At 62.3% G+C, this 47,654-nt stretch carries 39 protein-coding genes and 1 pseudogene (1 of these 40 only partly in view); 21 read left to right on the top strand and 19 right to left on the bottom strand.

What is annotated here, in order from left to right; genetic code table 11:
* Positions 1 to 239: 239 nt before the first annotated feature.
* Positions 240 to 1,112, top strand: a complete 873-nt coding sequence (locus BLJAPNOD_RS07055; RefSeq protein ID WP_077501036.1) for a 3-hydroxybutyryl-CoA dehydrogenase — start codon at positions 240 to 242, stop codon at positions 1,110 to 1,112.
* A gap of 74 nt (positions 1,113 to 1,186) precedes the next feature.
* Here BLJAPNOD_RS07055 and BLJAPNOD_RS07050 read toward each other — a convergent pair whose 3' ends face one another.
* A complete protein-coding gene (locus BLJAPNOD_RS07050; protein ID WP_115419340.1) occupies positions 1,187 to 1,858 on the bottom strand; it encodes a TlpA disulfide reductase family protein in 672 nt (223 codons plus the stop codon).
* 26 nt (positions 1,859 to 1,884) lie between these two features.
* Between BLJAPNOD_RS07050 and argH the strand changes: the two genes are divergently transcribed.
* The 4 genes from argH (at position 1,885) to BLJAPNOD_RS07030 (ending at position 7,793) form a co-directional block, all read left to right on the top strand.
* On the top strand, positions 1,885 to 3,288 hold the full coding sequence (gene argH, locus BLJAPNOD_RS07045) for an argininosuccinate lyase (RefSeq protein ID WP_115419339.1): 1,404 nt from the start codon (positions 1,885 to 1,887) through the stop codon (positions 3,286 to 3,288).
* Positions 3,289 to 3,438: 150 nt separating this feature from the next.
* The gene (locus BLJAPNOD_RS07040; protein ID WP_077501004.1) at positions 3,439 to 3,633 is read left to right on the top strand and encodes a lipoprotein; all 195 of its coding nucleotides are present in this window, start codon (positions 3,439 to 3,441) and stop codon (positions 3,631 to 3,633) included.
* A gap of 115 nt (positions 3,634 to 3,748) precedes the next feature.
* Positions 3,749 to 5,017, top strand: coding sequence for a diaminopimelate decarboxylase (gene lysA, locus BLJAPNOD_RS07035; protein ID WP_077501005.1), 1,269 nt, complete (start codon positions 3,749 to 3,751; stop codon positions 5,015 to 5,017).
* Between the two features lie 154 nt (positions 5,018 to 5,171).
* The gene (locus BLJAPNOD_RS07030) at positions 5,172 to 7,793 is read left to right on the top strand and encodes a TIGR02302 family protein (RefSeq protein WP_115419338.1); all 2,622 of its coding nucleotides are present in this window, start codon (positions 5,172 to 5,174) and stop codon (positions 7,791 to 7,793) included.
* A 230-nt stretch (positions 7,794 to 8,023) separates the two neighbouring features.
* Here BLJAPNOD_RS07030 and BLJAPNOD_RS07025 read toward each other — a convergent pair whose 3' ends face one another.
* The 3 genes from BLJAPNOD_RS07025 to BLJAPNOD_RS07015 all read right to left on the bottom strand — a co-directional run bounded on the left by BLJAPNOD_RS07025 (position 8,024) and on the right by BLJAPNOD_RS07015 (position 9,951).
* Positions 8,024 to 8,383, bottom strand: a complete 360-nt coding sequence (locus tag BLJAPNOD_RS07025) for a response regulator (protein WP_025424638.1) — start codon at positions 8,381 to 8,383, stop codon at positions 8,024 to 8,026.
* Positions 8,384 to 8,676: 293 nt separating this feature from the next.
* A complete protein-coding gene (gene hpt / locus BLJAPNOD_RS07020) occupies positions 8,677 to 9,222 on the bottom strand; it encodes a hypoxanthine phosphoribosyltransferase (RefSeq protein ID WP_025424639.1) in 546 nt (181 codons plus the stop codon).
* Positions 9,223 to 9,285: 63 nt separating this feature from the next.
* The gene (locus tag BLJAPNOD_RS07015; RefSeq protein ID WP_115419337.1) at positions 9,286 to 9,951 is read right to left on the bottom strand and encodes a hypothetical protein; all 666 of its coding nucleotides are present in this window, start codon (positions 9,949 to 9,951) and stop codon (positions 9,286 to 9,288) included.
* Between the two features lie 294 nt (positions 9,952 to 10,245).
* Here BLJAPNOD_RS07015 and ftsE point away from each other — a divergent pair, with 294 nt between their 5' ends.
* From ftsE to BLJAPNOD_RS06995, 4 genes are all read left to right on the top strand, one after another.
* Complete coding sequence (ftsE, locus tag BLJAPNOD_RS07010; RefSeq protein WP_063934108.1) at positions 10,246 to 10,905, top strand: cell division ATP-binding protein FtsE; 660 nt, start codon at positions 10,246 to 10,248, stop codon at positions 10,903 to 10,905.
* On the top strand, positions 10,898 to 11,926 hold the full coding sequence (locus BLJAPNOD_RS07005; RefSeq protein WP_115419336.1) for an ABC transporter permease: 1,029 nt from the start codon (positions 10,898 to 10,900) through the stop codon (positions 11,924 to 11,926). Before ftsE ends, BLJAPNOD_RS07005 begins: the two co-directional genes overlap by 8 nt.
* A gap of 96 nt (positions 11,927 to 12,022) precedes the next feature.
* Positions 12,023 to 12,721, top strand: a complete 699-nt coding sequence (locus tag BLJAPNOD_RS07000; protein WP_077501009.1) for a YdcF family protein — start codon at positions 12,023 to 12,025, stop codon at positions 12,719 to 12,721.
* A gap of 125 nt (positions 12,722 to 12,846) precedes the next feature.
* A complete protein-coding gene (locus BLJAPNOD_RS06995; RefSeq protein ID WP_115419335.1) occupies positions 12,847 to 13,638 on the top strand; it encodes a 1-acyl-sn-glycerol-3-phosphate acyltransferase in 792 nt (263 codons plus the stop codon).
* Between the two features lie 30 nt (positions 13,639 to 13,668).
* Here the strand turns inward: BLJAPNOD_RS06995 and BLJAPNOD_RS06990 are convergent, their stop codons facing one another.
* Positions 13,669 to 14,199 (bottom strand): gamma-glutamylcyclotransferase, encoded by a 531-nt coding sequence (locus tag BLJAPNOD_RS06990; protein WP_115419334.1) that lies wholly within the window; start codon positions 14,197 to 14,199, stop codon positions 13,669 to 13,671.
* Between the two features lie 194 nt (positions 14,200 to 14,393).
* On the opposite strand from BLJAPNOD_RS06990, the gene BLJAPNOD_RS06985 reads away from it, so the two are divergent.
* Entirely contained in the window at positions 14,394 to 15,407 is a 1,014-nt protein-coding gene (locus BLJAPNOD_RS06985) for a DUF2125 domain-containing protein (RefSeq protein ID WP_077501012.1), read from the top strand.
* A gap of 100 nt (positions 15,408 to 15,507) precedes the next feature.
* Here BLJAPNOD_RS06985 and BLJAPNOD_RS06980 read toward each other — a convergent pair whose 3' ends face one another.
* From BLJAPNOD_RS06980 to BLJAPNOD_RS06970, 3 genes are all read right to left on the bottom strand, one after another.
* Entirely contained in the window at positions 15,508 to 16,434 is a 927-nt protein-coding gene (locus BLJAPNOD_RS06980) for a prephenate/arogenate dehydrogenase family protein (protein WP_077501013.1), read from the bottom strand.
* Entirely contained in the window at positions 16,431 to 17,537 is a 1,107-nt protein-coding gene (gene hisC, locus BLJAPNOD_RS06975; protein ID WP_115419333.1) for a histidinol-phosphate transaminase, read from the bottom strand. The genes BLJAPNOD_RS06980 and hisC overlap by 4 nt, the downstream gene beginning before the upstream one ends.
* A gap of 91 nt (positions 17,538 to 17,628) precedes the next feature.
* On the bottom strand, positions 17,629 to 18,393 hold the full coding sequence (locus tag BLJAPNOD_RS06970) for a class I SAM-dependent methyltransferase (RefSeq protein WP_115419332.1): 765 nt from the start codon (positions 18,391 to 18,393) through the stop codon (positions 17,629 to 17,631).
* A 171-nt stretch (positions 18,394 to 18,564) separates the two neighbouring features.
* Here BLJAPNOD_RS06970 and gloB point away from each other — a divergent pair, with 171 nt between their 5' ends.
* Both gloB and BLJAPNOD_RS06960 read left to right on the top strand, forming a co-directional pair.
* Positions 18,565 to 19,335 carry a hydroxyacylglutathione hydrolase gene (gene gloB / locus BLJAPNOD_RS06965; protein WP_077501015.1) on the top strand — a complete coding sequence of 257 codons (771 nt, stop codon included), beginning with the start codon at positions 18,565 to 18,567 and terminating at the stop codon, positions 19,333 to 19,335.
* The gene (locus BLJAPNOD_RS06960) at positions 19,335 to 19,778 is read left to right on the top strand and encodes a cupin domain-containing protein (RefSeq protein WP_077501016.1); all 444 of its coding nucleotides are present in this window, start codon (positions 19,335 to 19,337) and stop codon (positions 19,776 to 19,778) included. The genes gloB and BLJAPNOD_RS06960 overlap by 1 nt, the downstream gene beginning before the upstream one ends.
* A 17-nt stretch (positions 19,779 to 19,795) precedes the next feature.
* On the opposite strand, the gene BLJAPNOD_RS06955 is transcribed toward BLJAPNOD_RS06960, so the two are convergent.
* Both BLJAPNOD_RS06955 and BLJAPNOD_RS06950 read right to left on the bottom strand, forming a co-directional pair.
* Complete coding sequence (locus tag BLJAPNOD_RS06955; protein WP_077501017.1) at positions 19,796 to 20,683, bottom strand: EamA family transporter; 888 nt, start codon at positions 20,681 to 20,683, stop codon at positions 19,796 to 19,798.
* Positions 20,684 to 20,795: 112 nt separating this feature from the next.
* On the bottom strand, positions 20,796 to 21,572 hold the full coding sequence (locus BLJAPNOD_RS06950; protein WP_115419331.1) for a DUF3108 domain-containing protein: 777 nt from the start codon (positions 21,570 to 21,572) through the stop codon (positions 20,796 to 20,798).
* Between the two features lie 390 nt (positions 21,573 to 21,962).
* Here BLJAPNOD_RS06950 and rpmB point away from each other — a divergent pair, with 390 nt between their 5' ends.
* Both rpmB and BLJAPNOD_RS06940 read left to right on the top strand, forming a co-directional pair.
* Entirely contained in the window at positions 21,963 to 22,259 is a 297-nt protein-coding gene (rpmB, locus tag BLJAPNOD_RS06945; protein ID WP_077501019.1) for a 50S ribosomal protein L28, read from the top strand.
* 151 nt (positions 22,260 to 22,410) lie between these two features.
* Positions 22,411 to 23,049, top strand: a complete 639-nt coding sequence (locus BLJAPNOD_RS06940) for a VUT family protein (RefSeq protein WP_077501020.1) — start codon at positions 22,411 to 22,413, stop codon at positions 23,047 to 23,049.
* Positions 23,050 to 23,097: 48 nt separating this feature from the next.
* Here the strand turns inward: BLJAPNOD_RS06940 and BLJAPNOD_RS06935 are convergent, their stop codons facing one another.
* From BLJAPNOD_RS06935 to BLJAPNOD_RS06920, 4 genes are all read right to left on the bottom strand, one after another.
* Positions 23,098 to 24,090, bottom strand: coding sequence for an esterase-like activity of phytase family protein (locus BLJAPNOD_RS06935; protein ID WP_115419330.1), 993 nt, complete (start codon positions 24,088 to 24,090; stop codon positions 23,098 to 23,100).
* Positions 24,091 to 24,189: 99 nt separating this feature from the next.
* Positions 24,190 to 26,085 (bottom strand): cobaltochelatase subunit CobT, encoded by a 1,896-nt coding sequence (gene cobT, locus BLJAPNOD_RS06930; RefSeq protein WP_077501022.1) that lies wholly within the window; start codon positions 26,083 to 26,085, stop codon positions 24,190 to 24,192.
* A gap of 103 nt (positions 26,086 to 26,188) precedes the next feature.
* Entirely contained in the window at positions 26,189 to 27,184 is a 996-nt protein-coding gene (cobS, locus tag BLJAPNOD_RS06925; protein WP_077501023.1) for a cobaltochelatase subunit CobS, read from the bottom strand.
* 73 nt (positions 27,185 to 27,257) lie between these two features.
* Positions 27,258 to 27,893: a J domain-containing protein gene (locus tag BLJAPNOD_RS06920; protein ID WP_077501024.1), complete on the bottom strand. Its 636-nt coding sequence runs from the start codon at positions 27,891 to 27,893 to the stop codon at positions 27,258 to 27,260.
* 143 nt (positions 27,894 to 28,036) lie between these two features.
* On the opposite strand from BLJAPNOD_RS06920, the gene BLJAPNOD_RS06915 reads away from it, so the two are divergent.
* Positions 28,037 to 28,318, top strand: coding sequence for a BolA family transcriptional regulator (locus BLJAPNOD_RS06915; protein ID WP_115419329.1), 282 nt, complete (start codon positions 28,037 to 28,039; stop codon positions 28,316 to 28,318).
* Positions 28,319 to 28,321: 3 nt separating this feature from the next.
* Here the strand turns inward: BLJAPNOD_RS06915 and BLJAPNOD_RS06910 are convergent, their stop codons facing one another.
* From BLJAPNOD_RS06910 to BLJAPNOD_RS06900, 3 genes are read right to left on the bottom strand one after another with little or no spacing between them, the layout of a single operon-like run.
* Entirely contained in the window at positions 28,322 to 29,629 is a 1,308-nt protein-coding gene (locus BLJAPNOD_RS06910) for an HlyC/CorC family transporter (RefSeq protein WP_115419328.1), read from the bottom strand.
* The gene (gene aroB, locus BLJAPNOD_RS06905; protein ID WP_115419327.1) at positions 29,626 to 30,759 is read right to left on the bottom strand and encodes a 3-dehydroquinate synthase; all 1,134 of its coding nucleotides are present in this window, start codon (positions 30,757 to 30,759) and stop codon (positions 29,626 to 29,628) included. The genes BLJAPNOD_RS06910 and aroB overlap by 4 nt, the downstream gene beginning before the upstream one ends.
* Positions 30,752 to 31,342, bottom strand: a complete 591-nt coding sequence (locus tag BLJAPNOD_RS06900) for a shikimate kinase (protein WP_077501028.1) — start codon at positions 31,340 to 31,342, stop codon at positions 30,752 to 30,754. Before BLJAPNOD_RS06900 ends, aroB begins: the two co-directional genes overlap by 8 nt.
* 241 nt (positions 31,343 to 31,583) lie before the next feature.
* Between BLJAPNOD_RS06900 and BLJAPNOD_RS06895 the strand changes: the two genes are divergently transcribed.
* The 5 genes from BLJAPNOD_RS06895 to BLJAPNOD_RS06875 all read left to right on the top strand — a co-directional run bounded on the left by BLJAPNOD_RS06895 (position 31,584) and on the right by BLJAPNOD_RS06875 (position 35,607).
* Positions 31,584 to 31,733 (top strand): hypothetical protein, encoded by a 150-nt coding sequence (locus BLJAPNOD_RS06895; protein ID WP_115419326.1) that lies wholly within the window; start codon positions 31,584 to 31,586, stop codon positions 31,731 to 31,733.
* Positions 31,730 to 32,692, top strand: a complete 963-nt coding sequence (gene xerD, locus BLJAPNOD_RS06890) for a site-specific tyrosine recombinase XerD (RefSeq protein ID WP_115419325.1) — start codon at positions 31,730 to 31,732, stop codon at positions 32,690 to 32,692. Before BLJAPNOD_RS06895 ends, xerD begins: the two co-directional genes overlap by 4 nt.
* Before the next feature lie 64 nt (positions 32,693 to 32,756).
* Positions 32,757 to 33,710: an acetyl-CoA carboxylase carboxyltransferase subunit alpha gene (locus BLJAPNOD_RS06885; RefSeq protein ID WP_077501030.1), complete on the top strand. Its 954-nt coding sequence runs from the start codon at positions 32,757 to 32,759 to the stop codon at positions 33,708 to 33,710.
* 212 nt (positions 33,711 to 33,922) lie between these two features.
* The gene (locus tag BLJAPNOD_RS06880) at positions 33,923 to 35,371 is read left to right on the top strand and encodes a murein L,D-transpeptidase family protein (RefSeq protein ID WP_115421171.1); all 1,449 of its coding nucleotides are present in this window, start codon (positions 33,923 to 33,925) and stop codon (positions 35,369 to 35,371) included.
* Positions 35,371 to 35,607, top strand: a complete 237-nt coding sequence (locus BLJAPNOD_RS06875; protein WP_077501031.1) for a sulfurtransferase TusA family protein — start codon at positions 35,371 to 35,373, stop codon at positions 35,605 to 35,607. The genes BLJAPNOD_RS06880 and BLJAPNOD_RS06875 overlap by 1 nt, the downstream gene beginning before the upstream one ends.
* Before the next feature lie 271 nt (positions 35,608 to 35,878).
* On the opposite strand, the pseudogene BLJAPNOD_RS06870 reads toward BLJAPNOD_RS06875, so the two are convergent.
* Positions 35,879 to 45,325 (bottom strand): annotated as a pseudogene (locus tag BLJAPNOD_RS06870) (peroxidase family protein); the annotation flags it as partial.
* Positions 45,326 to 45,771: 446 nt separating this feature from the next.
* Between BLJAPNOD_RS06870 and BLJAPNOD_RS06865 the strand changes: the two are divergent.
* Positions 45,772 to 47,265: an ATP-binding protein gene (locus BLJAPNOD_RS06865; RefSeq protein WP_244610885.1), complete on the top strand. Its 1,494-nt coding sequence runs from the start codon at positions 45,772 to 45,774 to the stop codon at positions 47,263 to 47,265.
* Between the two features lie 197 nt (positions 47,266 to 47,462).
* Here the strand turns inward: BLJAPNOD_RS06865 and BLJAPNOD_RS06860 are convergent, their stop codons facing one another.
* Positions 47,463 to 47,654, bottom strand: the end of a protein-coding gene (locus tag BLJAPNOD_RS06860; protein ID WP_077502786.1) for a response regulator transcription factor. Its footprint extends 489 nt past the window's final position; only the last 192 of its 681 coding nucleotides appear in the window; its start codon lies off the right edge, out of view; it ends in the stop codon at positions 47,463 to 47,465.

Here is a 47,654-nt window from a genome sequence, read left to right as displayed (position 1 = left end):
AGGCACCGATCTTCCAGGTCGCCGACTACGGCCTCGTCGCCGACCTGTTCGAAGCCCTGCCGGAGCTCGAAAAGGCGCTGTAACCATTCGCCAACCGCACTGCCAGACCCCCAGGAAAAGGGCTGGCAAAAGCGCGGACTTGGCATTAACAATCTACCGGGCCGGTCAGACCGGCCCGGTATTTTCGTACGTGAAGGTGGCAAAGCCGCCAAAATTCTTGAAGATGGATGTTCGCCGCGATGATCAAGACGGTCGGAGTTATTGGTGCCGGGCAAATGGGCTGCGGCATTGCGCATGTTTCGGCCATGGCCGGATACAAGGTGCAGATCTACGATCTTGCCGCTGATCGCATCGAGGCAGGCTTGGCCACCGTCAACGGCAACCTTGCCCGTCAGGTGTCCTCCGGCAAGATGACCGACGAGGCCCGCAAGAGCGCGCTGGCGCTGATCAAGGGTTCCTCCGACATCAACGACCTATCGCAGGTGGACCTCGTCATCGAGGCGGTCACCGAAGACGAAACCATCAAGCGCAAGATCTACGGCCAGGTATGTCCTGTGATGAAGCCGGAAGCGCTGCTGGCGACCAACACGTCGTCGCTGTCGATCACCCGCCTGGCATCGGCCACCGACCGCCCGGAAAAGTTCATGGGCATCCACTTCATGAACCCTGTTCCGGTCATGAAGCTGGTCGAGCTGGTGCGCGGCATCGCCACCGACGAAGGCACGTTCAAGGCCGCCAAGGAGTTCGTCGGCACGCTCGACAAGACCGTGACCGTCGCCGAAGACTTCCCGGCCTTCATCGTCAACCGCATCCTGCTGCCGATGATCAACGAAGCGATCTACACGCTCTATGAGGGCGTCGGCACGGTCGAGGCGATCGACACCGCCATGAGGCTCGGCGCCAATCACCCGATGGGTCCGTTGCAGCTTGCCGACTTCATCGGCCTCGACACCTGCCTATCGATCATGCAGGTCCTGCACGACGGCCTGGCGGACTCGAAGTATCGCCCCTGCCCGCTCTTGGTAAAATACGTCGAAGCCGGCTGGCTCGGCCGCAAGTCCGGACGCGGCTTCTACGACTACCGCGGCGAAGTACCGGTGCCGACCCGCTAATCGACCCATCTCCGAAATTCAAAGCCCGGCGAAATGCCGGGTTTTTCTGTTTTAAGACGGTGACGTCGAGTCGCTCAGCTGCCGGCAGCAGGCGCGATTGCCGCGCGGATCAATGCCTTTGCATCGTCGCTGTCCCAGGCGGCTGGGCCATTCATCGAGCCGATCAGGCATCCCTTGTCGTCGAGCAGCAAAGTTGCCGGCAGGCCAAAGGCAAGACCTTCCTTCTTCAGATTGTTGAAGACGCCCATCGATGCATCCCGATAGTAGCGAAGGTCATGGACTGCGGTCTCGTTGAGGAAGGCCTTCGGCTTTTCGTCGTCGCCGACATCGATGTTGATTGCGACGACCTCGAACTTGTCGCTGCCGAGAGACTTCTGCAGCGCATTCAGCGCTGGCATCTCCTCGCGGCAGGGACCGCACCAGGTGGCCCAGAGATTGACGAGCAGCGTCTTGCCGGCAAAGGCGGCAACCGTCGTCGGCTTGCCCTGCGGATCGTTGAAATCGAGCGCGATCGGGCGCGGCGATGCCGCCGGCGACATCGCCGCCACCTGCCCCTTCATGAACGGTGTCAGCGAGGCGACCTTTTCGCCGGTAAACGGGCAGCTCGCGCTTGCCGTTTCGGTCGTCTCGGCATTGCCAGACCCCGTCTCCTTCACGTATACCGCAGCCGCACCGACGATCACGCCGAAGACGGCGGCGAGCGCGAACAATTTCACGGCCGGGGGGGATTTCTTCTGGTCGGGCATTTCATTCTCCAAGGCGGGCATTCTTCATGGCTGACGGCAATTCCGAGACGAAATCCTCCAACCAGATGTGGGGCGGTCGCTTCGCCTCGGGCCCGGACGCGATCATGGAGGAGATAAATGCCTCGATCGGCTTCGACAAGAAGCTCTATGGCCAAGACATCCGCGGCTCAATAGCGCATGCGACCATGCTTGCGCATCAAGGCATCATTTCGGCTGAGGACAAAGACAAGATCGTTCACGGTCTCAACACGATCCTGTCAGAAATCGAAAGCGGCCAGTTCGAATTCTCGCGCCGCCTCGAAGACATCCATATGAACATCGAGGCGCGGCTTGCGACCCTGATCGGGCCTGCGGCTGGCCGGCTGCACACCGCCCGTTCGCGCAACGACCAGGTTGCGCTCGACTTCCGCCTCTGGGTCAAGGAAGAACTGCAGCGGACCGAGAAGGCGCTGACCGGCCTGATCGCCGCCTTCCTCGACCGCGCCGAGGAACATGCCGAGACCGTCATGCCCGGCTTCACCCATCTGCAGACGGCCCAGCCCGTCACCTTCGGCCATCACTGCATGGCCTATGTCGAAATGATCGGCCGCGACCGCTCGCGCGTGCGTCACGCCATCGAGCACATGGACGAAAGCCCGATCGGTGCTGCCGCCCTTGCCGGCACCGGTTTCCCGATCGACCGTCACATGACCGCAAGCGCACTCGGCTTTGCCGGCCCCACCCGCAACTCGATCGATACGGTTTCCGACCGCGATTTCGCGCTCGAATTCCTGTCGATCGCCGCGATCGCCGCCACGCATCTGTCGCGCCTGGCCGAAGAGATCGTCATCTGGTCGACGCCGCAATTCGGCTTCATCCGCCTCTCCGACGCGTTTTCGACCGGCTCGTCGATCATGCCGCAGAAGAAGAACCCCGATGCTGCCGAACTGGTGCGCGCCAAGACCGGCCGCATCAACGGCTCGCTGATCGCGCTCCTCACCGTCATGAAGGGCCTGCCGCTCGCCTATTCCAAGGACATGCAGGAAGACAAGGAGCAGGTCTTCGACGCCGCCGAGAGCCTCGAACTCGCTGTTGCCGCCATGACCGGCATGGTGCGCGACATGACCATCCGGGCCGACCGGATGAAGGCGGCTGCCGGCTCCGGTTACTCCACCGCGACCGACCTTGCCGACTGGCTGGTGCGCGAAGCGGGCCTGCCCTTCCGCGACGCACACCACGTCACCGGCCGTGCCGTCGCACTGGCCGAGCAGAAGAACTGCGACCTCGCCGATCTCTCGCTCGAAGACCTGCAGTCGATCCATCCCCAGATCACCGCAAAGGTGTTCGATGTACTGACCGTCGAGGCCTCGGTTGCCAGCCGCACCTCCTTCGGCGGTACAGCTCCGAACGAGGTTCGCAAGCAGATCGCCTGGTGGCGCGCCCGCAACTGATGCTTGTCTCCCGAAACTGCGCGGCGGTTTCGGGATAACGACCGCCGGCAGCGCAAGCGCCTGAAAGACGTCGCAGAATCAGGGTGCACAAGCGCCGGAAAAATCGATAAGACATCGCACCAGCATCAGTCTCCGCGAAGGAAAATCACGATGACATTCACGAAGGCGGCCCGGTTTGCGCTTCTTCTGGCGATCCCCGGGCTGGTTCTTGCCGGTTGTGGACGCAAGGGCGACCTCGACCGACCCGGCTCGACGGCGCCGATCAACACCTTGACCCCTGCCGGAACCGTCGAAAAGAAAGAACAGGCGGACGACCGCCGTTTCCTGCTCGATCCCCTCCTCTAGAGCCTTCCGGTTCAAACGGAGTGTAGAAACGCTCTATCTCTTTGTTTCAACGCATTTCCGGACGGAAAACCGCTTCGCACTTTTCCTGGAAATGCTCTAAGCCGAGCCAAGCCCCGTGAATCATTTCGAATACCGCGACGGAATCCTCTACGCCGAAGACGTGCCGGTGACCGACATCGCCCGTGCCGTCGGAACGCCCTTCTACTGTTATTCGACCGCAACGCTCGAGCGGCACTACAAGGTCTTCTCCAAGGCCTTTGCCGACGTCGATGCGATGGTCTGCTACGCCATGAAGGCCAATTCGAACCAGGCGGTGCTGAAGACGCTCGCGCGCCTCGGCGCCGGCGTCGACGTCGTGTCCGGCGGTGAACTGCGCCGCGCGCTGGCCGCCGGCATTCCGGCAAGCCGCATCATGTTTTCGGGCGTCGGCAAGACCCCGAACGAAATGGATCTGGCGCTCGAAGCGGGCATCTACTGCTTCAACGTCGAGTCCGAACCGGAACTCGAGGTCCTGAACCAGCGCGCCGTTCGCGCCGGCAAGCGTGCGCACGTGTCCTTCCGCATCAATCCGGATGTCGACGCGCGCACCCATTCGAAGATCTCGACCGGCAAGAAGGAAAACAAGTTCGGCATTTCGTGGGAGCGCGCCCGCGCCGTCTACGCCCATGCCGCAACGCTGCCGGGCATTCAGGTCACCGGTATCGACATGCATATCGGCAGCCAGATCACCGAACTGCAGCCCTTCGACGACGCCTTCAAGCTCTTGCGCGAGCTGGTCGACACCCTGCGCAGCGACGGCCATGCGATCGATCACGTCGACATCGGCGGTGGTCTCGGCATTCCCTACAAGGAAGACAACAATCCGCCGCCACTGCCCGACGCCTATGCCGACATCGTCAAGAACCAGCTGCAATCGCTCGGCTGCAAGATCGTCACGGAGCCGGGCCGCCTGATCGTCGGCAATGCCGGTATCCTCGTGACCGAGGTCATCTACGTCAAGGACGGCGGCGACAAGACCTTCGTCATCGTTGATGGCGCCATGAACGACCTGATCCGCCCGACGCTCTATGAAGCCTACCACGAGATCAGGCCGGTCCGTATCTCGGCTGCCAATGCTCCCCGCATCAAGGCCGACGTCGTCGGCCCGGTGTGCGAGACGGGCGATTACCTGGCGCTCGACCGCGAGATGGCCATGCCGAAGCCGGGCGATCTCTTCGCCATCAGCTCGGCCGGCGCCTATGGCGCAGTCCAGGCCAGCACCTACAACAGCCGGCTGCTGATCCCGGAAGTGCTGGTCAAGGGCGATCGTTTCCACGTGATCCGGCCGCGCCAGAGCTACGACGACCTGATCGGGCTCGATTCCGTCCCGGACTGGCTCGACTGAGCAACGTTTCGCATCGGACGATGATCTGTGGATCGCCCGCGCGGGCGATCACGATTTTGTTGTCGCCCTCGTCTTCGCCACAAACGATGTTATCCTGATCACTCAATAGGTCGGTCACGAGCGGTCATGAGCGGCCGAAAGGGAACTTGGGCGGATGACGCAATTCCGGCAGGATGAAACGCCACAACCGAAGTCGTTTGCCAGAACGCTGGCACTGAAGAGATGTGTCGCACGGGCGGTCCTGACCGCCGAGCAGGTTTTGCCGCGCGCCCTCGTTCCCGCGTCGATCTCGTTGCTGTTTCTATCCACTGCCTGGCTCGGCCTCTTCCGCATTGCCCCACTTTGGCTGCATGTGGCCCTGCTCCTGGGCTTTCTCGTCGCCTTCATCGCTTCTCTCGCTCCACTGACCCGGTTGAGATTGCCTGGCAATGTCGATGCCGACCGCATGCTGGAGGAGCGCAACGACCTGCCGCACCAGGCAATCCGCGTCCAGGACGACATGCCGGCAACCGGCGGCGCCTTCGGCGAGGCGCTGTGGCGCGAACACCAGACGCGCATGGCGGGCATGATCCGGGCGCTCGACACGGGGCTGCCGCGCCCCGACATTGCCCGTCACGACCCTTTCGCGCTGCGCGCACTGCCGGTCCTGATCGCCTGCGTCGCCTTCGCCTATTCCTATTCCAACCGGGCAGGGTTGCTCTCGGACGCCTTCCACTTGCCCCAGGCAACAAGCGAAGTCGCTGACATCCGGGTCGACGCCTGGGTGACGCCGCCCGCCTATACCGGGCGGGCGCCCGTCTTCCTCACCGGCCGCCAGGGCGTCGCTTCCCCGGCCGACGAAGCGGCTGCAATCACCGTTCCACAGTTCAGCGACCTGACCGTGCGCGTCACCGGCGCCGGCACGGAAGAGACTGTCCGTTATTCGGAAGACGGAGCTGCAGAGCCGATCATCATCCCGACGGCCAGCGAAAAGCCCGACGAAAAGGTCGCGGCAGCGGAGTCGGCCGCCCAGAAGGCACCCGACAGCAATGCGGTGCGCAACCATCTCTACAAGATCGTCAAGGACGGCGAACTCTCGGTCGGTGGTCAGAAGTGGACGTTCAAGATCACGCCCGACAGCGTGCCGCAGATCGCCTTTGACGGCCTGCCGAAGCCCACGCCCAACGCGTCGCTCGACATCACCTTCCTCGCATCCGACGACTACGGCATTGCGCAGGCCTGGGCCGAGATCAAACCGCTGGACGAGCCTGTGAAGGACGCACGGACGCTTTATCCGCTTCCCGAATACCGGCTCGATCTGCCACGTCGCAATGCCCGCGAGGCCAAGGGCACGACCAGCCGCAACCTCAGTGAACATCCGCTCGCCGGCAAGCGCGTTCGCATCACGCTCGTTGCCCGCGATGCCGCCGGACAGGAAGGGCGCAGCGTGCCACAGGACATGATCCTGCCGGCACGGCAATTCTTCAACCCCTTGGCAGGTTCCGTCGCCGAACAGCGCCAGGTCTTCGCGCTCAACGCCAACGATCTGCCGCGCGCCATCGATCTCAATGACGCGATCGCCAGTTTCGCCGAGGAAGCGATCCCCAATCTCACCCATTTCCTGCTGTTGAAATCGGCCCGCTCACGCATGGCGCTGGCGCACAACGACGATATGCTTCGCGACGCCGCCAAGCATCTTTGGGAAATCGCGCTTGGCATCGAAGACGGCGATCTGTCGCTTGCCGACCGTCGCCTGCGCGATGCACAGCAGGCGCTCTCGGACGCACTCGAGCGCAACGCGCCCGACGAGGAAATCGCCAAGCTGATGAAGGAACTGCGCGAAGCGATGCAGGAGTACATGCAGGCGCTTGCCAAGGAGGCGGCGAAAAACCCGCGCATGGCCGCCAATCCGGATCAGAACAATGTTCTGCGTCAGCAGGATCTGGAAAAGATGATGAACCAGATCGAGAACCTGGCACGCTCGGGCGCACGCGATCAGGCCCGCCAGATGCTGTCCGAGCTTCAGCGGATGATGAACAACCTGCAGGCCGGCCGCGGCCAACAGCAGCAGGGCGAACAGAACAGCGCCATGCGCCAGCAGATGGACAAGCTCGGCCAGCTGATGCAGGAGCAGCAACGGCTGATGGACGAGACGTTCAAGCTCGACCAGGCGCAGCGCGACCGCATGCAGCGCGGCGACCCGCTGCAGGGCGAAGACAACGAGCTTTACGGTCAGGAGATGCCACAGGATCCGGGCCAGCGCGGTGACGAAAACGGCGAGCCAAACCCGCTTGACGACATGACGGCCGAGCAGCTGAAGGAGGCGCTGAAGCAGCTGAAGCAGCAGCAGGACGCATTGGGCAAACAACTCGGCGAACTGCAGAAGGGGCTGGAGAGCCTCGGCATCAAGCCTGGGAAGGGTTTCGGCGACGCCAAGCGGGAGATGGACGGCGCATCCGGGTCGCTTGGCAAGGGCCAGGGCGAACCGGCCGTCGGCAGCCAGGGCCGCGCACTGCAGGCGTTGCGCGAAGGCGCCCAGGACATGATGAACCAGATGCAGGCCCAGGGACAGGGTCCCGGTCAGGGCGTGCCGCAATATGGCCAGAACGGCCGCGATCCGCTCGGTCGACGCCAGCAGAATGCCGGCCCTGATTTCGGCGACCAGGTCAAGGTGCCGGATGAAATCGATACCCAGCGGGCGCGCGAGATTCTCGACGAGATCCGCCGCCGGCTCGGCAACACCCTGTCGCCGGAAGCCGAGCGGCAGTATCTCGAGCGATTGCTCGACATGCGCTGACCGTCGCTCAGCAAAAGAGCCGGAAACGACAACGCCCTTGGCGCGGAAGCGCGCCAAGGGCGTCTTCAATTTGTCAGATCGCTGCAGCGCCCGCGTCTTATCAGACGCGCAAAGGTCGCTGCAGCACTTTGAATTGCTGCATGTTTTTATCCTTAAACCGGATAGGATTTAAGGAAACATGCAGCGGACCTCCAACGCACCACACGCAATCGGGTCGAGGGACAGGGTCGTCAGGCAGCAAGCGCCAGTGCCACGGCCTTGCGGATATCCGGCAGGGAAAAGGGTTTGGAGATGACGTCGACGATCTTGTCAGCGAGATCGTCGGCCCGTTCACGTTGCTCGGCGTAACCGGTCATCAGCAGGATCTTCATCGCCGGAAAGGCGGCGGATGCCTGGTGGGTCAACTCGATACCATCCATCACGGGCATGCGGATGTCCGACAGAAGCAGATCGAAATTCTCGGTCTGCAGGCAGGCAAGTCCGTCTGCGCCGTCTCCGGCCTCCACGGTCTCATGCCCATCGAGCCTCAGGGCCCGCGCGACGAACGAGCGCAATGCATCCTCGTCCTCGGTAATCAGGATCTTCGCCATCATGGCCTCCCGCGTTCGCTGCGACGGCACGGCTCTATCGCGGAGAGACCGGCCCATTCCAATGGATACGGCAACGCTCACGAGAAATGTGACGGCAGGCCGCAGCGGCGCGCAAAACCTTTGAGGGGACGAAGCGCGACACGCCCCCAAACAACCAGCTTTTTCTTTGTGTTCGGTAAACGCCGGGCGGCTGGATTTCGGAATGTCGGATTGTCAGGACCGGTTCCGGACGATCCCGGAGGTTGCTGCAGCGCTACGATCTCAGATGCCGCAGCGCTGCCTACTGTCGCCTTTTACTCGGCGTCGCCGGTGACAACGCCGACGAACGGCAATTCGCGGAATGCATAGGCCACGTCCATGCCGTAGCCGACGACGAAATGGTCAGGGCATTCGAAGCCGACATAATCAGCCTCAAGCTCGACCTTGCGCTTGACGCGCTTGTCGAGCAGCACCGCGATCGTGACGTTGCGTGCGCCGCGCTCGTACATCAGTTCCTTGGCGAAACGCAGGGTGCGCCCGGATTCGAGGATATCGTCGATCAGGAGCACGTCGCGGCCATGCACGTCGCTGTCGATGTCCTTGATGATCTTCACGCCCTGGGAGACCGTGCCGAGCCCGTAGCTCGACAGCGTGATGAACTCGACCTCAGGTGCAAGCCCGGTGTTGTGCATGGCGCGGATCAGGTCTGCGGCAAAGATGAACGAGCCCTTCAGCACCGCAATCACCAGCAGATCCTTGTGGGGACCTTCGACGATCATGTCGGCAAGCTCGGTGTTGCGTGCGGCGATCGTTTCTGCCGTGTAAAGGGGCTCGATATTCTTTCCGCGAACGACGGGCATGCGGTTTCTCCAGCGTTTCATCCGGAAGACTGACGCCTTCCCTTTCGCGCCCGCTTAGCACAATCAGCGCACGGAGACACCGTTTTCGGCGAAGGAAACCTTCACTTCCGGCATTTTTCCACCTGCATATGGAAGCCGGGTCACGAAGCGGCGGCTCTCGCCGGGCGCAATGGCAGCGCCCTCCGGCATCAATCGCGTCGCCGTGACCTTGCGGCCATTGCTCATCACATCCACCACGACCAGCGGCAGGCGCTGCAAGGCGGAGGAGGAATTGTCGATCGAGCCGTAGACCGAAAGCACTCGCATGCCGCCGGAAAAATCGAGCGAGGCGGTGACGTCGGTGATGGCCAACGGGTCGCGCGCAATACCGTCACCGGTCGAAAGAGCGATAATCCCCGCAAATGCCGCAAGCGCGAAACCGGCGACGAGCCCGGCAAACTGGCGGGCCGGCATCTCGCGCAGCCGCGCCTCGGCGAAGGACAGCAGGCGCCTTGCCGCGGTCTGCTCGTCGCGAACGACCGTCAAGATCGGGGCATGGCGTCGGGTCTGCTTGCTGTCGTTGAAAACCGGATAGGGATTGCGACGGGTGGTCGTTGAAACCGTCTCGAACTCGGCCTCGATGTAGTCGGTGCGGCGCGCGGCGGTTGCGGGCTCTCGCCGGGCGCGGTCCGGCGGAAGCAGATCAGCATAGGCCGTGGCGCCAGCCGTTTTCGTGCGGAATGCCTGCATCGCTTTTCCTCCTGGATCGCGGACGGGTGTGTCGTCCAAGCGAAACCATCGGGCAATGCGCCGATCCCGCGCGGTGCAAGAATCTGGGCATTGCATCAAATCTTTCCGACACGTAAACCAAAATGGTTAATGCTTCGGAAAGAGGTCGCGAAACCGGCGCCTTTTCATGAAAAATTAACCGCTGCTTAACCATGGTTCCGCTGGCGGTTTTGCCTTTCGTTGCTTGTCGTCCTATGCGCAGATGACCGGCCTTCGGCAAAACTGCATGGGTCGTGAGAGAGACTGGGCTACCCTTTGATTCATTTTGAAAACGTCGGACTGCGTTATGGTATGGGACCGGAAATTCTTCGGGACCTGACCTTCGACATTCCGCGTCGGTCGTTCCAGTTCCTGACCGGCCCATCGGGGGCCGGCAAGACGACGCTGCTACGCTTGCTCTTCCTCTCATTGCAGCCGACGCGCGGCCTGATCCGAATGTTCGACCGCAACATTTCGTCGATCCCGCGCGAAGAATTCCCGATGCTGCGCCGGCGCGTCGGCATCGTTTTCCAGGATTTTCGCCTGCTCGACCATCTGACGACCTATGAGAATGTCGCCCTGCCCTTGCGCGTGCGCGGCAAGGACGAATCGAGCTACCGCGCCGACGTGCTGGAACTGTTGAAATGGGTCGGACTTGGCGAGCGCATCAACGTGCTGCCGCCGGTTCTGTCAGGCGGTGAGAAGCAGCGCGCCGCGATCGCCCGGGCTCTGATCGACCGCCCGGAAATCCTGCTTGCCGACGAGCCGACCGGCAACGTCGACCCGCCGATGGCCCGCCGGCTCCTCAACCTCTTCCTCGAGCTCAACCGGCTCGGAACAGCCGTCGTCATCGCCACCCACGATCTGTCGCTGATGGATCAGGTCGAGGCCCGACGCATGATCCTTTCGCAGGGGCGGCTCGATATCTATGAGTGAGAGCCGCACCAAACGCACCCACGAGGTGTCGCAAGAGCCGCCGGAACCGCAGCAGCAGCCGCGCCGCACCGAGATGCGCGTGCGCCCCATGGGACCGATCGTGCCGTCGACGAACGTCTCCGGCCACGCGCTGATGTGCGTCATCGCCATCATGTCGTTCCTCGCCTGTCTGACGCTCGGTGGCGTCAGCATGGTGCGGGCCACGGCACAAAGTTGGCAGAGCCAGATTTCCCGCGAGATCACCATCCAGATCAAGCCGGACGACAATCTCGACATGGAAAAGGCGCTCGCCGACGCGCGCGACCTCGCCCTGACCTTCAGCGGCGCGACTGGCGGAAACATCGTCGACCGGGCAGCCACCGCACGCCTGCTCGAACCCTGGCTTGGCGAAGGCCTCGATCTCGACGAATTGCCGGTTCCCCGCCTCGTCATCATCACCATCGATGAAAACAACCCGCCCGATTTCGCCGCCATGCGCAAGGCGCTGACTGAGATCATCCCCCAAGCCTTTCTCGACGATCACCGCACCTGGGTCGACCGCCTGGTGGCAATGGCCAATACGACGGCGATGATCGGCACGGGGGTTCTTGTCCTCGTGTTCTCGACCATGGTGTTGACCGTCATCTTCGCGACCCGCGGGGCTCTATCGGGAAACCGCCATATCGTCGAAGTGCTGCATTTCGTCGGCGCCGAGGCCGGGTTCGTCGCGTCGGAATTCCAGAAACATTTCCTGAGGATAAGCCTCAAGGGCGCCGGCGCCGGCGGGCTGCTGGCAGCGCTGTTCTTCGCGCTTGCGGGCTATTGGCAATCCCGCACGCTGGCGACGCCGGAAACGGATCAGGCGACTGCCCTCTTCGGCACGTTCACCATCGGTTACGGTGGCTATCTCGGCATTCTTGCCATCATGATCGTGATTGCGGTGTTGACGACGCTGACGGCGCGGCTCACGGTAACCCGCACGATCTACGAGATCGACCTGATCCGCTCCGACCCCGGACGTACGGATACCTACCAAAGCTGACGCCCAGATGTTTCGCCTTTATTCTATCCATTCCTTGCCGCAATCTGGCGCTATCTGAAGAGAATCATGATGGCGCAAGGACTTCGCGGGAGCGGGATGGCCGGAGGTGGAAAATGGCAGGGCGGAGCCGAGCAGGAACGCCCACGCCGTGGTCCCTTGCGCAAAATTCTCCGCCGGACGTTCTTCATTCTGCTTGTGCCGTTGGCGATCGTCGTCGCAGCCTTCCTTAATTTCGCCGACACCGTCGCCTCGCTGCAGCCGCCCGAAGACCCAAAGGCGGAAGCCATCGTCGTCTTGACCGGCGGCTTCCAGCGCATCGACCAGGCGGTCGATCTGTTGAAGTCCGGGGCCGGCAAAAGGCTCTTGATTTCGGGCGTCCATCCGGCGACCACCGGCAGCCAGATCCGGCGCAACACGCAAAGCTCGGCCGATCTCTTCAAATGCTGTGTCGACATCGGCCACGAGGCGATCGATACGATCGGCAATGCCACCGAGGCGAGCCAGTGGATCAGCGACCGCGGCTACAAGCGCGTGCTCGTCGTGACCAACAATTACCACATGCCGCGCAGCCTGCTCGAACTGCGCCGTGCCCGCCCGGAGACCGAATTCATCGCCTATCCCGTCGTCAATTCCGATCTCAAGACGACGAACTGGCTGCGCAATCCGATGGTGCTGAAATCGATCCTGCTGGAGTTCGGCAAATATACCGTCGCCTCCGTGCGCGATATGGCCGGTGCCCGGCCGGCGAGCGGTTTGCGCACCGTTCCCTCGCGGGCGACGCCCGCCGAAGAATAATCGCCGGCACGCTTCCATCAGCAAAGTGAGAGCGGGCGGTTTTCCTGCGGCCTTTATTCGTGTACGCAGCGATCCATCGGCCCACGGGCTGGATATAACTGAACTCGCCTCTCGAGAGCCTGCTGATGATCGTCCTGCGTTCGGTCCTTTTCAATCTGGTCTTCTACGTCAATCTGATCCTGCAGATGGTCGTCTTTACCCCTGCCTATTTTCTGGTTTCGCGAAAGACGGCCTGGTTCGTTCCGAAGAACTGGGCGCGCAGCAATCACTGGCTGCTTGAAAAGATGGTCGGCACGACCTTCGAGATCGAGGGTTTGGAAAACATCCCCGAGAGCGGCTACATCTTCGCACCCAAGCACCAGTCGTTCTGGGATGTTTATGCGCTCCTGCCGTGGCTCAACGATCCCTTCTTCATTCTCAAGCGCGAACTGACCTGGATCCCGCTCTTTGGCTGGTACATCCGCAAGCAGCGCATGGTGCCGGTGAACCGGGCCGCCCGCGGCCGCGCCATGACCGAGGTCATGGATCGTGCCAAGCAGGAAATGGCCTCCGGTCGCGAACTGATCATCTATCCCGAAGGCACCCGCCGGCCACCGGGCGCCCCGCCGCACTACAAGTATGGCATCGCCCGGCTCTATCGCGACCTGAATGTGCCCGTCGTGCCGGTCGCCATGCATCCCGGCCTGTTCTGGCCGCGCCGCAAGTTCCTGCGCTTCCCCGGTCATTTCAAGGTGCGCGTGCTGCCACCGATCGAAGCCGGCCTCGACCCGGACGAATTCCTCGCCCGGCTGATCGAGGTGACGGAGACGGCAAGCGACGAGCTTCTGATCGAGACCGTCCGCAACAACCCGCATCTGCCGCTGCCGCCGACGGCAAAGCAGCGCCTGGCCGAGCTGAAGGTGATGGGCCGCGGCTAATCCCGCCCGCGTGTCGATCGCCCCGGCGATCTAAATCTTGAGGGTCGCCACGACTTCTTCGAGCCAATGATCGCGAATGCCCATCTCCTTGAGGTGGGCAAGCGTGTTGAACACATATTCGCTGTTCGGGCCCGACTTTCCCGACGAGACGGCGACGATCGCCGCAGCCTCAGGCGCGCTGAGCGCGCCGGCATATTGCACATGGGCGCGATCGATCACGTAGGTCAGCGCCGGGACGCGCCGCCCGTCGGCAAGCTGCACCGGCATCGTCTTTTCCTTGTAGACATGGGTGACCAGCTCGCGCTCGCGCAGATAATCAACCACGGCAGCCTTCTCGCTGCCGTCGACGCGAAAGGCCGTGCCGATGCAGGAGCCGCCATGGTCGAGCCCGAGCACCAGACCAGGCCGCTGCTCGGTGCCGCGGTGGACCCACGAGCGCACGCAGAGCGACCGGCGATAGCCAAACGCCCGCGCCGTCGATCTTTCCTCGAACCGGAAGCCCGGGTTCCACATCAGCGACCCGTAGCCAAAGACCCAAAATTCGTCCATATCCACTGTCATTCAATCCGCGCTGTCTGCTCGTCGCCGAATCGTCGGCTCATCGGTGGTCAGCCATGTCGGTTTTTCTACGGCACAGCATCCCGGCACGGAAGAGACAAGTCGTCCCCGTGCATAGAATGAAAGATAATAAGCAGGATCGGCGGCGCCACCCGAAAGGCGGCCGCGGTCTTAAGTTTTGTGGAGTACGCGCTATCATGACCGCAACCGCAGTCGCCAATCCCTCGCCGGTCGCCCGCAAGTTCCGCTGGCTGATCGCCGGCATCGTAATCGTCTGTGCCGCCTATTCCGCCGGCTGGTTCGTCGTGGCCGACCAGGTCGAAAAGCGCCTGACGGCACACCTGGCAGACGGCCGGGCAAACGGGCTGGGTGGTGAATGCACCAACATGGATGTGCGCGGCTTCCCCTTCCGCATCGGCCTCTTCTGCGACAAGGTCAATCTCGACGACACTCGCCGCGGTGCCTCCGCCTCCTTCGGGGCGCTTCGAACCGCAGCCCAGGTCTACCAGCCTGGACACGCGATCATCGAACTCGACGGCCCGGCTGAACTGCGCGTGTCACCCGACCTCAAAGTGTCGGCTGACTGGACGCTGCTGCATGCCAGCGTCCGCGCGACGCTCTCGGGGCTCGACCGCAGCTCGCTCACCTATGACAACCTGACCGGCACCGTGCGCCTTCCCGTGACCGGCGAAAGCTTCGGTTTCGGAGCAAGCCATGGCGAAATGCATCTGCGGCGCAACGGCAACGATCTCGATGCGGCCCTGAGCGTCGACAAGCTCGATCTTCGCCCGGAAAGCGGCGCGAGTTTCGCGCCGCCCGCCAACATCGCCGCCGACCTTACCTTCGTCGACAAGGCAAGCTGGTTGGGCTCGGGCATCCCGACGCCGGCCATGCTGCGCGGCAGCAAGGGGGAACTGCGCCAGATGACGCTCGACCTCGGCTCCGGCATGAACGCCAAGCTGTCAGGTCCCTTCTCGGTCAACGACCAGGGGCTGATCTCCGGTGAACTTTCGCTGACGATGACCAACATCGATGCCTGGCGGCAGAACCTCGTCACGCTCATCCCTGACGACGCGAACCTCGTCAACAACACCGCCAACATGCTGAAGGCGCTTGCCAACGGCAAGAACGAGGCGACAGTGAAGCTCAACGTGCGCGACGGCACCGCCTTCCTCGCCTTCATCCCGATCGGCGTGCTGCCGACGCTCTGATCGAAGATGCGCTGTCTGCGGCATTCGCAGGAGAAGCTGGAATAGAAAAAGCCCGGGTCGTGGATCAGTCCACAACCCGGGCTTTCTTGTGGCGTGATGACTATTTCTGATCCATCGCGTGGCGGCCGAAGTCGGGCATCGCCGTATCCTGGCCGGCCTGAATAATCGAGCGGCGGATCGCGCGGGTGCGGGTGAAGAGATCGAACAGCTTGTCGCCGTCGCCCCAGCGGATCGCCCGCTGCAGATAGGCGAGGTCTTCGGAAAACCGCGACAGCATTTCCAGGATCGCGTCCTTGTTGTGCAGGCAGACGTCGCGCCACATGGTCGGGTCGGATGCGGCAAGACGGGTGAAGTCGCGGAAGCCGGACGCAGAATACTTGATGACTTCGGATTCGGTCACCGCTTCCAGATCGTCCGCCGTGCCGACGATGTTGTAGGCGATGATGTGCGGCAGGTGCGAGACGATCGCCAGCACCTTGTCGTGATGCTCGGCATCCATTTCCTCGACCATCGAGCCGAGCGTTTCCCAGAACCGCCGCAGCCGTGCGACTGCTTCTTCGTCCTGGCCGGCGGGCGGCGTCAGGATGCACCAGCGGCCGCGGAAGAGGCCGACGAAGCCCGCGTCCGGGCCGGAATGCTCGGTACCGGCAATCGGATGGCCCGGCACGAAATGCACGGTGTCGGGCAGATGCGGCGCCATCTGGGCGATGACGGAGCCCTTCGTCGAGCCGACATCGGTGACGATCGCGCCCGGCTTCAGATGGGCGGCAATTTCGGCAGCGACTGCACCCGAAGCGCCGACCGGCACCGAGACGATGACGAGATCGGCGCCGCGCACTGCATCGGCAGCCGACAGCGTATAGCGGTCACCAAGGCCAAGCTCTTCGGCACGCGCAAGCGTCGCTTCGCTGCGGGTTGAAATCACCAGGGTCCCGGCGAGTTGCTTCTCGCGGATTTCCCGGGCAATCGATGAGCCGATGAGGCCGATGCCGATAAGCGCGATCGTTTCAAACTGCTGTGTCATCATTTCCGTCCCATGAAGTCTGTCAGTGCCGCGATCACGCCCTCATTGGCCTCCTGCGAGCCGATGGTCATGCGCAGGGCGTTGGGGAAACCGTAGGCCGCAACCGCGCGCAGGATGTAGCCGCGAGCAGTGAGGAACGTGTCCGCGTCGATCGCGCGCTTGCCGTCCTCGTCCGGGAAGTGGATGAGCACGAAGTTGGTCACCGATGGCGTCACGGTAAGGCCGAGCGCTTCCAGCGCATGCGCGACGCGCTCCAGCCAGGTAAGATTATGGTCGACAGCTTCAGCGACGAAGGCCTGGTCGCGCACGGCCGCGGCACCCGCAGCAATGGCCGCTGCACTGAGGTTGAACGGACCGCGCACGCGATCGACCGCATCGATCACCTCAGGTGGCGCGTACATCCAGCCGATGCGCAGGCCCGCAAGCCCGTAGATCTTGGAGAACGTCCGGGTCATGACGACGTTGCGGCTGGCCGAAACCAGTTCGAGCCCGGCCGCATAATCGTTGCGGCGAACATATTCGGCGTAAGCCGCATCGAGTACCAGAAGCACGCCCTCCGGAAGAGCAGCATGCAGGCGGCGAACCTCGTCAGCAGGAATATAGGTACCGGTCGGGTTTGCCGGATTGGCAAGAAAGACGAGCTTCGTGCGCTCGGTCACTGCGGCAAGGATCGCATCGACATCGACGGTCGCATTCTGTTCCTTGACCGTAACAGGCGTACCGCCGGCGGCCATGATCTGGATCTTGTAGACCAGGAACCCGTGCTCGGTGATGATGCCTTCATCGCCGGGCGCCAGATAGGTGTGGCAGATGAGGCCGAGCAATTCGTCCGAGCCGTTGCCACACAAAATGTTCGCCGGGTTGAGCCCGTGCACCGCGCCGATCGCCTCGCGCAGCGCCCGCGCCTGACCGTCGGGGTAGCGCTCCAGATTGAAGGCCGCTGCCTGGAAGGCCTCGATCGCCCTGGGGCTGGCGCCGAGCGGTGTCTCGTTGGAGGAGAGCTTGTGAACCTTGGCGACACCGGGAGCATGCTCCTTGCCGGGCACATAGGCGGCAATGTCCAGAATGCCGGGGCGCGGCTGCGGGCTCTTGGAGGCAAGGCTCATCGGATCAGCTTTCAAGGCAGGAAAGAAGGCCAAGCCAATACCGGCGCAATCGGGATTTGTCGAGGGTCGGAAGGCCCTGTGAGGGCGGCGATCACGGCTGAGCGCGCGGGCGCTCCCGGGTACTTGGAATACCCTGCGGCGCCAGCACCGGCACGAACACGCGGCGCGACGCGCGCGCGGCGACCGGCAGGCCCTGGTAGAGCCGCTTCTGAGCCTCCACCACGATCACCCCTGAGAAGACAGGCCAGAGCGACCGTCCGAGCCGCTCAAAGCCGCGGCGCAGGCGCAGGATCATCTTCAGCTTCGATGGCGGGAAGAACAACGCTTCGGCCGAGGCGCCGGGGGTAAAGTTCGTCTCGCGCAGGAGCGCCGTCAGCTGGCTGCGCGAATAGGGCCGGCCGGAGCCGAACGGCGTATGCTCCATGCGCGCCCAGACGCCGCGACGGTTGGGCACGACGATCACGAGCCGCCCACCCGGGGCCAGCACCCGCCAGATCTCCTTCATCGTCTCGCGCGGACTTTCGGCAAATTCCAGCGAATGCACCATCAGCACCCGATCGATAGAAGAATCAGGCAACGGCAATTCCTCGTCGAACACCAGCGCCGTCGACGACAGCTCGGCGACCGGCCAGTTCACCGCCCCCTGCCCCGCCGGCATGAAGGCGAAGGTTCGCTCCGTGTCCTTGCGGAAGCGCTCGAGATAGGGCACGGCATAGCCGAGCCCCACGAGCCGCTCCTCCGGCAGGCGTGCCCAGACGGACGACAGCGCCATGGTCACGGACTGTTCCGCCATGCGGCCCAGTTCGGAGTGGTAGAATTCTCGGAGGTCGACGATATCGGTGTGCATGCGCAACATGTTAGCCTTGAAGCGGTAGACTTCAAGGCAAGCCTCGCTACATTCGACGGCAGTCCCAGCCGCGCCGCGCTCTTGAGAGCGTCAAAGCGCGCAGCCGCGTTAAACGCGCCGGATGATTTTCGTCTATCCGACCGAACATCATCCGGCGGAAACCCGATCGGAAAATTTGCCATGGCCGCACTCGAACTCGACCTTTTTCTTTGCCGTACCGACAATTTCGGCGTGCTGGTGCATGACCTCGCAAGCGGCGCCACCGCCTCGATCGACGCACCCGAGGAGCAGCCGATCCTGGAGGCGCTGGAGCGGCGCGGCTGGACGCTTACCCACATCCTCACCACCCATCACCATGGCGACCACGTGGCGGCCAACGTCGCGCTCAAGGAGCGCTTCGGCGCCACCATCATCGGGCCTGCGGCAGAAGCGGCCAGTATCCCCGGCATCGATAAAAGCGTGCGCCACGGCGAGCGCTTCGACTTTGCCGGCCACCCGGTCGACGTCATCGAAACGCCCGGCCACACCGCCGGCCATATCTGTTTCCATCTCCCCGAGGACAAGCTGCTCTTTGCCGCCGATACGCTGTTTGCACTCGGTTGCGGCCGTCTGTTCGAGGGGACGCCGGAGACGATGTGGCAATCGCTCAGCCGCCTTATCGCCCTGCCCGATGACACAACCGTCTATTTCGGCCACGAATACACGTTGTCGAACGCACATTTCGCCGTGACCATCGATCCCGACAATGCCGAGCTGAAGACGCGTGCCGCCGAAATCGAGGAAACGCGTTGCGATGGTGGCTTTACCGCGCCGACGACCATCGGCCTTGAAAAGCGCACCAACCCGTTCCTGCGCGCCGCAGACCCGAAGATCCGTGCGCATCTCGGCTTGGAAGGCGCTGCCGATTCCGCTGTCTTTGCCGAAATCCGCAAGCGCAAGGATAATTTCTGATGGCGTTGGACCAGCAACTGACCCCTGCCGCCATCATCGACGTGCTTGGACTGACGCGCCATCCGGAGGGCGGGTGGTACGTCCAGACCTTCCGTGACGGCAACGGCGGGCCGCGTGGCCACTCGACGGCGATCTACTACCTGCTGGAGCGCGGAGAGCGCTCGCACTGGCATCGGGTGCACGATGCCGCGGAGATCTGGCATCACTATGCCGGTGCGCCGCTGGAGCTCAGCATCGCCGCCGACGGCGCGCCGGCAACGGTGCTGCGTCTCGGTCCCGGCATTCTGGACGGCGAGCGCCCGCAAGGGCTGGTGCCGCCCAACTGGTGGCAATCGGCCGTCTCGCTCGGCGAGTGGACGCTGGTCGGCTGCACGGTGGCGCCCGGCTTCGATTTCTCGGTCTTCGAGATGGCGGCTCCCGGTTGGGCGCCGCCTGAGACGTAATCCGACGAGACCCCGTTTTACTCCGCCGGTTGCGCAGCGCGCGCCTTGCGAAAGATCATGTCCTTGGCCGCGAGTACCGCTCCGCCGGTAACGAAGAGGCATGCGGCGGCGATGCGCCATGACGGCTCGGCAAAACCGAACAGGATCAAGATCAGCGTCGACAGCACCGGTGCGGCGTAGCTGGCAACGCCAAGCAGCTGGATATTGCCGTTCTTCACGCCAAAGTCCCAGGCGTAGAAGGCAGCCCCCACCGGCAGCAGGCCGAGGCCCACGACGGCCAGCCACTCGAATGTCGTTTCCGGCCAGACGGTGGTTTCCAGGCCGAGATGGCAGAGGAACGAGAGCAGCGATGTCGCCAGGCAGAAGCCGGTGACGACATCGGTCGAGACCGCCTCGAAACGGCGCGTCAAAAGCGAATAGCCGGACCAGGTGAAGGCGCAGAGCAAAGCGGCGCCGTAGCCCATGAGATAGGCGTCGTCAAAGGCGATACCGTTGCGGGCGATGATCATGATCGTGCCCATCAGGCCCGAAAGCGCGCCGGCAACGTGATACCAGCGCAGCCGTTCGCCCGGCAGAAGGGCGGAGCCGACGACGATCAGCAGCGGCCAGAGATAGGCAATGAGGCCCGCCTCGACAGGCGGCGCGCTGCGAAGCGCGGTAAAATAGAAAAAGTGATAGCCGAAAAGGCCGGCAATTCCGGTGATCCAGACCGTGGCCGGCTGCTTCAAAAGCGCCAACCGCTCTGGCTTGAGTGCAAGAACGACCAGCCCGGGAATGCTGCCGATGAGGAAACAGATCGCCGACAGCTGGAACGGCGGCATCTTGCCGGATGCAGCGGTAAACAGCGCCAGAAGCGACCACATCAGAATCGCGGTCGCACCGATCAACGTTGCCTTGAATTTCATATCTTATCCCCTCGTGCGGCCTCCAACTGCTACGGCACTGTAGGAGAAACCGGCGCGGATAAAATCATGACTCGGCGTCGAATGTTAGTGATAATCTCCACCAACGGGAGGTTCAACCGCCGAAACGCGTCGCCGAAACCGTCACGGGACCTAGTTTGGTCGGGATGCGCACATAGACCGGCGCATAGACATCGACAGCATCGGATTTGGCGAACCAGATTTCCATGGTCTGCAGACGCTTGAGATACTCGACATCTTCGCGGCCCTTCTTGTAGCCTGCCCTCGGAACGAAGCGAATACCGCAGACGATCGCCTCTCCGTCGAACCCCTTGGTCTTGAAGGGCCTGGTTCCCTTCGCCGACAGCTTGATGTCGAGACGCGATTCGCCGTCGAAGATCGGCAGTGTATTGGGGCAGACGCGGGCATTGCCCGGAATGATCAGGCCGGATAGCGGATCGAGTACGTTGCGCATGTCGCGCGAGGTCACCGGCACCCAGTTCTTCGGCAGCGGCGTGCGCTTCGGTGTCATGCTGGCATGCACGACGTTGCCGTTGGCGTAGGTGACATTGATCGCTCGGCCCTTCTTGCCGCTGCGATAGGACATCGAATATTCGTTTGCGCGCAGATGGTCGCGGCCGATAACGCCCGAAACACGGGTCTGGCCCGATGTCCGGCTGAAGATGTCGACGAGGCCGGCTGAATGCAGCGTTCCGGATATCGTGTAGCGATTCTTTTCAAGGGCCGTATGGAATGACGCTCTCGCAAGCGGCAATCCGGCGAGCGAAATGCTGTAATCCGTCTGATGCTCGATATCGGCAGCAAGCGATGCTGTGGAAAACAATGCCGCTGACAAAAGCGCTACCGCGCGAGAACCGATGCGCAACTTCATGCCCTAAGAGATCCATCACTCGAATGTCGTCGCAATGCCTTGGAATGCAGGTCGTTTGCGGCTTTTCTAGGCCTTTTCCGGGAGATCCGGCCGCGGGACCCAAAGCCGTGCCATGGACCTCTCCTGCATCCACAGGACAACAGATAGCGTATGATGAATGGGCTTGGAATGGCTGTCGCGAAGCATTAGTGTGGGCGCAATCAAGCTTGCCCGATGCAGAAACGGCCGCAAGAAACGGCGGTTTTCCGAGAATGCAAGAGGTTTGGCTTGACGTGCGGGCAGTCTCTGACTATAGAACCGCAACTTTCCAATAATGGCCAACAGGAACGCGGCCTGGGCTCTGGGCCCGCTACCGCATCGTCCGGCGGCGATAAAGAGAATAGGTGTACCATGTCCCGTAGTTGCGAATTGACCGGCAAGGGCGTCCAGTCGGGCAACAATGTCAGCCACGCCAACAACAAGACCAAGCGCAAGTTCTTCCCGAACCTGTGCAACGTCACGCTGATTTCCGATGCTCTCGGCCAGCGCTTCCGTCTGCGCGTTTCCGCAGCAGCTCTCCGCTCGGTTGAACACCGTGGCGGCCTCGACGCTTTCCTCGTGAAGGCTGACGAGAACGAGCTGAGCATGCGCGCTCGCCTGCTGCGCCGTCAGATCGTCAAGAAGAACGCTGAAGCCGCTGCCGCTTAATCGGCGCCAGCGTCTGTCTTCGACACGACTTTAAAAAGGCTTGCGGGTTTATCCGGCAAGCCTTTTTCTCGTGTGCAATTTGCAGATTTTCATCGGCCCGGCGTTAGAGCCTGGCTTCCGCTCAACTGGTGGCATCTCCCAGGATAAAAAAATGCTGATCAACCGTACGTTCTTCATCTATGTCGCACTCATGACCCTGGTGGTCGTGGCCTCGAACTTCCTCGTTCAGTACCCGCTGCCAGGCTCGATCGCCGGCATGCAGCTCGGCGATCTCCTGACCTGGGGCGCCTTCAGCTATCCCTTCGCCTTCCTCGTCACCGACCTGACCAACCGCCATTTCGGCCCGCGCATTGCGCGTCGTGTCGTCGTCGTCGGCTTCCTCGTAGCGATCGTCCTCTCCTTCTTCGCCGCCACGCCGCGCATCGCGATCGCCTCTGGCTCCGCCTTCCTGTTCGGCCAGTTGCTCGATATCTCGGTGTTCAACAGGCTCCGCCGCCAGAGCTGGTGGCAGGCGCCGCTGGCAGGTTCGCTGATCGGCTCGGCCCTCGACACGGCGATGTTCTTCTCCTTCGCTTTTGCGCCGTTCTTCGTGTTCTTCGGACCGAATGACAGCTTTGCTCTGGAGACGGCACCGCTGCTCGGTATCCTCGCGACAGAAGCCCCGCGCTGGATCTCCTGGGCGCTTGGCGACCTCTCTGTGAAGATCCTCTGCGGCATCGTTATGTTGATGCCCTATGGCGCGCTGATGAGCGTGATCAAGCCCATGCCTTCGGGCAAGGCTGCAGCCTGATCCCACCTGAGGCAAGTGAATTGACGACGGGGCCGAATGGCCCCGTTTTCATTTGATCAGCCGGAATTCCAGCATGAGATTGCGCTCGAGGATCGAGTGGTTGTCGTCGGAGACGACGATGACGCTGATATCGCCGTCCGGGCCAGCGACGACGTCGAGGCCCTCCATATTGTCGATCTGATAGCCCATGTCGGCTTCGAGAATGACGTCGCCGTCGACCACGGCGCCTGGCCGGATGGTGGCGCCGGGAACGCGGCGGATGCGCATGCCGAGACCGGAGGCGAAGTTGAATCGCCGCTCCAGGAGCAGGAGATCGCCATCGGGCAGGAAAGCGCCGTCGGTGACGGCGTAGGGTTCTGTGCGAACAACTGCGAACGTGCCCTTCATCGGGCCATCGAGAATGCCTGCGAGAAGGTTGTCCGCCTTGTCGACGCTGCGTTCGGACACGGTGACGGCAGCCCCGCCGAGCGGGCCGTCCTTCGGCGAAATGGCGACGGTCTCAAGCCCGCCGTTGCTGCGCAGCTCGGTTTTTGGGAACGGCAGCGGGAGGCTGCCGACGGGCCTCGCACCGGAAAAGCCCGGGTCGGGGTAGATATCGATGCGATGGGCCTGCTCATAGCTGACGATCACCTCACCCTCGCGCAGCGCCAACCCTTCCGAATCCACTTTCCACTTCTCGAGCCCGACCGCACCGCTCCTGTCGGCCATCGGCGTTGCCGTCAGGTCAGTGAGGCCGGAAAGCCTGCCGTCCGCATCGCGGGTCACGGCCCCTTCGAGCCAGTGGCCGGTATCCATGACGGCAACGAACGAAACCCCATCCGGCCGGAAACGGATGGCCGAAACCGCGCCGAACAAGGCGTTGGGCGACGTCATCTCCAGGCCGCCGATGAATTCCAGCTGACCGAACCGCGTCTGGCTGGAACCGACCTTGAAAGCGTCTATCTGCCGGCTGCGAATGGGCAGCGTCTCACTGCCACCGGCCGCCCACGCCACACCGGTCGAGGCCAGCAGAAAAACAACGAGGAGACCGCGGCCAAGCATCAAGGAGTTCCTTCGGTCGGGCAGGAGAGGAAGACGGCGACCGCGGCACCGCTTTGGGATGAACGGGGCGACGGAAGGTCGCCCCGGCTTCGCGAAAGATTACCCTGCGCGGCGCATACGCCCGGGACGGCGGCGCATGCTTTCGTCTTCGAACAGATCGGCAAGTTGCTCGGTCATCGCGCCGGCCAGTTCGTCCGCATCGACGATCGTCACGGCGCGGCGGTAGTAGCGCGTCACATCGTGACCAATGCCGATTGCCAAAAGCTCGACAGGCGAGCGCGTCTCGATCTGCTCGATCACGGCGCGCAGATGCCGTTCGAGATAGTTGCCCGGATTGACCGACAGCGTCGAATCGTCGACCGGCGCGCCATCCGAAATCATCATCAGGATGCGGCGCTGCTCGCGACGCGCCATCAGCCGCTCATGCGCCCAGATCAGCGCCTCGCCGTCGATGTTTTCCTTGAGCAGTCCCTCGCGCATCATCAGCCCGAGATTGCGGCGCGCACGCCGCCACGGCGCATCTGCCGACTTGTAGATGATGTGGCGCAGGTCGTTGAGGCGACCCGGCGATTGCGGCTTGCCGCCAGCCAGCCACTTCTCGCGCGATTGCCCACCCTTCCACGCCTTGGTGGTAAAGCCGAGGATCTCGACCTTGACGCCGCAACGCTCCAGCGTGCGCGCCAGAATGTCGGCACAGGTCGCCGCAACCGTGATCGGCCGGCCGCGCATGGATCCGGAATTGTCGATCAGGAGGGTCACGACCGTATCGCGGAAATTGGTATCCTTCTCGCGCTTGAACGACAGCGGCTGCATCGGGTCGATGACGATGCGCTGCAGGCGTGCGCTGTCGAGATAGCCCTCTTCCAGGTCGAACTCCCAGGACCGGTTCTGCTGCGCCATCAGGCGCCGCTGCAGGCGGTTCGCAAGCCGTCCGACCGCGCCCTGGAGGTGCGAGAGCTGCTTGTCGAGGAAGGCGCGCAGCCGGTCGAGTTCGGCCTCATCGCACAGTTCTTCCGAAGCGATGGTCTCGTCGAACTCGCGGGTGAAGACGGTGTAATCGACCTTTTCGTTGAAATCGGCAAAGGGCTGGTTCGGACGCTTGACCTCGCCGGGTGTCTCGCTGTCCTCGTCGCCCTCGTCCTGCAGGTCGTCGTCGGAAATCTCCGCGCCGTCCATCTCGCCTTCTTCCATCTGCTCTTCGGCAGCCTGGTTTTCGTCGGCGGGGGCGGCGTCGTCACCGGCCTCCTCGTCGCTGGCGTTCTCGTCCTGCTCCTGGCTGCGCGGCTGATCCTCGTCGGTCTCGCTTTCCTGCTCGTCCGGCTCGATGTCGTCGTCACCATATTTTTCGGCAACGTCCATCGACGTCAGCATGTCGCGCACCACCCGGGCGAAGGCCTGCTGGTCGTTGAGCGTCGACGACAGGTTCTTGATGTCGCCGGCGGCCTTCTCCTCGATGAAGTCGCGCCAGAGATCCAGCACCTTGCCGGCGGATGCCGGCGGCTTCTCGCCAGTCAGCTTTTCGCGCACCAGAAGCGCAACGGCCTCGCCGAGCGGCGCGTCGGCCTGTTTGCTGATCGCGCCGAAATTGGCCTTGGAATATTTCTCCTCGAGCATCGAGCTCAGGTTCTTGGCAACGCCTTCCATGCGCAGCGAGCCGATCGCCTCGACCCGAGCCTGCTCGACGGCATCGAAAATCACCCGCGCATCGGACCCCTGCGGCGACATCGTCGCGTGGATACGGGCGTCGTGACAGGCCTTGCGCAACGCCATGCTGTCGCCGAGACCGCGCGTCACGGCCAGTTCCTGCCGCGTCGGGCGCTTCGATATTTCAGGCAGACGGATGCGCTCGCCGGTGATGCCCGGCCGCTCGTTGGCGAAAGCCACCTCCACCTCGGCATCACCCGCAATCGATCGGATGCAGCCGGAGAGCGCCCGCTTGAACGGTTCGGCGGCATTTTCGCGCGTGGTCGGCTTTGCCTTGGAGTTCGAGCTCACGACAGTTCCTTCTTCAGCCAGATGCGATGATGTCCGGGCCGGACATCATCGAGTTTGCCACAGAGACACAGTCCGTCCTTCAAGGAGAAGGACGGGCCATGGATCAGGCAGTGGCTTCAAGCACGATGTTGGCAGCGCTTTCCTTCAGCTCAACGCCGAAGGCGCGCTGGTAATGCTCGGCGACCAGCGCCCGCTCCAACTCGTCGCACTTGTTGAGGAAGGTCACGCGGAAGGCGAAGGCGATATCGCCGAAGATGTAGGCGTTCTCTGCCCAGGTGATGACCGTACGCGGGCTCATCACCGTCGACAGGTCGCCGTTGATAAAGGCGGCACGGGTGAGATCCGCAACGCGCACCATCTTGGAGACGGTCTCGCGGCCCTTGTCGGCGGTAAAGCCCTTGACCTTGGCAGCGACGATGTCGACTTCCTTGTCGTGCGGCAGGTAGTTGAGCGTCGTTACGATCGACCAGCGGTCCATCTGCGCCTGGTTGATCTGCTGCGTGCCGTGGTAAAGGCCGGTGGTGTCGCCGAGGCCGACCGTGTTGGCGGTCGCAAACAGACGGAAGGCCGGGTGCGGGCGAATGACGCGGCTCTGGTCGAGCAGCGTCAGGCGGCCGGAGGATTCCAGCACGCGCTGGATGACGAACATCACATCCGGGCGGCCGGCATCGTACTCGTCGAAGACGAGCGCGACATTGTGCTGGTAGGCCCAGGGCAGAATGCCGTCCTTGAACTCGGTGACCTGCATGCCGTCCTTGACGACGATCGCATCCTTGCCGACGAGATCGATACGGCTGACATGGCTGTCGAGGTTGACGCGCACGCACGGCCAATTGAGGCGCGCTGCGACCTGCTCGATGTGGGTGGACTTACCGGTACCATGATAGCCCGAGACCATCACGCGTCGGTTATGGGCAAAGCCTGCGAGAATGGCGAGCGTGGTTTCGCGGTCGAAGAGGTAGTCCGGATCGAGGTCCGGCACGTAGGCGTCGGCCTTCGAATAGGCGGGAACGCGCAAATCCGTATCAATGCCAAAAACCTCCCGAACCGAGACGGTCGTGTCGGGGAGGTTGGAAATGTCGAGGTCAATCTTGCTCATCATGTCTCCAGAGCGGCCACCGGCGGCACCCGCGCATTCGCCTGCAAAAGTGCTTCTGTAATAATCCGCGTTGTTAGCAGAAACCAGCCTGTTTTAACAATTGGTAGGCCTGAATTACTGCACGAAAACGCTCCTCCGATCCCCTGTCTCCGCCATTGGCATCGGGGTGGTGCTTCTTGACCAGTTCCTTGTACGCCGTCTTGATATCGCTGGCGGTCGCCGAAGCGCCGAGGCCGAGCGTTTCATAGGCCTTGGCCTCGAGCGTCTTCAGCTTGCGCTGGCGCGGCTCTGGACGACCGGCGCGCGCCTTTGCCTCACTGACGAAGCCGAAGGGATCGCGCATGCGTGCCTGCGCCCCGGCGGAGCCCGAACGTGTCTGCGATTGGGTCGGACCATTCTTGGCGTTCTTGTTGACGCCGACGGTCCAGGTCGGGCGATGTCCCGTTATCGCTTCCTTCTGGTAGCGGGCGACTTCGCTGTCGGAGAGGCCGGAGAAAAAGTTGTAGCCCTTGTTGTATTCCTTCACATGCTCGAAGCAGAACATGAAGTATTGCCCCTCGGCGTTGCGGCCGACGGGTGCGCGATGAACGCCCTTCTTGTCGCAGCCGTCCCACTGACAGGTGGGAGCGGACGGTTCAGCGCGCGGCTCGACTTTGCGCCGTGTCCGAATGCGATCGAAGTATTTTGAATCGAGTCTCATGGCGCTCATTATGGGGGTTGGCCGAGGCCACAACAAGAATTGACAAAGCGGAATGTTACTGGCTTTGTGCGGGCATTTTGCGCCGCCAAGGCAGCATCGCCGGACCCGACCAGAACAAGGGCATCCAGCAACCAAGGAAATGGGACGGAAGAATGTCGCTCAGGGACACGATCGAACGGAAACTGACGGAAGCTTTCCATCCCGAACAGTTGGCCGTGATCAACGAGAGCCACCTGCATGCGGGCCATCAACCGGATTTCGACGGCGGCGGCGAAACTCATATGCGCGTGCGCATCGTTGCCGACGCCTTTGCCGGCATGAGCCGCGTTGCGCGCCATCGCGCCATCAACGACCTCCTGAAGCCCGAACTCGACGCCGGCCTGCACGCGCTGGCCGTTGAACCTGCAGCCCCCGGCGAACCGACGCGCTGGTAAGCATCAGCCGATCGGCGTCTGGTCCTCGGCCGGGCGGATCCTGAGTTTCGTGATCCGGTTCTTCACGCGCTTCATCACGATGAAGCGCTTGCCGTGGAAGGTGAAGGCTTGGCGCTCCTCGGGGATGCTCTTCGATTCATGGATGACGAGACCCGCGACCGTCGTCGCCTCCTCGTCCGGCAGCGACCAGTCGAGCGCGCGGTTGAGATCGCGGATCGGCACCGAGCCGTCGACCACGATCGAGCCGTCCGCCTCCTGGCGAACACCCTGGATATCGAGGTCGTGCTCGTCTGCGATATCGCCGACGATCTCCTCCAGAATGTCCTCGAGCGTTACCAGCCCCTGCACCTGACCGTATTCGTCGACGACGATGGCCAGGTGAAGCTTGCGACGCAGGAAGGCGTTGAGCTGGTCCTTCAAATTGGTCGTGTCGGGAACGAACCAGGGTTTTTGCGCAATCTTGACGATATCGAGGTTTTCCGGCTCGACATCCGGTTCGGCGAGCGCGCGCAGCAGATCCTTGGAATGCACCACCCCGATGATGTTGTCGGCAGCACCGCGCCACAGCGGCAGCCGCGTGAACGGGCTTTGCAGGATCTCGCGCACACAGATCTGTGGCGGATCGTCGGCATTGATCGCCCGCATGTTGGTGCGGTGAATCATGATGTCGGAGATCTCGAGTTCACCGAGATCGAGCACACCGCCAAGACGATCCCGGTCGGCCTTGATCACCGAACCCTCGCGGTGCAGCAGGTCCACCGCGCCGCGCAATTCGTCATGCGCCGAAAGCATCGACATCTCGGAGGAGAGATTGACGCCGAAGAGCGAAAGGATACGTCGCACGATACCATTGACCAGGCTCGACAGCGGTCCGGCAACGGCAACGAAGAGACGCACCAGCGGTGCAACCGCTAGCGCAAACCGATCCGGCGACGCAATCGCCCAGCTCTTGGGCAGCACTTCGGAGAAGATGACCAGCAGGATCGTCATGGCGACCGTCGCAATCGCCACGCCGGAATTGCCGAAGAGGCCAATCAACAGGCTCGTCGTCAGGGACGAAGCCAGAATGTTGACGAGATTGTTGCCGATCAAAAGCGCGCCGATCAGCCTGTCGCGGCGCTCGATCAGGCGGTTGACGATGCCCGCCCGTTCGTCGCCGTTGTTCTCCAGCGAATGCATGCGCGAGCGCGATGCCGCGGTCAGTGCCGTTTCGGAACCCGAGAAGAAGGCCGAAAACAACAGCAGGCCGAAGACCGCGGCAATCGACAGCCAGTATTCGCCAAGAAAAGCCAGGAATGCTTCACCGGTCATTGCGGGTGCTTTTCCCTCAGGAAGTTCAGGACCTCGGTGGCCGGCACGTCGTCGGCGACGAAGGACTGGCCGATGCCGCGGGTCAGGATGAAGGTGAGCTTGCCGCCCTTGACCTTCTTGTCCTGGGCAATCGCATCCATCAGCTTTTCGGCCGGCGGCAGGCTGCCCGGGATTTCGTCCATGCGCGTCGGCAGGCCGACGGCGCGCAGGTGCGCTTCAACCCGGGTCGCATCGTCGGCGCTCGCAAGGTTCATGCGCGTCGAGAACTGATGCGCCAGCACCATGCCGATCGCCACGCCTTCGCCATGCACCAGACGGGCGCTGTCGTAGGCGGTGGCCGCCTCCAGCGCGTGGCCGAAGGTGTGACCGAGATTGAGCAGAGCCCGCAGGCCATTCTCGCGTTCGTCTGCCGCCACCACATCGGCCTTGGCCTGGCAGCTCACGGCAATTGCCTCGATGCGCGCAGCCCCGCCTGAAAACACCGCCTGCCAGTTCTTTTCCAGCCAGGCGAAGAAGTCCGGCTTGTCGATCAGTCCGTATTTCGCAACTTCGGCATAGCCGGCGCGAAACTCGCGCTCACTCAGCGTGTCGAGCACATCCGTGTCGGCCAGCACCAGATCCGGCTGATGGAAGACGCCGATCAGGTTCTTGCCGTGCGGCGAATTGATGCCTGTCTTGCCGCCGACCGAGGAATCGACCTGGGCCAGAAGCGATGTCGGGATCTGGATAAAACGCGAGCCACGACGCACGATGCCGGCCGCAAAGCCGGTCAGGTCACCGATGACGCCACCACCAAGCGCGATCACCGCGTCGTTGCGCTCGATCCTGGCACCGAGGATGGCTTCGCAGGCGGGGATGAGATGCTCGAAGCTCTTGGTCTTTTCGCCCGCCGGCAACACCAGCGACACAGCCTCGATGTCCCGCAGTTTCAGGCTCGCCAGCAGCGGTTCGAGATAGCGCGGACCGACATTCTCGTCGGTAATGACGGCGACCTTGCGCCCCTTAAGGCGCGACGCGATCTCGTTGCCGGCCTGAGCGATCAGCCCCGGGCCGATCAGGATGTCATAGGAACGATCGCCGAGATCGACACGTACCTTGCGCTCGGCAGCTGGCATCACATGGTTATTCATCACTTGGCACTTTCCGGAAATCTATGACGGCGGTGAGAACGTCCTCCACCATCGTCTCCTTGTTCACATCGCGCGACATCACCGTCAGATCGGCTTCGGCATAGATCGGGTAGCGGGCGCGCATCAGGTTTTCGAGCGTCTGCTTGGGATTTTCGGTCTTTAAGAGCGGACGCGTGTCGCGCTTGTTGACCCGCTCCCAGAGCACGTCGAGTTCCGCGTTGAGCCAGATCGTCAGGCCGCCGCGCTTGATCTGGCGCCGTGATCGCTCGTTGATATAGGCGCCGCCGCCGGTCGAAACGACGCGGGGACCGGTGCGCAGCAGGCGCTTCAAAACGCGCGTCTCCAGCGCCCGAAACTCGTCCTCGCCATAACGGGCAAAGAGATCGCTGATCGTCATGCGTGAAACGCGCTCGATCTCGTGGTCGGAATCGACGAAGGGTATGCCGAGCGACTGCGCCGTCAGCCGACCGATCGCCGATTTACCGGCGCCCATCAGGCCGATGAAAACGAGATTGCGTTTACCGAGCGCAAGCTTCGCCCGTTCGGCAAGCGTCGCGGAAACCGGTTCGATCACGTCGTTCATTGGACTTCTTATTCCCCATTCCCTTCCGGTATCGACAAATCGGGGTGGAGCGTCAAGCCGTCGCAGCCCTCCGTGCAAGCTTCTTGAACTTGGCGAAAGGGGCGTTCATATAGATTGGGCATCGGCCAACGGGCCACGTGTCCATCCAGACGCGCAATAGGCTGCCGCAGCACATTCAACGGCTGCATGATTTTATACCTGGATTCGATCCGGTTTAAGCAACCATGCAGAGGAGACTGAAATGCCCACCCTCTTCCGGTTCCTGTTCTTCTGCGGTGTCATCGCCGGGCTGGTCTACGGTACGATGATCGCGCTCGTCACCTTGGTCGAGCCGGTCGAGCGGAATGTGACCGTGAAGATCCCCTCGGAGCGGGTGAACAAGACACAATGAGCGATCTTTCCGCGGCACATGTCGAGGCCTTCCTCGAAATGATGAGCGCCGAACGCGGCGCCGCCGTCAACACGCTGCAATCCTACGAGCGCGATCTGGAAGACGCCTTGTCCCACATGCGCAGCCGAGGAACCGGGCTGACGGCAGCAGTTGCCGACGATCTCCGGCATTATCTCGCCCATCTCGCCGGCCAGGGTTTCAAACCCTCTTCACAGGCCCGCCGGCTGTCGGCGCTTAGGCAATTCTACAAATTCCTCTATGCCGAAGGCCTGCGCGGCGACGACCCCACAGGCATCCTCGATGCACCGAAGAAGGGCAGAAGCCTGCCGAAGACGCTGAGCATCGACGACGTCTCGCGGCTGATCGGCCAGGCGGAAACCGAGGCCGCGGCAACGACAGGCGGACCCGAGCGGCTTTCCAAGCTGCGCATGCATGCGTTGATGGAGCTTCTCTATGCGACCGGCATGCGCGTCAGCGAACTGGTGTCGCTGCCGGCAAGCGTCCTCGCCCAGGACGGGCGTTTTCTCGTCGTCCGCGGCAAGGGCAACAAGGAGCGGCTGGTGCCCTTGTCGCAGGCAGCGATCCGCGCGATGCGCGCTTACGGCACGGCTCTAACAGAAGAGTTTGCGGAGGCGGACAAGGGCGAGCGCGAAAGCCCGTGGCTGTTTCCGTCTTCGGCAAAGGCAGGGTTTCTGCCCCGCCAGGTCTTTGCCCGCGAGCTGAAATCGTTGGCGGCGCGCGCCGGCATCCGGGTCGCGACGATCTCGCCGCATGTGCTGCGCCATGCCTTCGCCAGCCACCTGCTTGCCAACGGCGCCGACCTTCGCGCCGTGCAGGAACTGTTGGGTCACTCGGACATTTCCACGACACAAATCTATACACATGTTCTGGAAGAACGGCTGCACGACCTCGTGCAAAACCATCACCCTCTTGCCAAACAGGCGAAAAAACAGGATTAGGACCGCCGGGCAGGCTGGTTTCGGCCGGCAGATCCTTGTCGCAAAACGATCGGAAACGCATCTCATGCACAACTATCTCGATTTCGAAAAACCTATCTCCGACCTCGAAGGCAAGATTCTCGAACTGAAGAAACTCGCCGGCGAAGACGAGAGTGTGAACACTTCGGATGAGGTCGAACGGCTCGAGACACGCGTCCGCGATGCGATGGCCGAGATTTACTCGAAGCTGACGCCGTGGCAGAAGACCCAGGTCGCCCGCCACCCCTCGCGCCCGCATTTCCTCGATTATTCGGCAGAACTCTTCACCGAGTTCACACCGCTTGCCGGCGACCGCAACTATGGCAACGACGAGGCCATCCAGGCCGGGCTCGCGCGCTTTCGCGGCATGCCGGTCGCCGTGCTGGGCCAGGAAAAGGGCAGCGATACCAAGTCGCGCATCAAACACAATTTCGGCAGCCCGCGCCCTGAAGGCTACCGCAAGGCGATCCGCGTCATGGAAATGGCCGACCGCTTCGGCCTGCCGCTGATCACGCTGATCGACACCGCTGGTGCCTATCCCGGCGTTGGCGCCGAAGAACGCGGCCAGGCGGAAGCCATCGCCCGCTCAACGGAAATGTGCCTGAACGTGCGCGTGCCGATCGTCACGGTCGTCATCGGCGAAGGAGGCTCGGGCGGCGCGATCGCGATCGCCACCGGCAACCGCGTCTACATGCTGGAGCATGCCATCTACAGCGTCATCTCGCCGGAAGGGGCAGCCTCGATCCTGTGGCGCGATTCGACCCGCGCCAAGGAAGCGGCCAGCAACATGAAGATCACCTCTGAGGATCTGAAGGCGCTGGGCGTGATCGACGGCATCATTCCCGAGCCCGTCGGCGGCGCACACCGCGATCCGCAGTCGGTCATCGCCCGCACCGGAACGGTGATCGCCGATGCGCTGAAGGAGCTGTCCGGACGCAATGGCGACGAATTGCGCACAGACCGCCGACAAAAGTACCTCAATATCGGCCGGAACCTCTGATTACAGGCGATTGTTCGCTAGAGAATTCGCAACCACAAATCGGACCGTGGCCAAATCTTGGCCATATTCGTGGCGTCATGAACAACGGTGTGTGCAGGGCGCCCTGCAGGGTTAAGAATTCGTGAAGTATAATGGCTTACTGATTCCCTAAGAGCCCTCCCCGTCGGACGCGGCTCGCACTGACGAGTTTTGGTTTGAACGGGCTTTCGCTGATGCGCTTGAGAAACCTTGTAGCCACCGCCGCTGTCGCCGCTGTGCTTGCCGGCTGCACCAACGATGCCCTGGATACGGCGACGGTCGATCTTTCGACCGTCAAGAACAAGACCGAGTACCAGCTTTCCAGCAAGATGGCCGCCAAGATGAGCGAGCTCGGGATGCAAAAGACATCCCCGATCGCGCTGCGCATCTTCAAGGAAGAAGGCACGCTCGAGGTCTGGAAGGCCAATACCTCCAACCGCTTCCAGCTCCTGAAAAGCTATAAGATCTGCGCCTGGTCGGGCAAGCTCGGCCCGAAGGTGAAGGAAGGCGATCGTCAGGCCCCGGAAGGCTTCTATCCGCTGTTCCCGCAGCAGCTGAACCCCAATTCGAAGTATTATCTGGCGATCAACACCGGCTACCCCAACACCTATGACCGCGCCAACGGTCGTCAGGGTACGCATCTGATGATCCACGGCGCCTGTTCCTCGTCCGGCTGCTATTCTATGACCGACGAGCAGATGATCGAGATCTTCGCCATGGCGCGCGACGCCTTCAAGGGCGGACAGCAGAGCGTCCAGCTGCAGGCATTTCCCTTCCGCATGACCGCCGAGAACATGGCGCGTCACCGCAACAATCCGAACATCGAATTCTGGAACATGCTGAAGGTCGGCTACGATCAGTTCGAAGTCACCAAGCGGCCGCCGGAGATCAATGTCTGCGAGAAGAAGTACGTCTTCAACCAGCAAGGCAGCGGCGCTTTCAATCCGGGCGGCACTTGCCCGGCGATGTCCACCCCGCCCGCGCTGCAGATGGCCATGTCAACGTTCGAGAAGGGCTACAAGCTCGACTACGACAAGGCCATGAAGAAGTACGACGGCATGGTCTGGTATGAGCCGAGCGAGGCGGAGCGCAAGGCGATCGTCGCCAAGCAGCGCGCCGGTCGTGAGCTTGCCTACGCACCGACCGGCAACTCGATCGACGCCGGCAAGCTGATGAAGGCAAGCGACCTCGAAAAGAAGCTGGCCGAACAAAAGGAAGCCGAAGAAACCAAGGTGGCTGTCGAGATCCAGAAGAAGGAACTCGAAAAGGCAACCAAGGGCGGCACCCATGTGCCGGTTCCTGCCGCCAATCCTGTCCCTCAGCCGGTGCTGCAGGCCGCCGTCGAACAGCCGGCCAAGACGTCCTTCTGGGGCCTGTTCTCCAAGAGCGAACCCGCAGAACAGGCGCCTGCACCGGTCGCGCAAGCCCCCGAGCAGCAGGCAGCCGTGCAGCCGCAGGTTCAGCCGGCAGGTACCGCGGCAAAGCAGACGCGGTCGGCCGGAGCCCCACAGAAGGCTCAGCCTGAAAACACCGCCGTCGCTGCGGCAAATGCCGAAGCCGCTGTCGCGCCAACGACCGAAGCACCCGTTGCGGTGGAAGAACCGCCGAAGAAGCGGCCCTTCTGGAAGATCTGGGGCAATTGATGCCTGACGAAGGAAAGACGGTCTACGACCTCAGGGGGCTTAAGTGCCCCCTTCCCGTTTTGAAGGCCCGCAAGCGCATCGCCTCCATGGCCGCAGGGGCACTGCTCGAGATCGAGACGACCGATCCGATGGCAGTGATCGATATCCCGCATTTCTGCCGCGAAGACGGCCATAGCCTCGAGGCGGCTTGCCCCGCTGAAGGCGGTCACCGCTTCCTGATCCGCAAGGGCGTCTGAAGGCACAAAGCGCCTTCGGCTCTCCTCCAAACCAACAGCGCATCAAAGAACAGGGATGAAGCCGTACTATCGGCTTCATCCCTGCGGTTGGCTCATGGCCGGCAGTCTTCGCCCCCTTCACTCCTCGCGGAATGCTCTGAGCATCTGGTCGGTGAAGGGTTTTGTGAGGTATGAGATTGCGGTTCTCTCGTCGGTCTGGACGAAGACTTCGACGGGCATTCCGGGCATGAGCTTGCGGCCGCCGAGCTTTTCGAGCGGCTCCCGAGACCTGGCCGCGGCCCATGAAGCCGGTGCCCATGTCGACCGTCAGGGTGCTGGTGGCGGTGGAGTAGTCGAGCGTGTCGACGCCGCCGTCGCCCCAGTAGCTGTCGTCGCCGTCGCCCTTGGTGGCGAGCACGATGTCGTCGCCGGCACCGCCCCAGGCCTTGTCCGATCCCGCCCCGCCTTCGATGACGTCATTGCCGGCGTCGCCGTAGATCAGGTCCTCGCCGCCATTGCCGAACAGCATGTCGGCACCGGCACCGCCGTGGATCTCGTCATTGCCGGATCCGCCCGAGGCAACGTCGTCCCCGTCGCCGCCCGACAGCACATCCTCGCCGTCCTCGCCGCGCAGCACGTCGCTGCCCGCATCCCCCGACAGGATGTCGCCACCGCCGCCGCCCAGAAGCACGTCGGCAAGGCCACCACCCAAGAGCACATCCGCCTGGGACGTTCCGATCAGCGTGCGCGCCGCAACCGGCAACGGCGTCTCGCCACCGTCCCCATCGCCCGAACCGTCACCCTCGTCGTCGCCATCGTCATCACCGCCGCCGGCCGTATCATCATCGTCATCATCAGTATCGTCGTCCCCATCATCGTCGGGGCCGCCGGTGTCGTCGTCGTCATCCTCGTCGTCGTCGCCGTCATCGCCGCCGCCAACGGGGTCGCCGTCGTCATCACCATCGTCTTCATCATCATCCGGGTTGCCAGCACCATCATCACCATCGTCCGGTTCGTTGGTCTGGAAGACATGTTCGGGAAGATCCGTCATGCCGGTATTGCGAGCGATGATGTCGGCAAACTCCTGGCCGTCGATGAAGTTTTCGTAGAAGTCGAAGTTGTCGAAGCGGCTTGCGTAGTAGAAGCGGTCGGCTTCCTGCAGGCGGTCGAACTGCTCATGCAGCACGATCCAGAAAGTCTGGCCGACCATGCCGCCATTCACATGCTTTTCGGCAAGGCCGCCGACCCAGAGATCGACGCGGTCGATGCCCTTGACGACGCCGGTACCATCGGCCTGCATTGCCACCTGGATACCCGGATTGATCGACTGGAACGTGGCGATATCGCCGGGCTGCAGCACGAGGTCCGGATAGGCCTGGCGGAACTGGTTGATCACCGCCGGGCTAAGGCCGTTGCGTGTCTGGAAATCCTCCCACGACGTGTAGGCGGACATGTCGCCGGCAAAGCCGCGTGCTTCCGAGACATAGGGATCCTGGGAGGCCGCCAGATCCATGCGGACCTGGTTGAGCGTTCCGAGGCCGACATCCCATCCGCGCGCCACGTTGAAGGCGAACAGATCGGCATTGATGCGAACGAGGTCGTTGCGAACCGCGTCGACGATGTTGAAGTCCACCTCTTCGGCCTGCTGGGTGATGATCCCGCCGAGAATGGAGTTGACGCCGAGCTGTTCGTAGCCGGGTTGCGGCACGTAGCCTGGAGGCAAGGGACCGGTGAACACGCCGGCCTCATTGCTCGGGTTCAGGAAGGCATCGAACAGAGCCACCTGCTTCGGCTGCCCGTCGGGGCCGATGACGGTCATGGTCTGACCGATCAACGAATGTCCGACGCGGTAGACCGCGGCTGCGAACTCATGGGAGATGCCGGCCGTGGCATCCGGGTTGTACTCGAGGAAGCCATGGTTACCGAGGCCGCGCATGCCGCCGAGCAGCATGTCGGCGAACTCGTTGAAGACCACCCGCTGGTATTCGGCCTCATTGATCATCTTGGCCGCCTGGAACAGCTCTTCAGCCGTTCCCTGGAAGCCGGCCGCCTCCAGACCTTCCACATGGAAGTTATGGTTGCGGGCCCAGATGGTGTGCATCGAGGTCAGCGCGAAGTTCTCGTTGCCGCGCCCGTCGCCGACCACATAGTGATCGAGCAGCTTGATGAAGGGGTTGGTGTCGAGAAGCAGCGCATGGGTGCTGCCCATGAAGTTGGACGTCATGGCCGGAAGCATCGCTTCGTTGATGGCGCCGTTGGTCACCAGCCCGGCAAAATAGGTCTGGAACGCGACCTGCCCGCCCGGCAGCGAGGCCGAATGGAACACGGTGTTGTTCTGCCAGTGATGCAGGATCAACTCGCGCAGCGTCGGCAGCAGCGAGAAGTCGTCGTTCGACGGGTCGGCTGCCCCCTTGAACAGATGTGCGCCGAGACCGCCCGAGCCGTTGCCTTCCCGCAGGAACTGGCCGACCAGATCGTTGGAACCATAGGCCTGGTTCTGATCGACGAATGGCGACGTCTTGTTCAGGTGCTGCGGTACGCCGTCAACGATCGAGCTTACCGTCCCGCGAGTGAGATCGGCCGGGTTGCCCGATCCCGGTGCGCCGTTGCCCGGTGCGCCGATCTGGATCGCGCCGTTGCCGCCCTTGCCGAGGAAGTCGAGACCATGGTCGAAGTACTGGCCGAACGCCATGAAGAAGATGTTGGCGTCCTTGTCGTTCTTCGGCAGGTCGAGCTCCTGGCTACCGAGGATGTTGCTGATGTTGCGCGGGTCGAGCCCCGAGAAGATCGGATTGATGTTGTTGTTGCCGGTCGTCGGGTCGTAGGCGCCGTAGTGCGCATCGGTGATGCGGATGAACGGCGTGTCGGCCGAGCCCCAGGTCGGATTGTCTTCGTTGTTGCCGTGACCGGATAGTGTCCGCACGCCGGAGAAGTCGTTGGTGTCATCATCAGTGTCGAAGGCCGGCAGACCGTTGACCAGGTTCTTGAGGCCGGCAAGATCGTTCGCGGTATATTCGAAGCGACCCGAAACACCTTCGCCGTTACCAGGCGTCGGCGGCGTATTCTGGAACTGCGGCGGCACTGCACCGGCGAAGGTGATCGAGTGCGTCCCGTTCGAGAACGTCTTCGTGCCGTTCGCATTGGTGGTCATGGTGTAGTCGGAAATGTTGCTTCCCGGCGCCAGTTCCACCACGTCCTGCGGTCTGAGATTGCCGACGATCGTGTCGTTGCCGCCATTGGTGCGGAACAGGATACGGTGCGAAGACTGCAGTGCGCTGAAGTCTACCGTGTCGTCGCCGGCATCGCCGTTGATCGTGATCGTGTTGACGCTGAGCCCGGTCGGCGAGAAATCGCCGATCGTCAGCACCGTGTCCGGGCCAACGCCCGTATTGATGACGATCTCCTCGATGTCGTTGAGTTCGGCAATGACCGAAGCGAAGTTCGTGCCGTTGCGGGTAATGACGATTTCGGTCGCCGCATTCAGGTTGGCCACGTTGTTGCCGACGACGGCTGCCCATTCGGTGCGGGTATAGACCCGGAAGGTTTCGTTGGAAGCGTCGCCGTTGACGACCACGGTGTCGCCATTGGCATCTTCGCTCTCGCCGTTGATGAAGTCACGGCCTTCGCCGACATCGACGGTGATAGTGTCATCGCCTGCACCGGCATTGATCGTGTCGTTGCCGCCCTGGCCGTTGATCTGATCGGCAAAGGTCGACCCGGTCAGGGTGTTGCCTGCGCCGGTGCCGTTGATGGCAGCCGGAGCCGGCGTATCGGCGAGGATGAAATCGGCGATGCTGATGTCGTTGGGATCAACGGCATCGACGAGGATCGTACCGATCGTGGTCGTGCCGGTGGCGTCCCGAATGGTCAACAACGTATCGTCCGTTCCGGGAACGACCACACGGGTTTCCAGCACGCGGGTCGCGAAGTTGGCTGCCGTGATGCCCAAGCCGCTGAGGTCAATGAGATCCTGGCCACCGCCGGCAGGGTTGGCATCGAACGTGTTGATCGTGTCGTTGCCGAAATTGATCGTGTCGTAGACGTAGACATCGTTGTCGTTGTTGTCATTGAAGGTGTCGTCGCCGGCGCCGCCACGCAGTCTGTCGTTGCCGTCGTCACCGTCGATGATGTCGTTACCATCACCGCCCGAAAGCGTATCTGCCCCGTTGTTGCCGAGCATGGTGTTTGCAAGCGTATTGCCGACGCCGGTAATGGCACCGCCACCATTCTTGGTGAGGTTTTCGACATTGGCGCCGAGCGTGTAGTTGCCGAGCGTCGTCTGGACCGTGTCCGTTCCGGCGGAACCTACCGCCGTTTCGTCGACGACGTCACCGACATTGTCGACGACATAAATGTCGTTGCCGGCACCACCCCTCAAGGTGTCGGCACCAGCCGCACCGTCGAGCGTGTTGTTTCCGGTGTTGCCGACGATGATGTTGTTCAAGGCGTTGCCGGTGCCGTTGATGTTGCCGGTGCCGGTCAGATTGAGGTTCTCGACATTGGCGCCCAACGTATGGGTGACCGAACTGTTGACAGTGTCGGTACCCCCGTTGGCAGCCTCGACCACGGTGTCGCCTGTTCCGACGAAGTAGGTGTCGTTGCCGGCACCGCCCGTCAGCGTGTTGGCGCCTGCATTGCCGGTGATCGTATCGTCAAAGGCGCTGCCTGTAATATTTTCGATGTCGATCAGCGTATCGTCGCCGTCGGCACCGGTAGCCGTTCCGGTCGTCAGGTTGACGGTGACCGCACCACTGGCACCGGCATAAGACGCCGTGTCCGTATCGCCGGTACCGCCGTGCAGCCGGTCATTACCCAGGCCACCGGACAGGACATCGTCTTCGTCCTGGCCGAAGAGCGAGTCGTCGCCGGCACCGCCGGCGAGTGTATCGTTGCCGTCGTCGCCATACTGAACGTCATCGCCAGCCGTCGCAAAGGCTGTCAGATCGTTGCCCAGATTGCTGCCGGTCCTGATGGTGAACGTCTCGTCATAGGTGTTGAGGAAATCGTCGGTCGAGCGGATGACCAGCGTATACGTGGTATCGGCCGTCATCGCCCCGACCCGACTGACGACGCCGGCCGGTGAGACCGTGAAGCCAGCACTGCTTCCGGGCTGCAGCGAATAGGTCCAGGCCGTGCTGTCGTCATCGACCGTCGCAAGATTCGCGATCGCCCCCGTGGGCAGGTCGTTGTTATTCGGGTTGATGGCGTTCCAGCGAATGTCCGTCGGCGCTTCGTTGGCGAGAAAGATGCGCGTACCGTCCGTGAACTCGGCCCATTCGACGTTACGCAGCCTGTCGATACCGTCGGAGACGAGATTGCGTTCCGTCAACGGATCGATGACGTTGCTGACGTTGATATGCGAGATCGTCGTCGAGCCATCAGCATTGCGGACAACCGTGTAGTTGGCGTTGCCGTTGGCGTCGAGGAACGTGTCGTTGAAGAAGGCTGTGTCGACATCGCCGACACCATCGTCCTCAACGATCTCACGAACGATGTGCAACTGCGTCGGCACGATCGTGCGGGAGATCATCAGGTCGAACAGCGACTTTCCAACCCAGCTCGGGTCTGCCGCGTCGTTCACCGTGAAGACATGCTTCAGGCTGTCGACGGAGGAAATCTGGTTCTGCGGCGTGTTTTCCACCCCTGGCGCCGTGATGCGAATACGCACGTTCAGCCAGGCATCGCCGTCGAGGAAATCATCCCCGCCATTGCCGCGCAGGCTGTCTGAGCCCCCACCGCCAAGCAGGATGTTGCCAGAGTTGAAGGCCGACAGAGCCTCGAGTTGGGCTGCCGTCGCGCCGACGGGTGCTGCAGTGATGAGGTTGCCAAGCAAGGCGCGCAGCCCTTCGATGCGGTTGACGCCCGCCTGGGACAGCTCGTCGTTGAAGAAAATGCCTTCCGTGGTCGCAACCGTGTCGCCCGGCAGAATGTCGCCTTGAACACGGTCGTCGCCGAGAAGCGTGTCGTCGTGATCCCAGCCGGAGAGAGCCTCTGTCTTGTCGAAGCGGTTGCGCAGGATGTCTTCCGCCTCGGTGGTGAAGATGGGGATGCGCATGTCGGCGTAGCCGTCGAGCGCCATGCCCTTGAAGATCGCCCAGTCGAAACCGAACATGCCTTCGTTGCGCATGACGCTTTCGCCCTGGACCATGATGTCGTCGCCGGATTCAGCGTCGAAGTCGTGTTCCTCGTTGCCGGCGAACATGACGTCGTGACCCTTGATCGCCGAATTGAAGAACAGTTCGGAGTTGTCGCCGGCCGTGGTGTCGAAGCCGCCGCCCGCCTCAAGCCAGTCGTCGCCCTCGTTGCCCATCAAGAGATCGACACCGTCACCGCCGAGGACGAAGTCGTCACCCGCACCGGCGAACACTTCGGTGTCGTCGACACCGACGAAGACGACGTCCTTGCCGTCGCCGCCCATCAGGATGTCGATGCCGTTGGAGTTGGCGATGACGTCGTTGCCTTCCTCGCCCTTGATGAAGTCGCCGGTGTCGCCGCTGTCGGTCAGGATGTCGTCGCCGCCGCCGCCGTTGACGAGGTCAACGCCTGCGCCGGATTCAACGCGGTCATTGCCGTCGTCGGCCCAGATCGCATCGTCGCCGAAGTCGGTGATGATCGTGTCAGCATTGTTGGTGCCACCGACGACGATATGTTCGCCACCGGTAAAGCGCAGGTAGTTCGTTTCGATTGCCGCCGTACGCGGATCGTCACGCACTACCTTGCCGAGCCCGATTGCTTCGAGCGCCGGGTCATTGCCTTCCGGATCCGGCTCGGCCTGATTGGCCTGGTTGACCTCGAGCACGAAGTCGTACTTGGCAAAGGAGTCTACGCCGATGTGGCGCTCGATGATGTCGTCGGCGGTGCCGCGGATGCCGTCCGCCCCAGGCTGTGCCAGTTCGGTGTTGGCCATCATCATCTTCGAGAAGGAATTCTGCTCGAGCTGGTTCAGCATGTTCTGGCCCTGCGTGCGGGTCAGGTAGTAGAACCGGTCGCCGTCCTGCAGGTTTTCCATCTGGGCTTCGAAGATGGCGTTGAAGGTCGAGCCGAGCATGCCGCCGAACGGCATTTTCTTTTCGGCCAGACCGCCGATCCACAGATCGATCAGGTTGAGGCCGCTGTTGCCAATGTTCCAGTCGCCGGTGCTGTTGAGGAAATCGAGGCGATCCGAAGGCACGACGATCGTGCGCGTCCCGCCCGGTGCGTTGGCGTCGGCAATCACCTGGTCTTCCCCAAAGACGATTGCCATTGCAGCGGCACGCTTGCCGGCAAGTGTTGTTTCGTCGTCCACCAGAGTATGCAGGCCGTATGCCGCGATGAAGTTCACCACAGAGATCGGATTCTTCAGGTTGGCGGCAAAGTCCACCCAGCTGTCATAGGGTGTGAGGAAGGTCGAGCCGCTTGCCGCATAGAGCTGGGCGCGCGTCTCGTTCAACGAGGGAATGCCTGTGTCTCGGCCGCGGGCGATATTGATCGTCGCCAGGTCGAGCGGAAGACCGAGCAGATTGTTGCGCAGCGATCCGACGATGAACTCGTCGATTTCGTTGCCACGTTCGATCGTCATGCCGCGCACGACCGCCGCAGCGGCCGCATCGTGCGAAATCGTCCCGTCGAGATCGAACTCGACCGGGTTGAGGAAGGCTTCGATAAGCCCGACTTCCGGATTGATGAGAACACCATTTGCATCAAGACGCGGCATTTCATCGGTCAGCATCGAATGGCCGAAGCGATAGACCGTGTTGGCGAATTCGGAGAAAATCGCCGGATTGATGTCGGTGACGCTGTTGAAGACGAACGGGTCGATCGCCGGCTGGATCTTGCGGGCGAACTCTTCGAACACCAGGTGCTGGTATTGCATTTCCGTGGCGAAGCGGGCGGCCTGGAAAATGCGCTCGCCATCCCACCCGAAGGATTCAAGAAGTTCTGCCCGCTCCACTGGGTCGGCCGGGAAGGTTGCCGGCAACGCGTCAAGCTCCGCCTGGGTGATATCAACAGACAGCCACTCATTGATGAAGGCGAGGTCGCCACTTTGCAGAATGGTCATCTTCTGCATATCCGTCTGGCGATTGTGCTCGGAGTGGAAGATGTGGTGCACGGTCGTCAGACCGATATTCTCGTTGCCGCGGCCGTCGCCGGTGATGAAGTGGCGGTTGAGCAGTTCGTCGTCATATTCGGTGTTGCGGCCGGTCTGCGGATTGAATGCCACGGCATTGCCGGTGTCGCCGTCGGCATCGGCTACCAGGTTGCCGAGCGCATCGAAAACGGGAACGGCGTTGTGGGCGATATCGTCCAGGAAGGCGTGGCCGATACGCAGCGCGCCTGCCGTGAACGTGTTCACAGGATTTGAGGGATTGCCCTCGGTGACGACGTCATCGGACGTATTGGGGATTCCGTCGACGCCCAGACCGGTGACCAGCAATGGGTATCCGTTCGGTCCGCGGATGAACTCGCCATAGGCGTCCGTGCGGATCAGCGGAATGTTGAAGATATCGGCATCGGTCAATTGGATGCCGAGCACGTCTGCTGCCTGCGCCTTGATGTCGGCCCAGGTCGGCAAGCCGTTCGCCGACCCGTCAAGCAGGCGGCCGGTCGCGACAGGCGCACCGCCGACGGTCGCATATTCGCGCAGGAAGAACTGATGCGAGGCGTGCGACGTATAGGTCTGGTTCTGATCGACGAACGGCGTCGTCGTGTTGGTATGAGAATCGCCATCCGGCGTCGCGCGGGTCAGGACCATGAAGCGCAGATGCGCCGGCAGGTCGTCGGCGGTTCCAGCCACGCCATCCGTTCCGAGCACCAGCGGGTCATCGTCCTGCAGCGGTACATAGACGGTTCCGTTGCCACCCTTGGTGATCAGGTCGAGGCCGTGGTCGAAGAACTGACCGAAGAAGGTCATCCAGGCGTTGAAGGGCGCGGAAAGGCCTTCGTCCGGTGCCACGTTGGGAATGGACAGGTTGCCCTCATCGCCGATGACCAGTCCCAGTTCGGCTGCAACGGCCTCGAGCGCCGCGGACGGATCCTGGGCAACCACTTCGGCTGATGCCAGCGCTTCCTCGGCTGCGGTCACGGCATTCGCCGCGTCCTGAATGGCATCGATGCTGGCCGGATTGCCCGGCGTGTAGCCGGCGACAGCCAGATCGAGGGCTGTGTTCGCGTCGTTGAGTGCATTCTGCGCAGCGACAACGGCGTCATCAGCCTGCTGCTGGGTCACGCGAGCGGCAAGCAAACGCGCCATGTCACCCTGCGGGTCTTCCGAACCGGCAAAGGTCAGGGCCGCGATGATGGCTGCCGGGTTGTTGATCGACATGTCAACGATGAGATTGGAGATGATGCGCGGATCGGCATCCACCACATTGCTGCCAGGTGCACCATAGTTGCCGCCGGTCAAGACGCCGCCGGGCGCTGGCCCGTTGACGTCGATGCTGTCGCCATCGGTGTCGTTGCGATACTCGGCGTCCAACAGCCGCGGCATCGCCTGGTCGGCGGAACCCCAGGTCTCGCGACCGGGCACGATGTTGTTGTAGGTGCCGTCGACGGTGCGAAGGCCGTTCGGAACATGGGGGTCGGGGATCGCGAGCTGCGCACCGGGCGTGCCTGCCGCAACGACATTGCCGGCCGCATCGACGTAGATCTCCCTAAGGTCCTGGGCATTCGCGCCGGAATGCGCGGTCGAGTTCCCTTCTGCGATCTTGATCTGGCGCAGAATGAACATCATGTCCTGAAGATTGAGCTTGAACGCGGCCATTTTCCCCTCCGTCGAGACACAGCGATCCTCCCGGAAGGACACATGTCTTTCCGCCAACAGAGGTCGCGCTACTGGTACTGGTCGCCATTAACGCATCGAAGCCGCGGTCGGCGTAGAGAACAAGGTCGCGTGATTTTCGCGACTAAAGGACAGTCGGACCGGAACACTTTGGTCTCCACTGTTCTCAGACCTTAGTCGGAGCAAGATTTCGCATGCCGACGCCGCGTGAATGTCTGCATCGCTTTGGTGCCCGGCTCGGGAGGCCCTGCCTGTGCCGCAGCTCTTCCCGCAGTCTGAAAGTTAACCGTAACCATTTGATTGACTACAGAATTCCCTTGCTTCAATTGCGGCTTTTGGCTTCTTTTGATGGACGATGCCGGTTTTAGCGGAGGCATTTTTAAGGAATAGAGCATATAAGATCGCAGAAACGCGATCGGACAAGTCTCATGGATGCCGCCGGGAACAACACCGAAATGGCCAAGCGCATCTTTCCGCTGAACCTGAGCAGTTCAGCCACTCTGCAAAAGCTGGCGTCGGCATTCCAACGGCTCCGGCTTGAAGTTCGCTTCATCATCATCGCCTCGTTTATCGTCGTGGCGTTGATGATCGCGCTCGCGATCTGGACGACAAACCGCCTGGAGCGAACCGTGTTCAACAGCGTCGGCTCGCTCGGCGCCGCCTATCTTCAGACGTTCGTTGCACCGCTGATCTCCGAGGAAGACATCAAGCGTGGCGTCCTTCCGCCCATCGTAGAAGATAAGCTGAAGCAGCTTCTCGGGACCAGCGCTCTCGGTCAGCATGTGCACGAATTGAAAATCTGGAGCCCCGATGGAAGCCTGATGTATTCGACGTCAGGCAAGCTCATCGACGAAGAGGTTGTCTTTGACGAGCTGCAGCGCGCCTTGACGGGAGAAATCGTCGTTTCTCGCACGATGATCCAGAAGCATGAATATACCGGCGAAGAGCAGCGCGGCATGTATATCGAGGTCTACGCACCGCTCGTGCACAATGAGGCAGGCAAGGTGCTGCTGGTCGGCGAATTCTACGAGCGCCCCGATTTCCTGGTCGGTGAGTTGTCGACCGCCTGGCGCGAAACGGTCAGCATCGTTCTTCTCGTTTCGGTGCCTATGCTGGCGCTCCTCTTCCTGATCGTGCGCAGTGGCAGCCTGCTCATCGATCGCCAACACGCTGCCATCCGCCACAGTCTTGGTCGGGCACTTGAACTGTCCAACCAGAACCGTCGGCTGCGCGCAGCGGCGGAGACGGCCCGGCTCGAGGCCGGCAAGCTCAATGAGATGATTCTCGACCAGATCGGGTCCGATCTGCACGACGGTCCGGTCCAACTGCTGACATTGCTCAAGCTGAAACTCAGCGACATGGCCTCGCCGCAGACCGGCGGCCAAACCGCAGCGGCCGTCAAGCCGCAAGAAATCGACAGGCTGGTCAGCACGGTTACGACGGTGCTTGAAGATTTGAGGAACATTTCCTCCGATCTCGTGCTGCCGGAACTCGACGACATGTCGCTGAACGACACGATCCTGCTCGCGGTCAGGCGGCATGTGGATCTCATAGGTCGCGATGTCGATGTGGTCGGGCTGATCGCATCGCAGAAGGTGGATGCACACCTGAACATCTGCGTCTATCGCTTCATCCAGGAAGCGTTGATGAACAGCGAACGACATGCACCGGGCAACCGCCAGCATCTGCGCTACGGCACGCGCCACAACCGCCTGTTCATCACCGTGGCCGATGTGGGCGACGCACCATCGACATCAGTGACCCCGCGCAGCACTGGGCGCACCGGGCTCGGGACCATCACGCAGAAACGCCGCATTCGCGCCTTTGGCGGCCGCATGCGCATGATCCGCCGGCCAAACGGCATGGTGGTAACGGCGGTTCTGCCGCTCGATCACAGCGGCGGCCCGTTCGATCGTCCATAGATTTCAATGATGCTTCGCAGGCAGGAGGCAAACCGAAACGGTGAGACCGCCGCATTCGCGCGAGATTCGGCGTTCTGGGCGGCTATGGCATCATGCCTTAGATAGAATTGGAATTAAGGCTCGAACCATGCAGCAAGCCTGAAGTGCCACAGCACCGCGCATCATACTTGACGCGCGGTGCTGTGATGTTCGATCGCCTAGTTGATGCGCCGTGATGCACCACGCTCGGCAGAGCCGTCGGGCAGGACATCCAGGCGCTGCGCTGCCAGCACCACTTCCACACGGTTCCTGACATCGAGTTTCTGCATCAAGACCGTCATGTAATGTTTGACGGTCTTTTCGCTGATATCAAGACAGACCGCTATTTCGCGGTTCGTGCTGCCACGCAT

Origin of the sequence: Ensifer sp. M14 (assembly GCF_003355565.1) — a bacterium.
Classification (GTDB): Bacteria; Pseudomonadota; Alphaproteobacteria; order Rhizobiales; family Rhizobiaceae; genus Ensifer.
Note: the sequence above shows the minus strand (reverse complement) of the source record. Positions and strands in the feature narration are given on the sequence as shown.

Excerpts from the sequence above, each read along its gene's own strand:
- BLJAPNOD_RS07055 (WP_077501036.1), top strand. The coding sequence starts at position 240 with ATGATCAAGACGGTCGGAGTTATTGGTGCCGGGCAAATGGGCTGCGGC.
- BLJAPNOD_RS07050 (WP_115419340.1), bottom strand. The coding sequence starts at position 1,858 with ATGCCCGACCAGAAGAAATCCCCCCCGGCCGTGAAATTGTTCGCGCTC.
- argH (WP_115419339.1), top strand. The coding sequence starts at position 1,885 with ATGGCTGACGGCAATTCCGAGACGAAATCCTCCAACCAGATGTGGGGC.
- BLJAPNOD_RS07040 (WP_077501004.1), top strand. The coding sequence starts at position 3,439 with ATGACATTCACGAAGGCGGCCCGGTTTGCGCTTCTTCTGGCGATCCCC.
- BLJAPNOD_RS07030 (WP_115419338.1), top strand. The coding sequence starts at position 5,172 with ATGACGCAATTCCGGCAGGATGAAACGCCACAACCGAAGTCGTTTGCC.
- BLJAPNOD_RS07025 (WP_025424638.1), bottom strand. The coding sequence starts at position 8,383 with ATGGCGAAGATCCTGATTACCGAGGACGAGGATGCATTGCGCTCGTTC.
- hpt (WP_025424639.1), bottom strand. The coding sequence starts at position 9,222 with ATGCCCGTCGTTCGCGGAAAGAATATCGAGCCCCTTTACACGGCAGAA.
- BLJAPNOD_RS07015 (WP_115419337.1), bottom strand. The coding sequence starts at position 9,951 with ATGCAGGCATTCCGCACGAAAACGGCTGGCGCCACGGCCTATGCTGAT.
- BLJAPNOD_RS07005 (WP_115419336.1), top strand. The coding sequence starts at position 10,898 with ATGAGTGAGAGCCGCACCAAACGCACCCACGAGGTGTCGCAAGAGCCG.
- BLJAPNOD_RS07000 (WP_077501009.1), top strand. The coding sequence starts at position 12,023 with ATGGCCGGAGGTGGAAAATGGCAGGGCGGAGCCGAGCAGGAACGCCCA.
- BLJAPNOD_RS06995 (WP_115419335.1), top strand. The coding sequence starts at position 12,847 with ATGATCGTCCTGCGTTCGGTCCTTTTCAATCTGGTCTTCTACGTCAAT.
- BLJAPNOD_RS06990 (WP_115419334.1), bottom strand. The coding sequence starts at position 14,199 with ATGACAGTGGATATGGACGAATTTTGGGTCTTTGGCTACGGGTCGCTG.
- BLJAPNOD_RS06985 (WP_077501012.1), top strand. The coding sequence starts at position 14,394 with ATGACCGCAACCGCAGTCGCCAATCCCTCGCCGGTCGCCCGCAAGTTC.
- BLJAPNOD_RS06980 (WP_077501013.1), bottom strand. The coding sequence starts at position 16,434 with ATGATGACACAGCAGTTTGAAACGATCGCGCTTATCGGCATCGGCCTC.
- hisC (WP_115419333.1), bottom strand. The coding sequence starts at position 17,537 with ATGAGCCTTGCCTCCAAGAGCCCGCAGCCGCGCCCCGGCATTCTGGAC.
- BLJAPNOD_RS06970 (WP_115419332.1), bottom strand. The coding sequence starts at position 18,393 with ATGTTGCGCATGCACACCGATATCGTCGACCTCCGAGAATTCTACCAC.
- gloB (WP_077501015.1), top strand. The coding sequence starts at position 18,565 with ATGGCCGCACTCGAACTCGACCTTTTTCTTTGCCGTACCGACAATTTC.
- BLJAPNOD_RS06960 (WP_077501016.1), top strand. The coding sequence starts at position 19,335 with ATGGCGTTGGACCAGCAACTGACCCCTGCCGCCATCATCGACGTGCTT.
- BLJAPNOD_RS06955 (WP_077501017.1), bottom strand. The coding sequence starts at position 20,683 with ATGAAATTCAAGGCAACGTTGATCGGTGCGACCGCGATTCTGATGTGG.
- BLJAPNOD_RS06950 (WP_115419331.1), bottom strand. The coding sequence starts at position 21,572 with ATGAAGTTGCGCATCGGTTCTCGCGCGGTAGCGCTTTTGTCAGCGGCA.
- rpmB (WP_077501019.1), top strand. The coding sequence starts at position 21,963 with ATGTCCCGTAGTTGCGAATTGACCGGCAAGGGCGTCCAGTCGGGCAAC.
- BLJAPNOD_RS06940 (WP_077501020.1), top strand. The coding sequence starts at position 22,411 with ATGCTGATCAACCGTACGTTCTTCATCTATGTCGCACTCATGACCCTG.
- BLJAPNOD_RS06935 (WP_115419330.1), bottom strand. The coding sequence starts at position 24,090 with ATGCTTGGCCGCGGTCTCCTCGTTGTTTTTCTGCTGGCCTCGACCGGT.
- cobS (WP_077501023.1), bottom strand. The coding sequence starts at position 27,184 with ATGAGCAAGATTGACCTCGACATTTCCAACCTCCCCGACACGACCGTC.
- BLJAPNOD_RS06920 (WP_077501024.1), bottom strand. The coding sequence starts at position 27,893 with ATGAGCGCCATGAGACTCGATTCAAAATACTTCGATCGCATTCGGACA.
- BLJAPNOD_RS06915 (WP_115419329.1), top strand. The coding sequence starts at position 28,037 with ATGTCGCTCAGGGACACGATCGAACGGAAACTGACGGAAGCTTTCCAT.
- BLJAPNOD_RS06910 (WP_115419328.1), bottom strand. The coding sequence starts at position 29,629 with ATGACCGGTGAAGCATTCCTGGCTTTTCTTGGCGAATACTGGCTGTCG.
- aroB (WP_115419327.1), bottom strand. The coding sequence starts at position 30,759 with ATGAATAACCATGTGATGCCAGCTGCCGAGCGCAAGGTACGTGTCGAT.
- BLJAPNOD_RS06900 (WP_077501028.1), bottom strand. The coding sequence starts at position 31,342 with ATGAACGACGTGATCGAACCGGTTTCCGCGACGCTTGCCGAACGGGCG.
- BLJAPNOD_RS06895 (WP_115419326.1), top strand. The coding sequence starts at position 31,584 with ATGCCCACCCTCTTCCGGTTCCTGTTCTTCTGCGGTGTCATCGCCGGG.
- xerD (WP_115419325.1), top strand. The coding sequence starts at position 31,730 with ATGAGCGATCTTTCCGCGGCACATGTCGAGGCCTTCCTCGAAATGATG.
- BLJAPNOD_RS06885 (WP_077501030.1), top strand. The coding sequence starts at position 32,757 with ATGCACAACTATCTCGATTTCGAAAAACCTATCTCCGACCTCGAAGGC.
- BLJAPNOD_RS06880 (WP_115421171.1), top strand. The coding sequence starts at position 33,923 with ATGCGCTTGAGAAACCTTGTAGCCACCGCCGCTGTCGCCGCTGTGCTT.
- BLJAPNOD_RS06875 (WP_077501031.1), top strand. The coding sequence starts at position 35,371 with ATGCCTGACGAAGGAAAGACGGTCTACGACCTCAGGGGGCTTAAGTGC.
- BLJAPNOD_RS06865 (WP_244610885.1), top strand. The coding sequence starts at position 45,772 with ATGGATGCCGCCGGGAACAACACCGAAATGGCCAAGCGCATCTTTCCG.